Origin of the sequence: Mesorhizobium loti, from assembly GCF_013170705.1 — a bacterium.
Taxonomy (GTDB): domain Bacteria; phylum Pseudomonadota; class Alphaproteobacteria; order Rhizobiales; family Rhizobiaceae; genus Mesorhizobium; species Mesorhizobium loti_D.
Genome location: NZ_CP033334.1, coordinates 1,194,307 through 1,250,432, shown reverse-complemented (window position 1 = coordinate 1,250,432; position 56,126 = coordinate 1,194,307). Strand labels below are relative to the sequence as shown.

Here is a 56,126-nt window from a genome sequence, read left to right as displayed (position 1 = left end):
GCGTGGCAGCACCGTCAGATTGGGATGGAGATCGTCGAAATTGTCGACCACTTCCTCGACGGTCACCACGGCGCGTTTGGCCGCCAGCACCGCTTCCTTCTGAATGCCGATAATGCCCTCGACCAGCACATTGCCTTTCTTGTCGGCCTTCTGCGCATGGATGAAGGTGACGTCGGGACGGATCGAAGGAACCGCCGCCAGCCCCTCGCCGGTGAACGGACACGTAACCGACTTTATGTTCGGGTTGACCGCCGCGAGGCCTGCGCCGCGATAGCCACGGAACACCGCGCAGGGCAGGCCGGCCGCACCCGCCTCATAGGCATTGGCCATGCCGGCATGGCTGTGCTCCTCGACCTCGATCGGCCGGGGAAAACCGTTCTCGATGGCGTCGCGCGCGCGCCGCAGCAGGCCGACGCCGGGATTGCCGACATAGGAGAAGACGATCTTCTTCGCCATGCCCATGCCGATCATCTGGTCGTAGATCAGGTCCGGCGTCATGCGGATCAGGGTCAGGTCGCGAAATCCCTGGCGGATCGCCTCATGCGCGGCGGCTGTCGGGATCAGATGGGTGAAGCCCTCGAAGGCGACGGAGTCGCCATTGTTCAGATTCTCCGCAACGGCCTGCTTGAGCGGCAGGAACTTGACCATCGCCAGGGCTCCAATCCAAAAAGTTCGTATTGCGAACATATGTTTTATATGCGATACTTCTAGTCCGATTAAGGGCGCGGAGTCAATCCTGGCGACAACGCCCTTGCGCGGAGGCGAGATGAACGACGAGACCCCTTCCCGCGATCATGTCGGCTCGCTCGAACGCGGCCTTGCCGTCATGGAAATCCTGGCCCGGCATCCGGCGGGCATGACGCTGACCGAAATGGCCGAGGAGGCGGGCCTGACCCGCGCCGGCGCCCGCCGCTTCCTGCTGACCTTGGTTGCCACGGGCTATGCCACACAGGCCGGCCGCGTGTTTTCGCTGTCGCCCCGCCTGCTGGCTGTTGCCCGCACATGGCTCGGCGGCGCCTCCCTGTGGAGCTTTGCCGCCCCCATCATGCGGGCCGTGGCGGCACAACTGAACGAGGCTTGCTCGGCCGCGATCCTGTCGGGCGAGGATGTCGTCTACGTCGCCCGTATTCCCGGCCGCCGTATCCTCAGCGTCTCGCTCGATGTCGGCACGAGGCTGCCGGCCTACTGCACCTCGATGGGACGGATCCTGCTTGCCGGCCTGACATCAGGGGAACTGGACACATTTCTCGGCCAGGCGACCATCGAGAGACGAACGCCAAAGACCATCACCGATAAGCGTGCGCTGGCCGGCGCCATTGGCAAGGCGAAGGCGGACGGCTTCGCCATCGTCGACGAGGAACTGGAGCTCGGCCTGCGCTCCATTGCCGTGCCGATCCGCGACCGGGCGAAGCGCACGGTCGCGGCGATCAATGTCTCGACCCAGTCGGCGCGATTCAACGTCGCCGAGATGGAGCGGGAAATCCTGCCGGCGCTGCTTGGAGCCAGAGAGCGCATCGAGGATTTTTTTGTCGTCTAGACCGCATCCGGCAACCTCAATGCTTGATCCGGTCCCGCATCGCGTACCACAGCATGCCCAGCACATAGAGCGGCCCACGCAGCGCCGTGCCGCCGGGGAACGGCATGGGCGTGAGCGTCGAGAACAGATCCAGCCGTGAGGCATCGCCGGTGATCGCTTCGGCGAGCAGCTTGCCCGACAGTGTCGACAGGATGACGCCCTTGCCGGAATAGCCATGCGCGAAATAGACCTCGCCATAGTGCCCGACATGCGGCAGCCGCGACGTCGTCACCGAAACCAGGCCGCCCCAGGCATGATCGATGCGGCAACCCCTAAGCTGTGGAAACGTGCCTTCCATATGCGGCCGCACGAAGCCGGCGATGTCGGCCGGCGGCGACGGCGTGTAGCGCTCCCCGCCGCCGAAAAGCAGGCGGCCATCCGCCGACATGCGGTAGTAGTTGACGACGAAGCGTGTGTCGGACACCGCGACATTGGCCGGGATGACATTGCGCTTGCCCTCCAGCGGCTCGGTGGCGACGATGTAGTTGCCGACCGGCATGATGCGGCTGTTGACGCGCGGCTCCAGCCCGTGCAGCAGCGCATCGCCCGCCAGCACGACATGTTTGGCCCGCGCCGAACCCTTCGATGTCGAGACGCGGATCGAAGGCTCGCGCTCCAGCTTCACCGCCACCGAATTCTCATGGATGACGACGCCGGCGGCCACGGCCGCGCGGGCAAGGCCGAGCGTGTAGTTCAGTGGGTGCATATGGCCGCCGAGCGGCTCATACATGGCACCGTGATAGGGCGTGTCGACCTTGGCGCGTGCGGCCGTCGCCGACAGGATCTCGACATCGCGAAATTTCATCACGCTCTCGAGGCATTTGGCCTCTTCTTCCAGATCCTTGAGGTCGGAGCCGTTGACCGCGCCGACCAGATGGCCGGTCAGCCTCACGTCGCAATCGATGGCATGGCGCTCGATGATGTCGAGCACCAGGCCGCGCGCCTCGAAGGCGAGGTCGAACAGCACCTTCGCCCGCTCGGGACCGTAGAGCTTGACCAGACCCTTGGCGCCCTTGCGCAGGCCGGGGATCATCTGGCCGCCATTGCGCCCCGAAGCGCCCCAGCCAATCTTGCCGCCTTCGAGCAGCACCACCTTCAAGCCGCGCTCGGCGGCATGCAAGGCGGCGGACAGCCCGGTGCAGCCGCCGCCGACGACGACCAAGTCGGCCTCGACATCACCGGCAAGCGCCGGATGATCAGGCGCCGGATTGGCCGTGGCGACATAGTAGGATTTGCCGATATCGAGACCGGAATTGAAGCCTGTCGAAGATGCCATGATCACACCTTCAGCAGCAGATGATCGCGTTCCCAGCTCGTCACCACGCTCTGGAACAGGTCGAGCTCGACGCTCTTGACGCGCAGATAGGTCTGGAAAAAATCCTCGCCGAGCAGTTTGCGCACCGGGTCGCAAGCCTCGAAACGATCGAGCGCCTCCTCCATGGTCTTCGGCAGCGTGCTCTTGATCTTGTAGGCATTGCCCGACGCCTCGGCCGAGCGCGCCAGCTTCTGCTCGACGCCGAGATAGCCGGCGAGCAGCGAGCCGGCGATCGCCAGATACGGATTGGAATCGGCGCCCGGCAAGCGGTTCTCCACCCGCCGCGCGGCGCGCCCGCCGGCCGGCACGCGCAGGCCGCAGGAGCGATTGTCATGCGACCATTCGATGTTGGCCGGCGCGCTGTGGTTTGGCCTTATGCGGCGGAACGAGTTCACATTGGGCGCGAACAGCGGCATGATTTCGGGGACATATTTCTGCAGGCCGCCGATGAAATGGCCGAACATCTCGGTGTCGGCATCATCCGCGCCGGCAAACAGCGCGTTGCCCGCGTCGTCGACGACGGACATGTGCAGATGCATCGAGCTGCCGGCCTGCGCGGCGATCGGCTTGGCCATGAAGGTCGCATGCATGCCGTATTGCTGCGCGGCCTGGCGCGTCAACCGTTTGAACAAAAGCACCTGGTCGGCCAGCGGCAGCGCGTCGCCATGCAGGAGATTGATCTCCAGCTGCGCCGTGCCCGATTCGTGGATCAGCGTGTCGAGCGGCAGTCCGGCGGCCGCGGCATACTCATAGACGCGCCGGATCACCGGCTCGAACTCCTCGAGCGCCGCCATGTCATAGGGATGCTGCACGGTTTCAGCGCGTCCATTGGCCCCGAACGGCGCGGTCAGGGGTTTGTCCGGATCGGGATTATGCGCGGTCAGATAGAACTCGACCTCCGGCGCCACCACGGCCCGCCAGCCACGCTGGCGGTAGAGATCGAGCACGGCGCGCAGCACGTGGCGCGGCGAGGCCATCCATGGCCTGCCGTCCATGTGGAAGGCGTCGGCGAAGACATAGGCTTTCCCCGCCCCAGCGCCGGGCGCCAGGCACAGCGTCGAGACATCAGGCACCATGCGCATGTCCGGGTCCGAATAGGCAAAACCCTCGTCGATCGAGCCGGAATAGCGGCCGTCGATGCTGACCAGGAAGGCGCTGCTTGGCAGATAGAGCGCGCGGTCTTCCAGCGCCTTGAGGAATTTTGCCGCCGGCAGCGCCTTGCCGCGCAGCACGCCGTTCATGTCGGGCACCAGGCATTCGACCTCGTTGATGCCGTGCTGGCCCAGCCAGGCCTTGGGGTCGTTGCCGCTGGAGAGAGAGGTATTCGTGTTCTTGTCGAGCATTTCGTTCACGTCCGTATCAGGGAGAGTATGGCTTGCGCGGCCACGTCCGTTCCGGGTTTCAGCGCCATCTGGGCTGCATTGTCCCTCAGGCGGGCGCGCATGGCGTTATCGGCCAGCAGGCCGAGAATGGCTCTCTCCAATACTCCCTCGGTCCAGCCGTCGCGGCCGATATGATCGCCGGTGCCGGTCTCTTCGGCGCGGCGCGCATTGTCGTGTCCGTCCCAGCAATAGGGCATGATCAGCGACGGCACGCCGAAGCGCAGCGCCTCGCAAAAGCTGTTGTTGCCGCCATGGTGGATGAACAGGTCTGACTTCGCCACCACCGAAGGCTGCGGAAACCAGGCGTCGAGATAGACATTGTCAGGCACCGCGCGATAGGCGTCGCGCAGGCCGCCGGCATTAACGATGAAGCGCGCGGGCAGCCTGTCGAAGACGGCGAGCATGCGCTCGATCAGCCCGACATCCATGGCACCGAGGCTGCCGAAGCTGACATAGACCAGCGGTCCGCCATTGCGCGGGAAGACCGGCACCTCGAACGGTCCTTCCGACCGCACACAGCCCTCGAGATAGACGAAGCGGGCCGGATCGAGCGGCTTGGCACGCTCGCGGCGCACGATCGTCGGCGTCAGCAGCAGGTTGAGGTCGGGCGAACTTTCCAGGAACAGGCCCTTCGGCAACGGCGCCAGGCCGGCGTCCACACGAAAACGGTTGAAGCGGTCATGCGCGGGCGCGGAGGCCGAGAGATAGCGGGCCTCGAACGCCGCGCGTTGCGGATCATCGGCGCCGAGGCCGGACAGATAGGGTGGCACCTGGGCGTCGGGCAGCTCCGTCTCCGCGCAGGAGACGACGCGCACCCAGGGACAGCCGGCGGCGGCGATCGCAGGGAACATGATGACATTGTCGAGCACCACCGCGTCCGGCTTCAGCCGCGCCAGCAATTGGCGCAGCGGTCCCTCGGCATTGACCGCCGTATCGACGATCGCCTGCCAGGTCGGCGCGACATAGGTTTCGAGCTGGTCGATCGGGCTGAGCCTGAAATGCGGCAGGTGCCGGCGCACGAAGGCCTGCCAGTAGCTCTGGCGCTCGCTGTCGCTCAGCGGCTCGTCGGTCGGCAGCTGGTATTCCTGGAAACCATAGTCGGCAAAGACGCCGGAGAAGCCGGCATGGCAGATGAAGACCGGCCTGGCGCCCTTGGCCCGCAACGCCTGCGCGATGCCGACGCAATTCAGCGCCGCCCCGAAACTGGCTTCGGGAAACAGCGCGATGGTCGGGCTGGCTTTACGCGTCAATTAATCCTCTTCATTCCGGCCGGCTGATCATGCCGAACAGCGCGGGGGCGCCGCGGCTGGCCGCCTGCGGTCGCTGGTTGCGGGAGAGCCGCAGGTGGATGCGAAGCAGATCTGCAGCCACCTCATACTGCCGGCTTTCGAGATGGTCGAGTATGTTCAGGTGTTCCAGCAAGGATTGCCGGAGCCGGAAGACGTTGACGCCGCCGTAGAGGCCCGGCAGCCGGCGCAGCCTGAGGTGATCGGCCAGCGCGTCGGCGACGAAGCGATTGGCGCAGCCCTCGGCGATCATGCCGTGAAAATCTATATCCAGCCGCTGGAACTCGCGCGTGTCGAAGGCGGCATCCGGCAGCGCCGATAGCGCGTCCATGCCTTGGCGCAAGGCCGCCGCCCGCGCGCCGTCCAGCCGGAAGCCCGGCGTCAGGATCGCCACGGGCTCGAGCACCAGGCGGAATTCATAGCTTTCGCCTTGCGCCTCCGGATCGTCGGGCGTGCGGCGGAACAGCCATGACTGTCCCGGCGCCCGGTCCAGCAGATTCTCTTCCGTCAGTTTATTAAGCGCTTTTAGTACCGTCTTCCGCTCGGCATTGTAGCGTCGCATCAACGCTGCGGCGGTCACCGTCTGGTCCAGCCTGCGCGCCGAGCGGTCGCGCAGGATCGCCTCGGCAAGCTCGTCCTCCTCCGCGCTGGGAAGCTCGGTGGCAATAGCCGGCTGCGCGGCGAGGTCGACCGCCAGGTGGTAACCGGTATCGGCCTCCCAGCGCACGACGCCCCGTTCCGCCAACAGGCTGAGTGCTGCCCGCACCGGCGTGCGCGAGACATTGCACAGCGAAGCGATCTGCTGCTCGGGCAGGCGCGCGCCGGGCTCGAAGCCGCGCTGCCGCGCCACATCCAGGATGCGCTGTGCCAGATCGAGATGGTTGGTGCGAGGGCGTCGGGCTGCGGCTTGCATGACTGGTCTCGGCGGACGGATGGGACCTCACTGGTTTGGCCGATCGCCGGGACAAGCGCAATCGGCCAGATTCCTCGGTCGGTTGGCAAATTATGGATTGACGTACTTTTTTCTGCAATAGTACTGTCAGTGCAATCGGCGATAAAAAGACCGAGGGAACAGGATCGAGGGCAGCGGCGTGGGTCGCACCCGGTCCAGCACAGAATTCGACGATCAACCGGAATGGGAGTCTGCCATGACCGCTACCAGCCCGCGGCGCCGTGCGCTCAAGGTTTCTTCAATCGCTGTCGGCCTTGCCCTGGCGCTGTCCGCCGCACCGGCAATGGCCGCCGGCCTCGTCATCTCCAACTGGGACGGCTACATGGCGCCCGATGCCATGGCCTCCTTCAAGACCGCGACCGGCGTCTCCGGCGAGGTCGTGGTGCACGCCACCAATGAAGAGATCATGGGCAAGCTGATCGCCGCCGGCGGCAAGGGCTATGACGTGGTCTTCGTTTCCTCGCCCTTCGCCGAAGTGCTGAACAAGCTTGGCCTGACCGAGCCGATGGACCACGCCAAGATCCCCAACCTCGCCAACCTCTATCCCGAGGCAACGAAACTGCCGCACGATGTCGGCAACACGTTCTCCGTGCCGTACACCTGGGGCACGACGGGCCTCTGCTACCGCTCGGATCTCGTCAAGGCGGCGCCAACGAGTTGGAGCGACCTGCTCGCCCCTTCCGACGAGCTGAAGGGCAAGACCACCATGCTGGCGACCGATCGCTGGCTGCTGGCCGCCGGCCAGCTCGACAAGGGCTTTTCCGTCAACGAGACCGATCCGGCCAAGATGGCCGAGGTCAAGGACCTGCTGATCTCGGCCAAGAAGACCTTGCTCGCCTATGACGACACCACCTTCTATTCGAAGCTGGTTTCCGGCGAGGCGCTGATGGTGCAGGCCTGGGACGGCTGGTGCAATTACGGCATCGCCGAAAAACCCGAGATCAAATACGTCATCCCGAAGGAAGGTTCCGATCTCTGGGTAGACACGATGGTGGTGATGAAGGCTTCCGAGCACAAGGACGACGCCTTCAAGTTCATCAACTTCATGCTCGACGCCAAGAACCACGCCTGGGCGGCGCAAAACATCGACTACAAGGTGCCGAACAAGCCGGCGATGGAAAGCCTGCCGGCCGACTTCCTCGCCAAATTCCCCAACATGGCGATGCCGGTGGCCGATCTCGTCAAGTTCGAGCAGCTGCGTGACGTCGGCGAAGCCCAGCGCGACTATTCCAAGATCGTCAGCGAGATCAAGGCCGCGCAGTAAGCAGCGCGGATATCACGGCCGGCAGCGCTTCGTCTGCCGGCCCTGAGCGGTACCCTGAATTGTCCCAGACCCGACTTCGCTCCTCCTTCCTGATGGCCCCGGCGCTGGTCTGGCTGACCGCGCTGATGGTGGTGCCGTGCGCATTGGTGCTGGCGCTCGCCTTCTTCCGGCGCGGCATCTATGGCGGCATCGACTATACCTTCACGCTGGAGAATTTCGGGCTGGTCTTCGACCCGCTCTATGCCGGCATCTTCCTCAAATCGGCGCGCATCGCCGGCACAGCCACCCTGATCGCGGTGGTGGTCGGCTATGCCGCCGCTTATGCGATCGCTGCCGCGCCGCGCCGGTGGCAGCCGGTGTTCCTGTTCTTCGCCGTGCTGCCGTTCTGGTCCAACTACCTGATCCGCACCTACGCCTGGATCGTGTTGCTCAACCGTGAAGGCCTGATCACGCAACTGCTGCGCTGGTTCGGCTACGCCGGCGAGCCGCCGTCGATGCTCTATACCGAAGGCGCCGTCATTGCCGGCTTGGTCTACAACTATCTGCCCTTCGTCATCCTCGCCTGCTACGCGCCTTTGTCCCGGCTCAACCCGGAGCTTGCCGAAGCCTCGCGCGATCTCGGCGCCTCGGCCGCCACCACCTTTCGCCGTGTCATCCTGCCGCTGACCGTGCCCGGCATAGCCGCCGGCGCCGTCTTCGTCTTCGTGCTGTCGATCGGCAATTTCGTCACCCCGGCGCTGCTCGGCGGCGGCCGTTTCCAGATGATCGGCAATCTGGTCTACGACCAGTTCCTGACCGCCAATGACTGGCCCTTCGGCGCGGCACTCGCCATGGCGCTGATCGCCATCATGCTTCTGGTGCTGATGGCGCAAGCGCTGGCCGCCGACCGCGCCTCGGGGCGGGTGGCCGAGGCCAAAGGTAATGTCGATGGCTGAGCGTTCCCCAGCCACGCGGCGCACGCTCTGGTTCGTGCTTACCCTCGTCTTCGCTTTCCTCTACATCCCGATCGCCGTGCTGGTCGCACTGTCCTTCAACGAAGGCGGGCTGCCGACGGCATGGTCGGGCTTTTCGCTGAAATGGTATGTATCGCTGGCCAACAACTCCGCGATCCTCTCCGCCGCGCTCAACACGCTGATCGTGGCGCTGGTCTCCACCGCCATCGCCACATTGCTCGGCACGCTGCTGGCGATCGGCGTCGAGATGCGCCGGCAATACGGCAGGGGCCTGGAAGCGCTGATCTTCGCGCCGATGATCATTCCCGACATCGTGCTGGCGATCGCGTTGCTGTCGTTCTTTTCCATGCTCAACCTGACCATGGGGCTGCACACCATCATCCTCGCCCATGTCGTCTTCAACCTCGCCTTTGTCTGCTCGGTGGTGCGTGCCCGGCTGAAGAGTTTCGACTGGTCGATCGCCGAGGCCTCCGCCGACCTCGGCGCCTCCGCCATAACCACCTTCCGGCGCGTGACCTTGCCGGTCATCCTGCCGGCGGTGATCGCCGGCGCGCTGCTTGCTTTCACGCTTTCGGTCGACGAGTTCATCATCGCCTTCTTCACATCCGGTGCCGGCCGTGCCTCGACCACGCTGCCGATGCAGATCTACGCCATGATCCGCTTCGGCATCACGCCGGAGATCAATGCGCTGGCGACCATCGTCATGGCCGTCTCCATCATCGCGCTCACCCTGTCGCAGCGGCTCAATCGAGGGATTATCGGCCAATGAGCGAACCGCGCACGCTGCTGGCCATCGACCATGTGTCGAAGAAATTCGGCCGGGTCACCGCTGTCGACGGCATCTCGCTCGACATCAGGGAGAACGAGTTCTTCGCGCTGCTTGGGCCCTCCGGCTGCGGCAAGACCACGCTCCTGCGCATGCTGGCCGGCTTCGAGACCCCGACCGACGGACGCATCCTGCTCGACGGCAAGGACATCGCCCGGACGCCGCCCAACAAGCGGCCGGTCAACCTGATGTTCCAGTCCTACGCGCTGTTCCCGCATATGAGCGTACGCGCCAATGTCTCCTACGGGCTGGAAATGGAGCGCTTGCCGGCTAAGGAAATCCGCTCCCGCGTCGACGCCATCCTGGCGACCACCGAACTGGTCCCGTTCGCCGACCGCAAGCCGGAGCAATTGTCCGGTGGCCAGAAGCAGCGCGTCGCGCTCGCCCGCGCCCTGGTCAAGCGGCCGCGCCTGCTGCTGCTCGACGAGCCGCTCGGCGCGCTCGACAAGAAACTGCGCGGCGCCATGCAGCTGGAGCTGAAGCGCCTGCAGCACGAGGTCGGCATCACCTTCGTCATCGTCACCCACGACCAGGAGGAATCGCTGGTCATGGCCGACCGCATGGCGGTGCTGAAAGACGGCAGGCTGCTGCAATGCGACACGCCGCACGCGATCTATGAACATCCGGCCGATCGCTTCGTTGCCGATTTCATCGGTGTGATGAATTTCGTGCCCGGCAAGGCCGCCGCCGATGGCGTGCTGGCCGCGAACGGCGCGCGCGTCACGGGCAAGGTCCCCGCCGCACTTTTACCTGGCGCGTCCGCTGTCGCGTCGGTGCGGCCCGAACGCATCCGATTGTTCCCGTCAGCCGAGACCGCCAACCGCGCCGCCGGCACGGTCGAGGCGCTGGCCTATCACGGACTCGACCTGCAGCTGCATGTCCGAACGCCCTTGTCGCCAAAACCGTTTCTGGTGCGCGTCACCGCCGACGCCGCCGACCGGCGGCCTGTCGCATCAGGCGACCAGGTCGAACTCGGCTGGGACGCCGCCGATGTCAGAATTTTTGAGGAATAGAGGAGAAGCCTGATGGCGCAGAAGACGATCGCGTTTTTTCCAGAAGCCGCCTACGGCCCGGCGCTCAATTCCGTCGGCATCGCGCAAGCCGTCGAGGCGCGCGGCCACAAGGCTGTGTTCCTGTCGGACCCCGGCTTTGTCGAGGTCTACAGGGGCTACGGTTTCGAGGCGCATCCGGTGAACCTCTCCGAGCCGATGCCGCCAGAGCAGATGGCAAAATTCTGGGAGGATTTCATCAACGGCCACATCCCGAATTTCCGCAAGTCGCCCTACGATCAGGTCGACAATTACGTCAAGGATTGCTGGACCGCGATCGTCGACAGCGCCAAATGGGCGCAGAAGGATCTGCCCGGCGTGCTGGCCGCCATCAAGCCCGACGTGATCTGCGTCGACAACGTCATCCTGTTCCCGGCCATAAAACAATTCGGCAAGCCGTGGGTGCGCGTCATCTCCTGTTCCGAAAACGAGATCGAGGACGAGGATATCCCGCCGCATCTCTCCGGCTGCGGCGAGAACGATCATGCCGGACACCAGCGCTACCGCGACCATTTCAACGCGGTGATCAAGCCGATCCATGACGACTTCAATGCCTTTCTCACCGCCAACAACGAAGCGCCCTATCCGGTCGGCCAGTTCTTCGAGTCGTCGCCCTATCTGAATCTGCTGCTCTATCCCGAGGCCGCGAAATTCAAGCGCCGCCATCCGCTCGATCCGGCGAAATTCCAGTATCTCGAAGGCTGCGTGCGGCAGGAGAAACCTTATGCGATACCGACCTTCGCGAAGAACAATGATGGGCCGCTGCTCTATGTCTCCTTCGGCAGCCTCGGCGCCGGCGATGTCGACTTGCTGAAGCGTATCATCGCGACGCTGGGCAAGACGCGCTACCGCGCTCTGGTCAATGTCGGCGGCTACAAGGACCAGTACACGGACGTACCCGGCAACGTCATCGTCGAGAGCTGGTTCCCGCAGCCCTCGGTCATCCCGCAGGTCGATGCGGTCATCCACCATGGCGGCAACAACTCGTTCACCGAGTGCCTCTATTTCGGCAAGCCGGCGATCATCATGCCCTATGTCTGGGACGGCCACGACAACGCCACCCGGGTCGAGGAAACCGGCCACGGCTTCGGCATGCCGCGCTACGACTGGAACGATGCCGAGCTGACCGCGAAGATCGAGACCTGCCTGACCGATGCCAGGATGAAGGCTAAGCTGGCGAAGACATCAGCACAGATGCACGCGCAGAATGGCCCGGAAAAGGCGGCTGGGCTGCTGGAGGAACTGCTGTGACCTCTTCCGCCCCACACCTCCATCAGGCCTCCAACCGCACCGATCTCGTCGACTGGGGCGCCCAGCCTGACGTGCTGGAAGGCGCCTCGCATTCCACCGGCAGGCTGGTACACAAGGGCCCGAACAACCAGCCAGAATCCGGCATCTGGGTGTGCACGCCGGGCCGCTGGCGGCTCTCGATCCCGCGTGATGAATTGTGCCATTTCGTCGCCGGCCGTGCGACCTATCGGTCGGATGTCGGTGAAGTGATAGAAGTGTCGGCCGGGACCGTGGTCATGTTCCCCGCCGGCTGGACGGGCGAATGCACCGTGCATGAGACCATGCGCAACATCTACATGCTGGCCTGACACTTCATAGGAGCATGACATGCCGACACCGCATTGGCCAAAGGCCTCGATCGTGGAACTGGAGGATTGGGGGGCGGGCAGCAACACGCTTGCCGGCGCGCCGCGCGCCTCCGGCAAGATCCTGTCGCGGAATCCGGATGGATCGAGCGAATGCGGCTTGTGGTCCTGCACGCCGGGCACCCGCAAGGTCGCCTTCGCCGCCGACGAGTTCTGCCACTTCCTGTCGGGTCACGGCAGCTATGTCCACGAGAACGGCGAAGAGATTCCGGTGGAGGCCGGCACGCTCGTGTTCTTCCCCGCCGGCTGGACCGGCATCTCCATCATCACGCAAACGCTGACCAAGGCCTTCATGTGCCGGTGAGCCCATTTCAAGGAATCGATATGACCACGCCCATCATGCAATCCCCCTTGGCCATCACCGACCTCGTCGACTGGGGCATCATCCCGACCATGATCGAGGGGCAATCCCACACCTCGGGTAAATTGCTGCACAAAGGGCCCGAAGGCCGCTCCGAGTGCGGCCTATGGGTCTGCACCCCCGGCAAATGGCACTGCCACGTCACCCGCGACGAGTTCTGCCACTTCCTCGAAGGCCGCTGCACCTATGTGCATGAATCCGGCGAGGTGATCGAAATCGAACCGGACACGGCGGCCTTCTTTCCGCAGGACTGGAGGGGCGTCTGCACCGTCCATGAGACTATCAAGAAGGTCTACATGATCCGCTGAGCCTCGGCCGGGCGAATCCTCAAAACAGGCTCCATGCGTGGAGAAGGACACAAATGCATTTCTCCCCTGACCGGCCGACCTTCTTCGTCAATCCGGACTACCGGCCGATGGCCGGCGCGAGAAGACCGGTGGTCGATCCGGCCACGCTTGAAACGGTCGGCGCCATCGCGGCGGCCGGCGACGACGAAATCAACGCCGTGCTGACCGCCGCGACGACAGCGCAGGTCGCCTGGAAGAAGCTCGACGCCAAGAGCCGGGCGAAACACCTCCATGCCGTCGCCAACGCCATTGAGGCGGCGGACTTCACGCGCTGCGCCGAACTGATGGTGCGCGAGATGGGCAAGCCCTATCCCGAAGCCATCGGCGAGATCGCCAATTGCGCGCCGATCTTCCGCTACTATGCCGAGATGGCGCGCGACGATGCCGGCAAGGTCGCCGGCACGACGCAGGCCGGTTCCTTCCAGTATGCGCGCTACGAACCCTATGGCGTCTCTGTCCACATCATGCCCTACAATTTTCCGATCCTGCTGATGTGCTGGACGGTGGCCGCCTCGCTTGCCGCTGGCAATGCCTGCGTCATTAAGCCGGCCGAGGCGACGACGCTGTCGACGCTGGACTACATGGCCGTATTCCGCGCGTTGCCTGAAGGGCTGGTCTCCTGCCTGCCGGGCGGCGCGGCCACCGCGCAGGCGCTGATCACTTCCGAACGCACCCATGCGGTCGCCTTCACCGGCTCGGTCGCCGCCGGCAAGGCGGTGGCGGTGGCTTGCGCCGAGCGCATGAAGCCTTGCATCATCGAGGCCGGCGGCAGCGATCCGCTGATCATCAGCGAACATGCCCCGCTCGAGGTCGCGGCGGCCGGCAGCGTCACCGCCGCCTTCCACCTCACCGGCCAGGTCTGCACCTCGGCCGAGCGCTTCTTCGTCGTCGACGCCGTGCATGACCGCTTTGTCGACCTGTTCGCCGAGAGGACGCGCGCGCTGCGCATCGGTAACGGCATGGACAAGACCGAGATCGGGCCGCTGGTCAGCGAAAGTGCGCGGGCCAAGGTGATGAGGCTGGTCGATGACGCCGTCGCGCACGGAGCGAAAGCCGTCACGGGCGGGCGCGTCCCGCCGGCGCACAACACCGGCTGGTTCTACGAACCGACGATCCTGACCGGTGTCACCCCTGACATGGCGATCGTGCGCGAGGAATGTTTCGGGCCGGTCGCCGCCATCTGCCGGGTGAAGGATTTCGATGAGGCGATCCGGCTTGCCAATGACAGCCCGTTCGGGCTCGGCGCCTCGGTGTTCACGACGGACCTCGCCGAGGCGCATGAGGCGGCCGAGCGGCTCGAAGCCGGCATGGTCTGGGTCAACAACCCGCTGATCGACAATGACGCCTTGCCCTTCGGCGGCTGGAAGGCGTCCGGCCTCGGCCGCGAACTCGGCCGCCAGGGCCTCGACGCCTTCCGCCGTTCCAAGATGGTCATCATCGACCACAAGCCGGCGATCCAGGAATGGTGGTATCCCTACCCGGACAGCTGGTTCCGCGAGACCGGCGGCCGCAAGCATGTGTGAGAAAGGCGGCGCGGCACCGCCGCGCCGCTCCGAAGGCTCATGCCTCGATTGCTTCCACCAAGGCGCGCGAGACCGAGGCGATCGTCGCATTGCGCTTGACCAGGCTCTGCCCGGTGCCGGTCAGGTAGAGCGACATCAGGACCGGATTGCCTGACGTCGGCCAGATGACCGCCGCGTCATTGGTGCTACCATGCTCGCCGGTGCCGGTCTTGTCGCCGCATTTCCAGCGTTTCGGCAGTCCTGCCCTGATGCGGTCGTCGCCGGTCTTGTTGGCGACCAGCCAGTCGACGAGCTGCGCCCGGCTCTTTTGCGACAGGCTGTCGCCGAGAGCGAGGCGCTCGTAATCCTCGATCATGGCCAGCGGCGAGGTCGTATCGCGGGGGTCGCCCGGAACGGATTCGTTCAGCTCCGGCTCGATACGGTCGAGCCTGGTCACTGTGTCGCCGATCGAGCGCAGATAGGCGGTCAGTTGCGGCGGTCCGCCAAAGGAGGCCAGCAGCAAATTGGCGGCGCCATTGTCACTGACCGTCACCGCGGCCTCGCAAAGCTGCGCCACCGTCATTGCGCCGCCGGCATGGTTCTTGGTCGTTGGCGAGTTCGCGACAACGGCGTTGTGCGGCACCTCCATGCTGCGGTCGAGCTGTTCGATGCCGCCGTCGACGCGATGCAGGATGAACGCCGCGGCAAGCGTCTTGAAGGTGCTGCATATCGGAAACAACTCGTTCTCGCGATAACCGAACTGAACCCCCGTCCCCGCGATCCGGCAGGCAACACCAAGCCGGCCACCGCTTTTCGCTTCGATCCGCCTTATTTTCGGCAAGACCCCATCAAATTTTGTCGGGCTTGTTGCCGCCTTCGCCGCCGCGCCAAGCGTGATGGGGGCCGTCAACACCACTGCGAGACCACCAATGAAACTGCGTCTGCTCGTCATGTTCACACTCTCTGTTGCCCCGCGCCGCAGAACTGGACCGGATCCGACGCCATCGCAAACGAGTAAACGTCGCCTCCGCCATAAGAAAATTTAGGGCTGCACCCGATGAAGCGATCGCATCTTCCTCTGAACGGCTTGCGCGCCTTCGAGGCCGCGGCACGGCATCGCAGCTTCACCGGCGCCGGCCTCGAACTGCGCGTCACCCAGGCCGCCATCAGCCATCAGGTCAAGGGCCTTGAAGAGGTGCTTGGCGTCAGGCTCTTCCGCCGGCTGCCGCACGGGCTGACTTTAAGCGATGAAGGCGAAGCCTTGCTGCCGGTGCTGAGCGACGCCTTCAACAGGATCAGCATCACGCTCGACCGTTTCGAGGGCGGCCGCTTCCACGACATCGTCACGGTCGGCGTCGTCGGCACCTTCGCTTCGGGCTGGCTGATCCCACGACTGCCGTTGTTCCACCAGGCCTATCCGGACATCGAACTGCGCATCTCGACCAACAACAACCGGGTCAACCTCGCCGCCGACGGCCTCGACTTCGCCATCCGTTTCGGCGACGGCTCCTGGCAAGGGACGGACAACACGCCACTGATGTCGGGCTCGTTCTCGCCTGCTTGCGCGCCCGACATAGCCGCGCGCCTGCGCGACCCCTCCGATCTCGCCCGCGAGACGCTGCTCTGCTCCTACCGGGAAGACGAGTGGCTGCGCTGGTTCGAGGCGGCGGGCCGCCATTGCCCACCGATCAAGGGCATCGTCTTCGATTCCTCCGTCACCATGGCCAACGCCGCCGTCCAGGGCGCCGGCGTGGCGCTGCTGCCGGTCTCGATGTTCAGCCGCGAGTTTGGTTGCGGCCAGCTGGTGCAGCCCTTCGACAGCACGGTCGATGTCGGCCGCTACTGGCTGTCGGCAAGGCGCAGGCGACAGAACTCGCAGGCGATGACGACCTTCGCGGACTGGCTAACGGCGGAAACAGCTGGGAGCAATTCCAGGAAAAGTGTGTAGCGGTTTTCCCGGGAAAAGCGCTTGGCGCTTTCCCTGGGGATTGCGCGAAATCAGGGATCAGCCGATGCTCTCGCCGCCATCGATCACCAGCGCCTGGCCGGTCATGAAGGATGAGCGGTCGGAGACGAGGAACAGGATCGCCTCCGCTATCTCTTCCGCACTCGCCCAGCGGCCCATCGGGATCTTGGTGCGGACATAGGTTTCGATCGCCTCGCGTCCGCCCATCTGGGCGATGAACGGCTCGTTGAACGGCGTGTCGACCCAGCCCGGGCAGAGCGCGTTGACCCGCACATTGTGCCGGGCATAGTCGAGCGACATTTGCCGCGTCATCGCCACCACGGCATGCTTCGATGTCGCGTAGGCGATCATCTCGCGGTCGTAGAAGACACCCGAATTCGAGGCGGTGTTGAGGATGACGCCGCCGCCTTGCGCGATCATCGACGGCATGACGATCCTCGCGGCCAGGAATTGCGCCCGCACATTGACCCGCCACGAGGCATCCATGCCGTCGGTCCCGACCTCGGTCAGCGTGCCGCCGACCTGGATGCCGGCGTGATTGTGCAGGATGTCGATGCGACCATGCTTTTGCAGCGTGCCGGCAAGGAGCTTTTCGACAGCGGCGTCATCCGAAACGTCGGTGGCGATAGCCTCGGCACCGCCGCCCACCGCGCGGATATCCGAAGCTGTCGCCTCGCCGCCGGCCTGGTCCCTGTCGGCGATGACGACCATTGCGCCTTCCCTGGCCATGATCATGGCGCCGGCGCGGCCGATGCCGGAGCCGGCGCCTGTCACCACGGCGATGCGGTCTTTGAGGATCATGATGCGGCTTTCAGTTGGATGGCTTGCGCTGGCGCAACTGCCACTGGGCAAGCACCACGAGCAGGACGGAAGCGACGAGCACGATCGTCGCGATGGCGTTGATTTCCGGCGTCACGCCGCGCCGGATCGAGGCGAACACATAGATCGGCAGCGTCGTCTGCGCGCCCGCGACGAAGAAGGCGATGATGAAATCGTCGAAGGAAAAGGTGAAGGCGAGCAGGAAGCCGGCGACCACCGCCGGCATGATCTGCGGCAGCACGATCGAGCGGAATGTCGTCAGCGGCGTCGCGTAGAGATCGCTCGACGCCTCCACGAGATTGCGGTCGAGACTGCCGAGCCGCGTGCCGACGATCATCGTCACCAGCGCCATCGAGAACAGGCCATGCGCAGCGATGATCGAACCATAGCCGAGCGACAGGCGCGGCGGCTGATCGTCAGGCCAGATCGAAGCGAGGAACGGATTGACGACAGCAAACAGCTGGACGAGCGCGACCAGCGTCGAGATGCCGATGACAACGCCGGGAACCACGATCGCGGCTCCCAGCAGCGCGTCGAAGACGGCCCGGGTTCTGATTCCGACACGCGCGAGGCCAAGCGCTGCCGCGGTGCCGAACACCGCTGCCAAGAGGGCACTGGTGGTGGCGATGAACAGGCTGTTCTTCAGCGCTTCGACGAGGAACGGGTTCGACAGCGCCGTGCCGTACCACTGCACCGAGAAGCCGGTGAGCTCGCTGGCATGGCGGCCGGCATTGAAGGAGAACAGCACGACCAGCGCGATCGGCAGATAGAGGAAACCGAAGACGGCAATGACGAAGGCGCGCATCAGATCAGGTCCACGCGGCGGGCGCCCGAGACGCGGGTCGAGATGCGGTTGGCCACGATCAGCACCACAACCGAAACCAGCACCAGCGTGATGGCGATGGCCGATCCGAACGGCCAGTTGCGCGACTGCAGGAACAGGTCGACCAGCGCATTGCCGATGAAGAAAACCTTGCCGCCACCAAGCAGCGTCGGGATCAGGTATTCGCCGAGCAGCAGGATCATCACCAGCGAGAAGCCGGTCATCACGCCCGGCAGCGAAAGTTTCAGGGTCACGCCGAGGAAGGTAGACAGCGGCGTCGCGCCGAGATCGGCGGATGCTTCCAAGAGCCTACGGTCGAGCCGCTCGAGGCTGACATAGATCGGCAGGATCATCAGCGGCAGGTAGCCGTAGACGATACCGAGCAGCACGGCGCCCGGCGTGTTGATCAGCCTGACATCCTCGATGCCGACAAAGGCGAGCAGCGCCGGGATGCCGCGTCCGCCCAGAATGTACATCCAGGCATAGGTCCGCATCAGAAGGCTGGTCCAGAACGGAATGACGACGAGCGCGAGCAGGATCAGCCGCCAGCGCTGCGGTGCCCGCAAGGCGAGGTAGTAGGCGACCGGGTAGGCGACGAGCAGACAGGCCAGCGCGCCCACCGGCGCCAGCACCATCGTGTTCCAGAAGGCCGTCGCCCGCGCCGGAAGGTTGGCATATTGCGCGAAGGTGAAGGCCGCCTGATAGCCGCCTTCCGGTGCCCGCTCGCCGACGCTGAAAACGGCGATCGCGATGAACGGCAGCACCAGGAACACCACCAGCCACGCCGTTGCCGGAGCAAGCAGCAAGGCGGTCAGGAAATTGTGACGAAATCTGTTGCCGTGCATTTGAAACCGCCCCGATACCGACGGGCGTGCGCCCGCCGGTCAATTGTCCGCGTCAGGCCGGCGCTCAGGCCGACTTGAAGCGCGCCATCAGCTCGGCGCGGCCCGGATCGGTCAGCGTTGCCGCTGCGCCGAACTCCAGCGGCGTCAACAGGTCGGCCGCCGGATAGAGGATCGGATTGTCGAGCACTTCCTTGGGCAGCAGCTTGTTGACGCGGGCGTCGGTCGAGGGCGCGCCGTTGGCAAGGTGCTCCTTCACCGCGACCTGCGGGTTCATCAGGTAGTTGAGCAGTGCATAGCCGGCCGGCTTGTTCGGCGCGTCCTTCGGGATGGCGTAGAAGTCGGTCCAGATTTCGCCGCCCTCCTTGCCCAGCACATAGGCGATCTCGGGAATGTCGCGATGCAGCTGCGCGCCGTCATTGGTCCAGCACATCGTCATCCACGCGTCGCCCGCGCGCATGCCCGGCTGGTAGTCGGAGGAGACCGCGAACAGATGCGGCTTGACCTTCAGCAGCAGTTCCTCGGCCTTGGCAAGTTCGTCCTGCTTGAGCGAGTTGAAGGAGTAGCCAAAGTACTTCAGCGCATTGCCGATCGTCGTCAGCTGGTAGTCGTGCACCATGGTGCGGCCGTCGCCCTCGGCCATGGCCGTGTCCCAGAACTCCTTCCAGCTCGTCATCGGCTTGGTCAGCTTCTTGGTGTTGACGGCGAAACCTGTCGTGCCCCAGTTCTTCGGCACGGCGTAGATCACCTTGTCGATCGTGCCCTCCGAGGTGAAGCGCGGGTCTTCCTGCGTGCTGTCGAAATTCGGCAGTTTCGCCATGTCGAGCGGCTCGATGATGCCGAGCTTCTTGTAGGTCGAGATCGTGTAATTGGTCGGCACGAACAGGCTCCAGCCCGAGGCGCCGGCCTGCAGCTTGGCCAGCATCTCCTCGTTAGAGCCGAACACGTTGACCTCGACGGCGACGCCGGTGTCCTTCTTGAAGTTCTCGAAGGTCTGCGGATCATGGTAGTTGGGCCAGGTGGCGATCGACATGCGGTCGCCCAGGTTTTCGGCGGCAAAAGCCGGCGTTGGCATGATGCCGATCTCACGCGCCATCACCGCCGTCGCAATGCCGAGGCCGGTAAGGCCCAGGAAGTCGCGGCGGCCGATCGAGCCGCGCTTGAGGCGCATCAGTTGGTCGACGAATTTTTCAGGGCTTATCGGCAGTCCGTCACGATATGATTTCGACATTTTGGTTTACCCTCTGGTTGGTCCCGTTGTTCTTGGTTTCCGGAAACGCCAGCGGCGTTCCGGCGGCATAGCCGATGGCGACGGGTTCGCCCGGCTTGAAGAGATTGCCTTGTCCGATCAGATGGTCGGCCTTGGCCAGCAGCGTTCCGATGCCCTGGACCTCGATGGCGTATTCCGCGGTCGAGCCCAGGAAGATGCGGTTGCGCACGATGCCCATGAGCGGACCGCTTTGCGGAGCGCCGAGGCTGAGTGATTCCGGGCGCAGGCTGACCGAAACGGTCTCGCCTTGCCGCAAGGCGGTCCGCTTGCGCGCCGCAATGACGGTGCCGTCGGCCAGCGCCACGTCAACCAGATCGCCCGAATGCCCGGTGACCTTGCCGCTCAACAGATTGGTCTTGCCGACGAAATCGGCGACGAACAGATCGGCCGGCTCGTCGTAGATCTCGCTCGGCTGGCCGAGCTGGACGATGCGCCCGCCATTCATGACGCAGACGAAATCGCTCATCGACAGCGCTTCCTCCTGGTCGTGGGTGACAAGCACGAAGGTGATGCCGATCTCGCGCTGCAGGTTCTGCAGCTCGATCTGCATGTCGGTGCGCAGCTTCTTGTCGAGCGCGGCCAGCGGCTCGTCGAGCAACAGCACCGCCGGCTTGTTGACCAGCGCGCGCGCCAGCGCGACACGCTGCTGCTGGCCGCCCGACAGTTCGTGGATCTTGCGGCCGCCATAGCCGGCAAGCCGCACCATTTCGAGCGCTTCGCCGGACCGCTGGCCAATCTCGCGCGACGACAGCCGCGGCCGTGCCTGGCGCAGCCCGTAGGCAACGTTGTCCTCGACATCCAGGTGCGGAAACAGCGCATATTGCTGGAACACCATGTTGACCGGCCGCCGGTAGGGCGGCGTGCCGGCCATGTCCTGGCCGCGGATGAACACCTGGCCTTCGCTCGGCTGTTCGAAGCCGCCGATCATGCGCAGGCACGTTGTCTTGCCGCAGCCGGACGGCCCGAGCAGGGCGACGAAGGCGGAGGGCGGGACAGACAGATCGATGCCGCTGACCGCGGTCACCGCGCCATAACGCTTGGTGACGCCGCGAAACTCGATGTCGGGCACTGCGGTCAAAGGCTGCGGGCTCCAGCGACAGGGCTATTTCCGAACGCTACCAGAGCCAATGGCGACTAGTATATACCTCGCAGGTGGTATATCTGATCTATTTTCGCGTTTAGAGGGGTAGGTATTGGGTGCGTCCCGCAGCGACGAATACAGCCGGCTCGCCGCCCTTGTCGCGGCGACGCGGGAGACGAGCGGCGACCTGTTCGGCAAGGCGATGGTCGATTGGCTGCGCCAGCATGTCAGCTTCGACCACTGCGTGGTCTTCGGCTATCGCGGCGCCTCGCGCCCGCCATTGCTGTTCGAAACCTTCTCGCCGGCGGAAAGCCATGTCTTCGTCGCGCTCTACCAGGAAGGGCCCTATCTGCTCGATCCGTTCCACCACGCCGCGGTCGAGCGCAAGGAGGGGTTCTGGCGCATGCGCGAACTGGCGCCGGACCGCTTCTACGCCAGCGAGTACTTTCGCTCCTACTACAGCCAGACCAGGCTGGCCGAGGAGGTCGGCTTCTTCGTGCCGCTGCCCGGCAAGGACGCGCTGGTGCTGTCGCTGATGCGGCTGCGCGCTTCAGGCCCGTTCGGCACCGCCGACGCCAGGCTGCTGCGCGATATGGCGCCGGCCGTGATCAGCTTCATCCGGCTGCGCTGGCCTACCCTTCCCATCGACGAGCCGGCTGAAGCCAGGCAAGATCAGCCGATCGCCGCGGTCAACGAGTTCGACCGTGCCCATATCTGGAAGAGCCTGTCGCTGACGCCGCGCGAAAAGCATGTGGTCGACCTGGTGCTGCAGGGCCACTCGACGGAATCGATCGCCAGAGCCATGCGGATCGTGCCGGGAACCGTGAAGGTCCACCGCCGCAACATCTACCGCAAGCTCAAGATCAAGTCGCAGGCCGGCCTCTTCGCCCGCTTCGTCGAGATCATCGACGCGCGGATTCGATAACCGCCATAACGCTCGGCATCTGGTCAGGCCGTCGCGTCGGTCTCCCAGGAGCCGGTCTCGGCCATCCGCTTCAGCAGCGGGGCCGGCTTGAACACATCCTTGCCGGTCTGCCGGAACCAATGCTCGAGCCGTTCGACGATCCTGGCTCCGCCTTCGAGGCCGGCCCAGAACATCGGGCCACCCTTGCCGATGGGAAAGCCGTAGCCATTGACCCAGACGACGTCGATGTCCGAGGCGCGGGCCGCGATTTTTTCCTCGAGGATCTTCGCCCCCTCGTTGATCATGGGATAGAGCGTGCGCTCGATGATCTCCTCGGCGCCGATCGCGCGCGGTTCGATGCCCCGCTCGGCCGCCTTGTCGCGGATCAGCGCCTCCACCTCGGGATCGGGAACGCCTGCCCGGGCGCCGGCCTCGTAAAGGTAGAAACCACGGCCGGTCTTCTGGCCGAAGCGCCCCTGCTCGCACAGCGTGTCGGCGATCACGGCCGTCAGGCCGCGTGCCTTGCGGTTGCGCCAGCCAATGTCGAGGCCGGCGAGATCGCCCATCTGGAACGGCCCCATCGGCCAGCCGAAATCGGTGAAGGCCTTGTCGATCTGGCTGGGTGTCGCGCCCTCCAGAAGCAGCGCTTCCGATTCCGAGCCGCGCGCGGCCAGCATGCGGTTGCCGACGAAGCCGTGGCAGACGCCGACGACGACCGCTACCTTGCCGATCCGCCGCGCGAGGTCGACCACCGTCGCCAGCGCATCCGGCGCGGTCTTTTCGGCGCGCACGATCTCCAGCAGTTTCATGACATTGGCCGGCGAAAAGAAATGCAGGCCGAGCACATCCTGCGGCCGCGAGATCGAGCCGGCGATTTCATTGATGTCGAGATAGGAAGTGTTGGTGGCAAGGATCGCGCCCGGCTTGGCGACGGCATCCAGCTTTCCGAAAACCTCCTTCTTGACCGCCATGTCCTCGAACACCGCCTCGATGATCAGGTCGCACTCGGCGAGATCGGCATGATCGGTGGAGCCCTTGAACTGGGCGAGCCGCTGCCGCTTGGCGTCCTCGGTCAGGGAACCGCGCGAAACGGAGACCGCATAGTTCTTCTCGATCGTGCCCAGCCCGCGTTGCAACGCCTCCCCGCTGGTTTCCAGCAAGGTCACGGGATAGCCGCCATTGGCGAAGGCCATGGCGATGCCGCCGCCCATCGTGCCGGCGCCGATGACGCCGATCCGTGCGATCCTGCGCTTGGGCGTGTCCTTGCCGGGAAGCTTTGCCGCCTCGCGTTCGGCGAAGAACAGATGACGCTGGGCGCGCGACTGGTCGCTGCCGACAAGCGTCACGAACAGCGCGCGCTCCGCCGCCAGCGCCTCGTCGAAGGGCAGCGTGACGGCGTTGCGCACCGCTTGCGCACACGCGATCGGCGCTTCCAGCCCGCGCGCTTTCCTGGCGAGGTCGGCGGCCTCGGCATCGAAAGCCCTGAGGTCGGTTTCCTTGAGCCCGTCGTCGCGATCACGCACCGGCGTGAAGGGGCCACCCTTGCGGGCGATCTCCCGGGCGAAGTTCACGGCATGCGTGGTCAGATCGCCTTCGAAAACGGCGTCCACGAGACCGGCGGCATGCGCCTCGGCCGCACCGATCGGCGTGCCGGAAACGATCATCCTCAGCGCCTTCACCCCGCCGACCAGGCGCGGCAGCCGTACAGTGCCGCCGCCGCCCGGCAATAGCCCAAGCTTCACCTCGGGAAGGCCGAGCCTGGCGCCGGCATCGGCAACGCGGAAATGGCAGCCAAGCGCCAGCTCCAGGCCGCCGCCGAGCGCGGTGCCGTGAATGGCGGCGACCGTCGGCTTGGCGATGGTCTCAAGCGTGACGATCAGGGCGCGCAGATCGGGCTGTTGCACCGGCTTGCCGAATTCCGTGATGTCGGCGCCGGCAACGAAAGTCCGTCCAGCGCAGGCAATCACGATGGCCGCGACCGAAACATCACCGCGCAAGGAAACCAGCGCGTGCATCAGCGGATCGCGGACATGAAAACTCAGCGCGTTGACCGGCGGATTGTCGATGATGACGATGGCAACGTCGCCGTCCCGGCTGACCTTCACGAAATCGGACACACAAACCTCCCAACAATGGTGAGCGGCATGGCCGCGATCGGGATTTACAGGGCTATGGCGCGGATGGGAACCAGATGCCTGCCTGGCACAGTGTTTACCGTGTGGATCAGCGCCGGCCGGCACCCTCCGCCGCCAGCATCTCCGGCATCGCGGTATCGATGGTGCGTCCGCCGCGCCAGGAGGCGAACGCCGCCACAAGGTAGAGAATGGCCGAGAAGGTGAAGGCGAAGACCAAGCCATGCTTGAACGGCCCCGACATCAACTCAGGGAAGAAGACATGGCCGGTCAGCGTGTCGATGCTTTGCTGCGGCAGCGCGTGCAGTACATTGGCCGGGATCAGTTCGCCCATCGGGTTGTAGCCGAGGAAGGCTGCGAACAGGCTGGCGACCGGCGGCATGTTGGCGATCTGGTGAGCGACCGCTTCAGGCACGTGCTGCGCCAGCAGGCCGGCCTCCATGCTCTGCGGCAGGCTGGCGGCGAGGCCGACGATCATCAGGCTGAAGAACAGGCCGATCGACAGCACCTGGCCGGCATTGGTGGTGGTGGCGCGCATGCCGGAGGCCTGGCCGCGTTCGCGCGCCGGCACCGAATTCATGATCTGCGTCGAGTTCGGCGCCACGAACAGGCCGGAGCCGAGGCCGTTGAGGAACAGCAGCGCGGCGAAAACCGTGTAGGAGAAATCGGCCGGCAGCGCCATCAGCGCCACGAAGCTCGCGGCGCCCACGACCATGCCGCCAACAGCGAAGGGCACGCCGCCGACCCGGTCGGAGAAATAGCCCGATACAGGACCGGCGATGAGGAAGCCGACCGTCAGCGGCAGCATGAAGATCGCCGACCACAGCGGCGTCTCCTCGAAGGAATAGCCATGCAGCGGCAGCCAGATGCCTTGCAGCCAGACGATGAGCATGAATTGCAACCCGCCGCGTGCTATGCCCGAGGCGAGATTGGCTATGTTGCCATAGGCGAAGCCGGGGATGCGGAACAGTTTGAGGTCGAGCATCGGCTTGGCGACGCGCTGCTCGATGAAGACGAAGGCGATCAGCGAGGCGAAGCCGACCGCAAACAGGATCAACACCTTCGGGCTGGTCCACGCCATCACCTGGTCGCCATAGGGCTGCAGCCCGTAGGTGATGGCGGTGAGGATGAGCACGAGGCCGAGGCCGAAGCTGATATTGCCGAGCCAGTCGATCGTGTGGGTGGAGCGGTTCGGCGCATCGTGCAGCTTGAGATACGCCCAGACCGTGCCGACGAGGCCGAACGGCACGTTGATCCAGAACACCAGACGCCAGTCGGTGTCGGCAAGCAGGCCGCCGATCAAAAGTCCGACAAACTGGCCGCCAATCGCCGCCACGACATTGATGCCGAGCGCGAAACCGCGCTCGTTTTCCGGAAAGGCATCGGTGAGCAGCGCAGTGGAGTTGGCCATGATCAGCGCGCCGCCAATGCCCTGGATGATGCGCACGGATATCAGGTATATCGCTGCGAAATCGCCTTGTCCCGGCAACAGGCCGAGCGCGATCGAGGCGGCGGTGAAGACGGCAAAACCGAGATTGTACATTTTCGCCCGGCCGAACTGGTCGCCGAGCCGGCCGAAGGCCACGACCAGCACCGCTGTGGCGATCATGTAGCCGATGATCGCCCAGAGCAGATAATTGATATTGCCGGGATCGAGCGCCTTGAGGCCGATGCCGCGGAACACCGCCGGCAGGCTGATCAGCAGGATCGAGCCATTGATGGCGGCGGCCAGCATGCCGAGCGTGGTATTGCTCAGGACCATCCATTTGTGGCTCTGCGGGCGGCTGTCTGCGGCGGTATTCATGGTGGCAAGGTCCAAGGATGCTGGCGCGGTTGCCGTCAGCGGTATATATGAGGATAGTCTCAGGTTTGGAATATGAGGATGGCCTCGGAAAAAGCAAGAGCGTCGGTGGCGAATCCGCGTGCGCCGCAGCAAAAAAGAGGGCGCGAACGGGTCGCGGCACTCATGGCGAGCGCGGCAGCGCTGTTCGTCGAGAAGGGTTTCGACGCCACCACGATGACCGAGATCGCCGCCCGAGCCGGCGCCGCCATCGGCACGCTCTACCTTTTCTTCCCCACCAAGGAAGCGTTGGCGCAAGCCATTCTGGCCGAGAACGCGGAAACCCTGTCAACTCAGCTTGACGCCTTGCAGGAACAGGCCAAGGGCCTGGCGCCGGCAGCGATCGCCGACGCGCTGTTCGAGGTGCTGGGCCGTTTCGTCGCCACGCACCCGGTCTATTCCGCGTTGCTCGACCTGCCCGGTGACGATGGCTGGCGCCGCGCGATGCGGGCTCGCCGGCGCGACCAGATCGCCGCGCTGTTCGCGCGGGCCGAGCCGCCGCTTCCAGCCGGCAAGGCCGAGCGGCTCGCCGTCATCGTGCCGCAGCTGATGCGCATCCCGCTGGCGCTGGTCGGCGAGAAACGGTTGCGCGACGGCGTGCTCGAGGAATTAAGGCTGATGCTTGCAAGGCACCTCGAGGGCAGTGCGTAACCGGACGACTCAGCGCACCGCCTTCTCCCCACCGGCAGCCGTAATGACGCCGACGATGATCAGCCCCGTCAGCAGCAACCGCACGCCGGCGCTGACGCCGAACGTGTTGAGCATGGTGAGCAGCAACACCAGGAACAGCGCCGCGCCCCACACACCCGGCACATTGGCCTTGCCGCCGGCGACCGACGTGCCGCCGATGACGACGACAGCGATCGAGGCCAGCAGGTATTCATTGCCGATATCGACATTGGCGCCACGGAAATAACCGGCGAGCAGCGCACCGTCGATGCCGCCGAGCGCCCCCGACAGCGTATAGGTGAGGAAGCGGATGCGGCCGACATTGACGCCGGCGAGCCACGCGGCGCGGATGTTCTGGCCGATCGCCAGCACCGAGCGGCCATAGATCATGCGCTGCAAGGCGATGGCCGCCCCGATGGTGAACAGCACGGTCAGGATCGCCAGCACGGGAATGCCCAGGATCTGCCAATTGGTGAAATCGGCGAAACCGGGCGGCGGCTTGATCTGCAGCCCGCGCCCATAGCTGATGTCGATCGACTGGATGATGAAGCTCGCCGACAAGGTGGCGATGATCGGTGGAATGCGCAGCGCCCAGATCAGCAGGTAGTTGACCGCGCCGATCGCCGCGCCGCAGGCGAGCGCGGCAAGCAGCCCGACCACGATCATGGCGTCGCTGCCGGCCATCACCTTCATGGCAACGGCACTGGCGAGCCCGATATTGGCCGGCAGCGACAGGTCGACATTGCCGGGCCCGAGCGTGATGACGAACATCTGGCCGACGCCGACGATGACGGTGAACACCGCGAGCGAGAGTGCCGCCGTGACCATGCCGCCGGCGCCATGGCCGCCGGTGAAGGCGATCGTCGCCAGCCACACGACAAGCGCGCCGACGAACGACCAGACCCAGGGTTTGGCGGCCAGCGATTTCACCAAGACCATCGCCTCACCTCTCCCTGCGGCTGATCAGCACCCGCGCCGCCAGCACGATGATCAGGATGGCGCCGTTGGCGGCCACCTGCCAGTCGGGTGGAATGTGCATGAAGGTGAGCAGCGGCGAGGCCGCCAGCGCCAGCGTCAGCGCGCCGATCACCGCGCCGATCGGCGACACCCGGCCGCCGACGAATTCGCCGCCGCCGAGGATGACGCCGGCGATCGCCAGCAGCGTGTAGCCATTGCCGATATTGGCGTCGGCCGAGGTGGTGATGCCGATCAGCGCCATGCCGGACAGCACGCCGAACAGGCCGGCCAGCGCGAACAGCACGACCTTGGTTTTGAGCAACGACCAGCCGGCACGTCGAAGCGCTGCCGGATTGCCGCCGGAACCGCGCAGGATCACGCCATAGGAGGTGCGCATCAGGCCAAAATGGACAATGAGACCGATCAGCAGCGCCGCGATGATCGGGAAAGGAATGAAAGGCGGCTTGAACGACATGATCGCCAGCAGCCAGTCCGGCGCCTTGCCGCCGGGCTTGGGCAGGACGAGAATGGCCAACCCCTGCCAGACGAAACTCATGCCGAGCGTCACCACGATGGAAGGCAGATTGCGCAGATGGATCAGCGCGCCGAGCAGCGCATAGACGCCGATCGAGCCGAGCAGGATGGCGACGCCGATGAGCGGCGCGTCCTTCAGCCAGGTCGCGGTGACACAGCCGACGAAACCGACAAACGTGCCGATCGACAGGTCGAGCTCATTGCCTGATATGACGAACATCTGCGCGATCGTCGCCAGCGCGATCGGGATCGCCAGGTTCAGCATCAGGCTGAAGCCGAAATAGCTGATCGCGCGTGGATTGAGCCAGGCAATGGCGAGCAGCACCAGCGCCAAGGACAGCGCCGGCAGCAAGCCACGCAGCAGGCGGGCGCGCGCCGCCGCATTGCGCGCCGCCGCCCCTTTGAAGCCATTGTCGATGGATGCTGCCGTCATCTCAGGCCGCATCGCCGAACGAGGACTGGATGATCTTTTCCTCCGTCAGTTCGTCGCGCGTGAGGTTGGCGACGATGCGGCCGTTCTTGAAGACATAGACGTGGTCGCAATTGTCGAGCTCTTCGGTTTCGGTCGTGTACCAGAGGAAGGTGCGGCCGCGGCCAGCCTCCTCGCGCACGAGGTCGTACACTTCGAGCTTGGTGCCGATGTCGACGCCGCGCATCGGGTCGTCCATCAGCACGATCTGCGCGTCGGAGCCGAGCGCGCGGGCGAACAATGCCTTCTGCTGGTTGCCGCCCGACAGCGAGAAGATGTTGTTGTTCATGTCGGGCGTGCGGATGCCGATCCTCTTCTGCCAGGCCTCGGCAAGTTCGGCCTCGCGCTGTGGCGAGATCAACAACCCCTTGCGCAGGCGCGCCAGCGAACGGATGCCGATGTTCTGCGCGATCGACCATTGCGGGAAGATGCCGTCCGACTGACGGTCGCCCGCGACAAGCGCCACTGGCGCGGTCACCTCGATCCCCGTCTTGGCACGCGAGGCTCCGCTGAAGATCGCCAGCAGCAGGTCGGTCTGGCCATGACCGGCCAATCCGGCAAGGCCGATGATCTCGCCGGCCCGCGCCTCGAGGTCGGCGCCATCCTTCTGCGCGGCGGGCCGTGCCCGCACCCGCAGCGGACCCGCCCCGGGTTTCGCGGCAGCCGCTTGCGCCGCGATCTTGCGGCGTGCTTCCGCGCCGCCCATCACCGTCACCAGCCGGTCGCGGTCGAAGACATCGGCCGCATCCGACGCCACCACCTTGCCGTCGCGCATCACCACGATCCGGTCGGCGTTCTTCAGCACCTCGCCCAGCACATGCGAGATCAGGATGCAGCTCTTGCCGCCGGCGACGAAGCGGCGCACGAAGGCCAGCAATTGACCGGCCGTATGCGCGTCGAGCGACGATGTCGGCTCGTCGAGAATGACGAGATCGAGCCGGTCCTGGGTGACCGTGAAGGCGCGCGCCACCTCGACCATCTGGCGCCGCCCGATCGAGAGGTCGCCGACAATGTCCCAGGCCGAGATGCCATGGTCCGGGAAGATCTCGTCCAGCTTGGCGGTGATCAGCGCGGCCGCATTGCGCCGCCAGCCGAAGCCGGAGAGCGAGGCATGGTTGATGCGCGTGTTCTCGGCGACACTGAGGTTGGGGCAGAGTGACAGTTCCTGGAACACGCAACGTATGCCGAGTTTTTGCGCACGCGACACCGAGTAGTTCTCCTCGATGCCGCCATGCACGCCGATCTTGCCGCTGTCGGGCACCATCGTGCCCGCCACCATGTGCATCAGCGTCGATTTGCCGGCGCCATTGTGGCCGACCAGGCCGACGCACTCGCCAGGCCCGACATGAAAATCCACCCCGCCCAGCGCGCGAACGGCGCCGAAATGTTTTTCGGCGCCGTTCAGTCTGATGATGTCAGCGTTCCCTTCAGGCATGCTCAACGGTACCCGCTCGGCGATACGGACGGCAACGCTGCCGCGATGCTCACTTGATGTTGGCTTTGATGGCCGCCATTGCATCTGCCTGGCTGTATTCGTGGGTCGCGACGCCGCCTTCCTTGATCTTCGGCAGCGCGGCCTCGAAATCGTCCTGGGTGAAGGCCAGATATGGCACCAGGAGATCGTGCGGAATATCCTTGCGGCCGTCGAGCACCTGTTGCGCCACCCAGAAGGCAAGCGAGGACACGCCGGGTGCGATCGAAGCCGACCAGGTCTTGTAGCCGTCCTTGTCCTTCTGTTCCTTCCACCACTTCAGCTCGTCCTGGCGGTTGCCCATGATGATGGTCGGGCGCGGCTTTTTGGCGGCGGCGAAAGCCTGTGCCGCGCCATAGCCGTCCCCGCCCTGATCGACGATGCCGACGACATCGGGCAGCGAGGGCAAGATGGTCGCGACCGCTTTCTGCGCCGTCGTCTGGTCCCAGTCGCCGGTCACCGAACCGACGATCTTGAATTCGGGATGGGCGGCGACGCCCTCGAGGATACCGGCATGGATGGCATCGTCGATGGATGTGCCGGCAAGGCCGCGGATTTCCAGCAGGTTCCCGCCCTTCGGCTGGAACTTGGCCATCTGCTCGATTTCCTGCTTGCCCATATCCTTGAAGTCGACAACGACGCGATAGGCGCAGGGCTCGGTGACGATGCCGTCGAAGGAGACGACCACGATCCCGGCGTCGCAGGCCTGCTTGATGGCGCCGTTGAGCGCATCCGGCGAGGCGGCGTTGATGACGATGGCGTCATAGCCCTGCAGGATGAGGTTCTGCACCTGGGCTGCCTGCGTCGGCACCTCCTTGTCGGCGGTGGTGAAGATGTCGGCCGCGCCGACGATCTTGTCGGCGACCGCCTTCTTGGTGACGATGCCGTAGCTGTCGAGCATGGCTTGCCGCCACGAATTGCCGGCGTAATTGTTGGAGAACGCGATCTTCTTGCCGCTGGTGTCGGCAAGTGCGGTGCCCGAGGCCAACATAACCGTCAGCGCACCCAGAACGAGCAGTTTCTTCATATGATTTCCTCCCAAAGTTGCTAGTTTTGCCTGATGATCGTTACGCACAGTCCCTGTTTTTTATCTATTGTCAGACAAATTCAGACGAACCGCAAGCTGTCAACTGCAAAGCTTGGCGTGCCTTCGATCAACTTGCGGTGCGATGATTGAAAAAGCCGCCCGCACATGGTCTAGGAGCACGACAGGAGGCCATTTGATGGCAGTAACGCCGACCGTCGCCAAAGGCGCCCCCGGAATACCGGCGCGCTGGACATCAAGCGCCAAGAGTGGCGTCGGCACCGCGTTTTCGGCCAGGAGCCCGCTCTGGTTCACCATCAGTCACGGCATCTTGAACGAGATCTATTATCCGCGTCTCGACAGCGCCTGCACGCGCGACATGGAGCTGATCGTCACCGGCCCCGGCGGCTATTTCTCGGAAGAGAAGCGCGACGCCGCGCACGCCATCGCGCCGTTCGAGGACGGCGTGCCGGGCTACAGGCTGACCAACACCGCGGCGGACGGCGCCTACCGTATCGAAAAACGCATCATTACGGATCCGAAACGGCCTGTCCTGCTGCAGGAGATTGCATTCGTGCCGCTGAAAGGTCCAGCAGCCGGCTACCATGTCCACGCGCTGCTTGCGCCGCACCTCGTCAACGCGGGCATGGGCAATACCGCCTGGGTTGGCGAACACAAGGGCCAGCGCATGCTCTTCGCCACGGGGCGCGGCGTCTCCCTGGCGCTGGCTTCCTCACTGCCCTGGCATGACTGCTCGGCCGGCTATGTCGGTTTCTCCGACGGATGGCAGCAATTGCAGAACGGCGGTGCGCTCGATCCCTCCTGCCAGCGGGCGGAAGACGGCAATGTCGCGCTGACCGGTGAGATCGGCTTTTCCCCTGGCAAGACCACGGCCTTGCTGGCGCTTGGCTTCGGCGCTTCGCCGGAAGCAGCCGCGGACCTGGCGCTGGCCAGTCTCAAGCAGGGTTTCGACGCCGCCGCCGAAACCTATGTCGGGAACTGGCGGGCATTTCAGACCGGGCTGGAGAAGCTCGACCGCCACACCGCCTCCGGGCTGAACACCTACCGTGTGAGCACCGCGGTTCTGGCCACGCATCTCTCGGTCGCGAGACCCGGCGCCGCCGTTGCCAGCCTGTCGATCCCATGGGGCTTCAACAAGGGCGACGACGATCTCGGCGGCTACCACCTAGTCTGGCCCCGCGACCTGGTCGAGACGGCTGGCGGTTTCCTTGCCGCCGGCGACGGCAAGCAGGCGCTGCAGATCCTGGCCTATCTGCGCTCGATCCAGCAGCCGGACGGTCACTGGCCGCAGAATGTCTGGTCGGACGGCACCGCCTACTGGCCCGGCATCCAGATGGACGAATGCGCCTTTCCGCTGCTTCTGGCCGACGCCTTGCGCCGCGCGGGCCATCTGCCGCGTGCCAGGCTCGCCGATTTCATGGCCATGATCGAAGCCGCCGCTTCCTATGTCGTGCGCAACGGACCCGTCACCGGCGAGGACCGCTGGGAGGAGGACGCCGGATACAGCCCGTTCACGCTGGCCGTCGAGATCGCCGCGCTGCTTGCCGCCGCCGACATGCTGGATGTCGCCGGAAAGAGTGAGCCGGCAAACTACCTGCGCGAAACCGCTGATTGCTGGAACGATCAGATCGAACGCTGGACCTACGTCACGGGCACTCAGCTCTCCATCGACGCAGGCGTCACAGGCTATTATGTCCGCATCGCGCCGCCGGACGATGCGGGCGCCGCCACGCCGAAGGACGGCTTCGTGCCGATCAAGAACCGTCCACCGGCCGACACCGACAAACCGGCGGAAGCCATAGTCAGTCCCGACGCCCTGGCCCTGGTTCGCTTTGGCCTCAGGGCGGCCGACGATCCGCGCATCGTCGATACGGTCAAGGCCGTCGATGCGCTTTTGCGTTGCGATCTGCCGCAAGGCCCGGTCTGGTACCGCTACACCAGTGACGGCTATGGCGAGCACGAGGACGGCGCGCCTTTTGACGGCACCGGCCAGGGACGCGCCTGGCCCTTGCTCGCCGGCGAGCGGGCGCATTACGAGCTTGCCGCCGGCCGCAAGGAGAAAGCCGTGCAGCTTCTCGAGACCTTCGAGCGTTCGGCGGGCATAGGCGGGCTGCTACCGGAACAGGTTTGGGACAACGCGGATGTGCCGGACCGCGAGTTGTGGCTTGGCAAACCGTCGGGCAGCGCCATGCCGCTGGTCTGGGCACATGCCGAGCACATCAAGCTGTTGCGCTCGCTGCGCGACGGCGCGGTCTTCGACATGCCGCCGCAAGGCGTCGAGCGCTACATCAAGGGCAAGACAAGCTCGCCGCTCAGGACATGGCGCTTCAACAACAAGATCCGCTCCATCCCGGCCGGCAAGGTTTTGCGCGTCGAGCTTTCGGCGCCGGGCGTTGTCCATTGGAGCAGCGACAAATGGCTGACGGTCCAGGACCACAAAACCAGCGAGAACGCTTTCGGCGTTCATCTGGTCGACCTGCCGGTCGCCGGACTGGAGCCGGGAGACACCCTCGTCTTCACTTTTTTCTGGCCCGATGCGATGCGTTGGGAGAATGTCGACTTCAGCGTCGGCATCGACGCATCATGATTAAGGCAGCGGGGCCGATAGATTTGTTCTTTCCTCAAACAATCGGGACGAAACCATGCAGATCGGAATGATGGGACTGGGCCGGATGGGCGCCAACATGGTCCGCCGCCTGATGCGCGACGGCCATGAATGCGTCGTCTACGACATCAACCCCGCCAGCGTCGCGGCCCTGGTGAGCGACGGCGCCCTGGGGGCGGCTTCCCTCACGGAATTCGTCGGCAAGCTCGCCAAGCCGCGCTGTGTCTGGCTGATGCTGCCGGCCGCGATAACAGGCAAGATCATCGATCAGGTCGCGGCGCTGATGGAGCCCGGCGACATCGTCATAGACGGCGGCAATTCCTATTATCACGACGCCGTCGACCAGGCCGCGAAACTGGCAGCCAAGGGTATCCATCTTGTCGATGTCGGCACCAGCGGCGGTGTCTGGGGACTGGAGCGTGGCTACTGCCTGATGATCGGCGGCCCGGACGTGGCGGTGCAGCACCTCGATTCCGTCTTCGCCACGCTGGCGCCGGGCGCCGATGCCGGCTCGCCCGCTCCCGACAAGGCGGCCGGGACCGCGCCCTTCGGCTACCTGCATTGCGGACCGAGCGGCGCAGGCCACTTCGTCAAGATGGTGCATAACGGCATCGAATATGGCGTCATGGCCGCCTATGCCGAAGGCATGAACATCCTGAAATCGGCCAATGCCGGCAAGCGGCAACGGACGGCGGACGCCGAGACCAGCCCGCTGGAGAACCCGCAATATTATCAGTTCGACATCGACCTTCCCCAGGTGGCCGAGGTCTGGCGGCATGGCAGCGTCATCGGTTCCTGGCTGCTCGATCTCACCGCCGGCGCGCTGAAGAGCGATCCGGGCCTGGCGAATTTCGGCGGGCGCGTTTCGGATTCGGGCGAAGGCCGCTGGACGCTGAAGGCGGCGATCGATACCGGCGTCCCGGCGCCGGTGCTGTCCTCGGCCTTGTTCGACCGCTTCTCCTCGCAAGGCGAATCCGAATTCGCCGACAAGCTGTTGTCCGCCATGCGTTATGCCTTCGGCGGCCATGTCGAGAAGCCAAAGGCTGGCCAGTGATGCCACAGCGGGAGACGCACGCATGAGCCAGGAACGGTCCGACACGCTGGTGCTCTTCGGAGCGACCGGCGACCTTGCCCACAAGAAGATATTTCCGGCACTTTACCAGATGGTCGCCAAGGGCACGCTCACCGAGCCGGTGATCGGCGTCGCCTTCGACGCCTGGGATTTGAAGCAGTTGCAGGACCGCGCCCGCGACGGCATCGTCAATGCGCTGGGCAAGATCGACGAGAAAGTCTTCGCCAAGTTCGCCTCGCTGCTGCGCTATGTCAGCGGCGACTATCGCGACCCGGCCACGTTCGAGAAGCTGAAGACCGCACTCGGCAGCGCCCAGCGTCCGCTGCACTACATGGCGGTGCCGCCGACCATGTTCGAGACTGTCGTGCAAGGCCTGGAACAGTCGGGCACCGCGCATGGCGCGCGGCTGATGGTGGAAAAGCCCTTCGGCCATGATCTGCAATCGGCGCGCTGGCTGAACCGCGTGCTGCATCTGGTGTTCGACGAACAGTCGATCTTCCGCATCGACCACTATCTCGGCAAGGAAGCGATCCAGAACCTGCTCTATTTCCGCTTCGCCAACTCCTTCCTCGAGCCGATCTGGAACCGCAACTTCGTCGAGAGCGTGCAGATCACCATGGCCGAGGATTTCGGCGTCGAGGGCCGCGGTAAATTCTATGACGATGTCGGCTGCATCCGCGACGTCATCGAGAACCACCTGCTCAACATCCTTTTGCTGCTCGCCATGGAACCTCCGGTCGGGCGCTCCGCCGACGACCTGATCGACGAGAAGGTGCAGGTGCTGCGCGCGATCCGCACGCTGACCAGGGACGATGTCGTGCGCGGCCAGTTCACCGGCTACCTCGCCGAGCCCGGCGTCAAGCCGAACTCGCCGGTGGAGACCTTCGCGGCGGTGCGCTTCTTCGTCGACACCTGGCGCTGGCAGGACGTGCCGTTCTTCATCCGCGCCGGCAAGAACATGCCGGTGCATGTCACCGAGGTGGTGGTGCGGCTGAAGCGCCCGCCGCTCGATGTCTTCGATCCGATCAAGCCCGCCGACCAGAATTACGTGCGTTTCCGCATCGATCCGCAGGTGGTGATCGCCATCGGCGCGCAGCGCAAGGCGCCCGGCGACGACATGGTCGGCGAGCAGGTGGAATTGACGGCGCTCGACGACAGCAAGGCCGACATGCCGCCCTACGAGCGCCTGATCGGCGATGCCATGAACGGCAATGGCCAGCTCTTCACCCGCCAGGACGCCGCCGAGCTCGCCTGGCGCATCGTCGGACCGGTACTTGGCGACACCACGCCGCCGCATCTCTACGACCCGAAGACATGGGGGCCGGCCGACGCCATGGCCGGCTTCGGGCCGCCCAATGGCTGGATCGACCCGGTGGCATGAGCGGAGGCGACCCGATGGCCAAGGCGGTGAAGCAAGCAGCAGCCGGCCCCGAGCAGATCGTGCTGGCGATCGACATTGGCGGCTCGCATGTGAAGATCCTGACCAGCGCCGGCGGCACGGAGCGCCGGGACGATTCCGGCCCGGACCTGACGCCGCAGCAGATGATCGACAAGGTGAAGAAGCTCGCCGAGGGCCTCCCCTACGACGTCATATCGATGGGCTATCCGGGCCCGGTGCGTCACAACAAGCCGGTGCTCGACCCGATGAATCTCGGCAAGGGTTGGGCCGGCTTCGATTTCGCCGCGCAGTTCGGCAAGCCGGTGAAGGTGGTCAATGATGCGCTGATGCAGGCCATCGGCAGCTATGAAGGCGGGCGCATGCTGTTCCTGGGCCTCGGTACCGGCCTCGGTGCGGCGATGGTCTTCGACAATGTCGGCCAGCCGATGGAGCTCGCCCATCTTCCCTACCGGAAAGGCCGGAGCTTCGAGGACTATGTCGGCGAGCGCGGCTTGGAAAAGCACGGCAAGAAGAAGTGGCGCAAATACGTCTTCGACGTCGTCAACCGGCTGCGCGCCGCCCTGCAGCCAGACTATGTCATCATTGGCGGCGGCAATGTCGACAAGCTCGACGAGTTGCCGGCCGAGTCCAGGCGCGGTGACAACACACGCGCCTTCGAAGGTGGATTTCGTCTGTGGCGAGACAAGGCCTTGATCGTCTGATATTATTACAGTTTAGTATAGTTGTTCAAAATAGCGTGTGACGGCGCGCTAAATCATTGCGTTATGCAGATTTGCCGACTAGGAATTTCGCCGCACCGCCCGGCGTGCTCCAATGGATACGCTTAAGACGCTTCAGCATTTTTGATTTGTGCCTCGTGCCGTCGAAAACGATTCTGATTTTCGAGGCCGTGTGCCACAGACGGAGGAAAACATTGACCGACGATAGCAACGACGCTCGCAAAGACATCGACCTTCTCGAGCTGACCGCCCATATCGTGTCCGCTTACGTCGAGAAGAATCGCCTGCCCGTCTCCGGCCTTGCCGACCTCATCGCCAGCGTCGCCACCTCGATCGGCGGGCTCGGAAAGCCGGCCGTGCCGGTGGCGGTCCCCCTGGTTCCCGCTGTCAACCCGAAGAAGTCGGTGACGCCGGATTTCATCATCTGCCTCGAGGACGGCAAGAAGTTCAAATCGCTGAAGCGCCATCTCGGCGTGCATTTCGGCCTGACGCCGGACGCCTATCGCGCCAAATGGGGCTTGCCGGCGGACTATCCGATGGTTGCGCCCAACTATGCGGCCTCACGCTCGGAACTGGCGAAGTCGATCGGCCTCGGCCGCAAGGCCGTCGAAGTGGTGCCCGTCAAGGCCAAGGGCCGGAAGGCCAAGGTTTCGGCCTGAGAAGATCGGTCCTGAGCCAATCGTTAGGACGACTGGAACAGAAGCCTGCCGGCGAATTCGCCTTGGCAGGCTTCACGTTTTTGTGGCTTGGATGAACCGGACAGGTTTTGGGGGAAGCGAAGCCATGAACTACACCAGGATGGTGATCGAGAAGGAAGCACCGGAGGAATACGGCTACGACCGTATCCGCTACAATCTCTCCGAAAGCTCGATCGCCGATCAGAAGCTTTCCGACATCGGCCTGTCGCTGCCGGATCTGACGCTGTTCTATGGCGAGCATCGCGGCGACAAGGACTTGCGCGCGCTGGTCGCGGCGCAGGATGCCGGCATTTCGCCCGATGACGTGCTGGTCACCGCCGGTGCCGCCGGCGCGCTGTTCATCATCTCGACTTCGCTTTTGTCGGCGAGCGACCATCTCGTCGTCATCAGGCCCAACTACGCCACCAACATCGAAACGCCACGCGCGATCGGTTGCGCCATCAGCTTTGTCGACCTCGCCTTCGAGAACGGATTTGCCATCGATGTCGACGCCATCAAGGCGGCAATCCGGCCGAACACGAAACTGATCAGCGTCACCTGCCCGCACAACCCGACCGGTACGATGATGTCGCGCGCCGATCTCGACGCGTTGGTGGCGCTCGCCGAGGCCAACAACTGCCATTTGCTGGTCGACGAAACCTATCGCGATCTTTCCTATGGCAGGCGTCTGCCGTCGGCGGCCTCGCTGAGCAAGAAGGCGATCAGCGTCTCGTCGCTGTCCAAGGCCTTCGGCATTCCCGGCATCCGCATCGGCTGGCTGGTCACCAGGGATGCCGCCCTTCAGGAGACATTCCTCGCCGCCAAGGAGCAGATCGGCATCTGCGGCAGCGTCATCGACGAAGGCATTGCGCGCGGCATGCTGGAGCGCCGGGACACGTTCCTGGCTGCGCTGCTGCCCGAGATGGCCAAGCGCCGCGATATCGTCCAGGCCTGGATCGACCGTGAACCGCTGGTCGACTGGGTGCGGCCCGAAGGCGGTGTCGTCGGCTTCCCGCGCCTCAATGTCGAACCCGGCTTCGACCTCGACCGCTTCTACGCGAACCTGCTGGAGAACCACGGCGCCTATGTCGGACCCGGCCACTGGTTCGAGATGGAAAAGCGCTTCTTCCGGATCGGCTTCGGCTGGCCGACGGAAGCCGAGTTGAAAGGCGGGCTCGAAGCAATTTCGGCGACGCTGCGGCAGTAACTTCCTCGTGCGGTAGAAGGAAAAGGTGCAAGGTCCCTTGATCCTGCACCGATTTTAACGCATATGCGCGCCGAACTTTACTAAGTTTCATTGGCCGGAACAGCGCCCATTCGGGAAGTGCCCCGCCAGCCGGTGCAATCGCAACGGGGCCTCATTCCATGACATCAGTAAAAACTTCGCCGGAGCAGCGCTACGCCGCCTTCCGGCACAAAGCCTTCCTCAGCTACTGGACGGCACGCTTTCTCACCACTTTCGCGACCATGATCGTCTCCGTCGCCGTCGGCTGGCAGATCTATGATTTGACGCGCGATCCCTTCGACCTTGGCATTGTCGGCATTGTCCAGTTCCTGCCGTCGCTGCTTTTGGTGCTTGTCACGGGTGTCGTCGCCGACCGATTCGGCCGCCGCCTGATCATGGCTCTGGCTACGGTGGTCGAGGCAAGCTGTGCGCTCGTGCTCCTGTACTTCACGCTGCACGGCCTTGTCAGTCCGCTGCCGATCTTCGTCGTCCTGGCGTTGTTCGGCATGGCGCGCGCCTTTTACGGACCGGCCTCGTCGTCGCTGTTCGCCAATCTGGTGCCGCCGGAGGATTTCGGCAACGCGATCGCGTGGAACTCCTCCGCCTGGCAGACGGCGACGATCATCGGACCGGTCGCCGGCGGCCTGCTCTATGGCGTCTCGGCCGAAGCCGCATACGCTGTCGCCTCCGTGCTGATGCTGGTGGCCGGCCTGCTGATCTTCACCATTCCCAAGCCCGCCCAGCAGACCGCCACCGACAAGCCGACGATGGAGACGCTGTTTGCCGGCTTCCGCTACATCTGGAGCGAGAAGATCGTGCTCGGCGCCATCTCGCTCGACCTCTTCGCCGTGCTCCTGTCCGGCGCCTCGGCACTGCTGCCCGTCTATGCGCGCGATATTCTTGAACTCGGTCCCTGGGGCCTCGGCCTGTTGCGCTCGGCCCCCGGTATCGGCGCCATCTGCGTCGCCATCTGGCTCGCCGGGCATCCGCTTCGTGACAATGCCGGCAAGATCATGCTCGGCTTCGTCGCGGCATTCGGCGCCTGCACCGTATTGTTTGGCCTGTCCACCGTCACCTGGCTGTCGATCGTCGCGCTGGCGCTCCTCGGCGCCACCGACATGTTCAGCGTCTACATCAGGGAGACGCTGATCCAGTTGTGGACGCCGGACGCGGTGCGCGGCCGCGTCAACGCCGTCAATCAGGTTTTCGTCGGCGCCTCCAACGAAGTCGGCGAATTCCGCGCCGGCACCATGGCGGCGCTGATCGGCACCGTGCCGGCGGTGGTCATCGGCGGCGTCGGCGCCATCGCGGTTGCCGGATTGTGGGCGTACCTGTTTCCGGCGCTAAGGAAGGTGCGGCATTTGAACGGGCGCAACTGATTCAACCCCGTATGTGAGTCGCTGCCCCGAGCAATCGGCTTGCGCCGGCAATGGCTGAGATAGGCGCCAATCCGGCAAACATGTCGGCTATACGTGGAAGGTCGGCTTGAGTGCGTGGGAAATCGACATTGTCCGGCGCGTCCACTTTCCCCGCGGTCGACGTTCCGTTGCCGGCGTCTTTTCCGGCGCTTTCCAGGAGAAACCCGAATCGGGTACGCCGCTCGTGCCGGCTCTGGCGATCGGATGGAGCCCTCGCTTGGGGCGGATGAAGATGACCACCTGTCTCAGCGTCGCCCTTTGTGTCGACGGTGGAAATGTCGACCAGGCGGCGGTGACGATCGCTTCGGTGCTGGCCCATCTCTCGCCCGGGCCACCATTGGCGTTTCATGTATTTTATGGCGAGCCACCCAGTCGCCGCTCCCGGCGCCTGGAAACGCTGCGTGTGACCCCACACCGCCTTTTCGTGCACTATGTCGAGAACCGGTTTCGGAATATAGGGCTCTTCGACCACGTTACCCCAGCGGCGTTGCTGCGGCTGCAACTCGGCGAGTTCCTTCCCGACCTGGATCGCGTTCTATATCTCGATGCGGACATCCTTGCGGTAGCGGACATCCGGCCGCTGCTCGCCGCCGATCTTGGCGATGCAGTGGTGGGCGCCGTACAGGACTTGGGCCTGCACGCGGCCATAGCCGAGGAGAGGGTTACCGGGCGACCCGACTATATCCTCCATGTCCGCGACGCGCTCGGCTGGGACCTCGACAACTTCGCCTATGTCAACTCCGGCATGCTGCTGCTTGACCTTGCCGCCCTTCGTCGCGAACGGTTCGGCGAGCGGGCGGGGCAACTTGTAATGGACCATCCCCATAGGTTCCGCTGGCGTGATCAGGATGCGATAAACCTGCTGCTCAGAGGCCGCGTCGTTCTGCTGGACCCGCGCTGGAACAGCATGGTGTGGTTCCTCGAGCGCGAGCCACGTCGCTGCCATGCCGATATGGCCGCCACGGCACTGCAGCGTCGCGATCCTTGGCTGTTGCATTTCTCAGGCCCCAGCAAACCATGGCACGCCCTTGTCGACATACCCGACTACCGTCGCTGGTGGCGCGCCGCTGTCCGCACGTCCCCGGTCTGGGCCCTGAGATGGTTCAGGCTGCTGCTCGCGAAAGCGGGGGCGCAAGCGTGGGGATGGATCCGACGAGAACGCAGGTAACGAGGTGTGAAACCGCTCTCGTCGAACACAACTCGATAGAAGCACACGGTGTGGCCGCGACGACTTCGAATGGACAACGTCCGCTCTCAGCCGCTCTTGGGCCAAGCCCGGCGGTTCAACGCAATTGGGTTTTGCTCTGCCTCACCGCCGGTTGGCCAAAAACCATCCGCAAAAACTCGTCCAGCCAGCGCTTCAGGTGCATATCCCAGATCAGCCGGCCGCCGAGATGGTCGCGGCCGGGCTGCGCGCCCGGTAATTCAAAGCGATGCGCGCCGCGTACCACCCAGCGCTGCATCATCACCCGGGTCAGTTCGCCATGGAACTGGATGCCCCAGGCATTGTCTCCGTAGCGGAAGGCCTGGTTGGGGTAGGTATCGGCCGTCGCCAGCAGCGTCGCGTCGCTCGGCAGCGAAAAGCCCTCGCGGTGGAACTGGTAGACCATTTCGGGCCAGTGCATCAGTTTCTTGCCGGCCTCGGTCGCCTTGAGCGGATACCAGCCGATCTCGACCAGCCCTTCGCCGTGCCCCTCGACCTTGCCGCCGAGATGGTTGACCAGCATCTGCGCGCCGAGGCAGATGCCGAGACATGGCCGGTTCTCCCTGAGCGGAATCTCCAGCCAGTCGGTCTCGCGGCGGACGAACTCGTCCTCGTCATTGGCGCTCATCGGCCCGCCGAACACCACCGTGCCGGCATGGCCATCCAGCGTTTCCGGCAAGGCGTCGCCCAGCGGCGGCCGGCGGATGTCAAGCTCGAAACCCTCTTCGATGAGCATGTGGCCGACGCGTCCGGGGCTCGAATTCTCCTGATGCAGCACGATCAGGATTTTTGGCTTCGAACGCGTTCCGTGCGGCATCTGTAGGCGAGATCCCGTCTATTCGTCGCTGGATGTTCCACGTGCGCCCGGCGCATGCGCCGCCGCCTTGCGGCGCGCCTCGACCCGGTCATGGCGCTCGACGCCGATCAGCTCGGCGACACGCCAAACCGTATTGTCCTCGAGCTCATGCAACTCGCCATCGGCATAGACGATCTCCCACATCAGGCCGATGAACGCCTTGCGCCCCTCGGCGTCGAGATGGCGCTTGAGCACGCTGGTGAAGGCGTAGAGATCGATCGCCTCGTTGTCGGCGCGTTCGCCGGCGGCGGCGAGCGCTTCCAGTTCGGCGCCACTGATCGAATAGCTCTCCGCCAGCACCGCCTTGAACCGCTCCCACTCGACGTCCTGGCGCACGCCGTCGGCATTCATCACATGGTAGAGCAGCGCCGAGGCGGCGACACGAGGATCGTCCGTGCTGGCATGCGCGCCGGCGCCGGCCGGCAGGTCCCTGAGAAACGACAGAACGCGTTCGAACATCAATCCATTCCCAAACGGCCCACCGGGCCTGCCCAAATCAAAACAGCCGGAACCGGCGCGGCGACTTCTCCGCCTCGTCGTCCGGATCGACGCCGGGATCGTCCGGCAGGCGCGTCAGTTCCTCCGCCGGCTCCACGGCCTCGGCATCGGATGGCACCGCCGCGAACGCAGCCGCCGTGACCGGGGTAACATGGTCCTCGCGGCTCTCGACGTCCTTGCCCCTCACCTCATTGGCCGGGGCGGCATGATCGATCACGTCGATCGGCTTTTCGCTGGCCGGCTTCGCCAGCGCTTCGATGACCGGCACGGCGGCGTCAGGCGCATCGTCACGGCTGTCGATCAACTGGCCAAGCCGCTCCATCGGCGCGCGCCACTCGAAGGCGTCAAGCCGTCCGGTGACCGGCGACACCGGCGCCCAGCGTTCCGACACGACGCCGTCGGCCACCCAGGCCGGGTCCCGGGGTGCCCGCAAAGCCTTGGAGAGCAATTGCCGAACCTTGCCCTGGTCACCGGTCTCGGCCTCCTCGATATCGGCCAGAAGCAGGTACGCCCCCTCGCGGCGGTCCATCCGGATCGCGGCCTCGGCTTCGCTGCGGGCGGTCGAAAAATCCTGCGCGTCGAGCGCCGCACGCGCCACCGTCATCGAGGATTCGGCGTGGTTCTTCTTTATCTCCTGCAGCTTCTTCGCCCTGTTGAGCCGGTCGAGCACGGCGTCACCCGGACGCGCATGGGTATAGAGCTCGGCGATCTCGGGATGCGGCTCGGCCCTCCACGCCGTCTCCAGGATCTTGGAGCCTTTTCGCACATCGTTCTGCTTGAAGAGCGCTGCCGCGGCGGCGACGGCGGCCGGCGCGAAATCCGGCCTGAGCTTGTTCGCCTCCAGCGCCGCCGTCCTGGCGGCGGCGGGATCGCTGTCGGCGAGCGATTGCGCCTTGGCGGTCAACAGCACGGCGCGACGGCGGCTGGCGGCGTCGCGTTCGATCTGCCGCGTCGACTTCTGCGCGTCGACCAGCTTCAAGGCGCCGTCCCAGTCACCGCGCGCCGTCAACTCCTCGAGCGTCGATTCGGCCGCCCAGGCCAGTTGCGGCGCAACGGCGGCGGCACGGCCCGCATAGTGGCGGGCGGCATTGCGGTCGCCCAGCCGTTCGGCTTCGAGATAAAGCCCGCGCAGGCCGAGCAGCCGCATTTCGGGATCGTCGAGCATGCTCTCGAATTTCTGCCGCGCGCCTTCATGGTCGCCTTCGAGCAGCGACGCCTGCGCCTCGAGCAGATGGATCAGCGGCTCCTGGTCGGAACGGATCAGTTTAGCCGCTTCCTTGGTCTTCTTGCGGGCCAGCGCGCCATCGCCGGCGCCGGCGGCGATCATGCCGGTCGACAGCGCCTGGTAGCCGCGGTCGCGGCGGCGCACGCGGAAATAACGCGAGATGGTGTAGGGGCTGTTCCACAGCGACCTGACCAGCCACCACAGGATCATCACCGCGGCGACGACGGCGACGATGGCCACCGCAGCCACCATCAGGCTGACCTGGTACTGATAGCCGTTGAAGGTGACGACCATGTCGCCCGGCCGGTCGGCCAGCCAGGCAAAGCCCAGCCCGAGCGCAAAGACGACGATGAGGAAGGCGAGCAGGCGGATCATCGTGTTGCCCTCATGCCTTCATCGCGCCGGAGATCAGGGCGTCGACCTGGGTTTCGACCTCGATGCGCGCCTTCAGTTTGCCGGCAAAGTCGGCGCCCGCGGCCTTCGCCGCTTCAGGCAGCGAATTATACTCGGTGAGCGCCTTGGCATAGTCGCCCTGGGTGACCGCCACTTCCATGCGCGCCACGGTTTCGGGTGCGCCCATACCCTCGACGGCGCCGATCGGCCGGACCTTGACCAGCGATTCGGCGCTCGACATCAGGTTCTGCAGGAAGCCGGCATTCTGGTCGACCGGCGTGGCGGCGGCGACCATGGCATTGGCGGCGGCATCCATCTGCGAGGCGATCTCGGTGCGGGTCGGAACGCCCTTTTCGGCATAGGGCCGCAAGGTCGCGAGTTCAGGCGCGTTGGGAGAGATCGCGGCCAGCGTATCGAGTTCCGCCGAGAACGGCGCGCCGCGTTCGAGCGCCGACTTCAAGGCCGACGCGGCAATGGCGAGCGCGATCTTGGGCTGACCCGCAGCCGCCTCGACCTTGCCGGAAAGCTGCGACACCGACTGCTCCAGCGCGGTCAGCCGGCCATCCCTGGCCTTCGCCGCCTCGTCTGTTGATTTCACCAGCGCCTCGAGATCGGCCAGTTTTTCGTTGAGCGGCCCGAGATCGACAGGTGCGGCGCTGCCGGCCTTGCCGAGAGCGGCGAGCGCGGTTTCGATCTGCTTGACCTTGTCGCCGAGTGCGGCAAGCCCGGCGCCACCCTGCTCGACCGCCGATTTCAGCGCCGCGACATCGGCCTTTACCTGCTCCAGACCCGAGGAAAGCCCGACCATCTTGGCCGCCGCGTCATTGTTGCCGCCGGTTTCCTTCAAGCCGGCGATTTCGCTCTTCAGCGAGGCGATCTCGCCATTGACGCCGTCGAGTGAGACGCCGGTGCCGGAACCGGGCGCGCCTAGCAGGCCCGCAAACTGCAGGCCGCCGGCGCCGACCAGCGCGATGACGCCGCCGATAAGGCCGGCGGCAATGCCGTTGACGCCGCCACGCCTTGCCGAAGGAGGAGTCGGCGCCATTTTTTCGCCCCGTGTCTCGGTTCTTGCCTTGCTGTTGTCGGCGCGCTTCGCCGACGCGTCCTCGAAATTGTAGTCCGAGGCCTTGGCGGCGTCGGACGGTGCATCCGAACCGGGATAGGGCAGCTCCGGCCCAGCGGCTTTGGCCTCCACGGGCGGCTCTGTCCCGGCCTGCCCGGCGGCATCGGCGTGTTCCCAGGGTTCAAGGTCGGTCTGGTCGGCATGCACCGGCTCCTCGGGAATCTCCGCTTGAGACCCTTCCGCGGCCTGGGCTTCTTCGCTTGTCGCTGGCGACTTCGCGGCATCCTCGTCGACGATACGGGAGACGGCGCCGGGTTCGAGATCGATGGTCACCGGCTCGCGGCGGCTTTTCGAGTGTCGCATCTTCGGCGTCTTGACCATGCCTGGCTCCGCAAAATTCGCTTCGTCTCAACGCCTGGCGGCGCGTGATGGTTCACAAAGGGTCTAGCACATCACCAAGCGGTGAAAAGGGGCGGTGTGATGACGCGGGTCAGCGGGGCGCCGGCAAAAGTGCCAGCAGGGCTCCCTCATCGGGCTCCTCGGCGACGCGGATTGCCTTGCCGCCACTGTCGTCGAATGCAGCGGCGATACGCGCGGAAAGAGCGAAAAAGCGTGTCTTTTCAAAGACGCCTTGCAAGGCAGGCCGTGTGGCGAGAACCTGCATCGCGGCGGCCGCCTTGGCCGAATAGAGCAGCACCGCATCGACCGGCCGGCCGGACATAAGCGCAAGGATGGTACCATCCGAATGCCGCACCGGAAGCGTGTCATACGTCTCCATGGCATGAACCAGGACCCCAGCCGCTTCCAGCCTCTGCTCGAACAGCGGAAACCGCACGCGGCCGCAGGGATAGACGATTGCCTTGCCGGGAAACGCGGTCGCAAGGCTATCGGCCAACGCCTCGGCATCGCCGGCGCCTTCAACGACCGACGAGAACCCCATCTTGCGAGCCGCTTCGCCGGTCCTGGCGCCTACGGCGTGGCAAGGCAGGGCGGCGAGCGCCGCGATCACTTCCCTGGGGGCATGACGCAAGGCATTGGCGCTGGTGACGGCAACGGCGACAGCGTCATCTGGAATCAGCCCGGCATCGACAGGCAAAGTCGCCGTTTCAGTCAGCGGCAGGAGAACCGGCTGAAAGCCTGTGTCCTGAAGCCGCCGGGCCGTGCGCGAGGCGCCCGGTTCCGGTCTGGTCACCAGGACGCGAAGCATGTTCAGACCCAGCCGTCGAAGAACTTTTCGCCGGCCTTGGCCCGCACCGTCCGCGCGGCCTCATCGCCGATGCGGGCGGCATCCTGTGCTGCTCCTTGCAGTTCGACCGTGTGCGACTGCGTGCCGTCGGGCGAGATGATCAGGCCGGCGAAGGTGAGTTTTCCGGCATCGATCGCCGCATAGCCGGCGATCGGCGTGCGGCAGGAACCGTCGAGCGCCGCCAGGAAGGCGCGCTCGCAGGCGAGTGCCTGTCCGGTCGGCACATCGTGGATCGCCACCAGCATCCTCTCGGCAGCGCGATCGCCGATGCGCGTCTCGATGCCGATCGCGCCTTGGCCGGGCGCCGGCGGGAAGATCTCGAGCGGCATCAAATCCGTGGCGACATGTTCGAGCCCCAGCCGCTTCAGCCCGGCATAAGCGAGGATGGTTCCAGCCGCGACGCCTTCGTCGAGCTTGCGCAGCCGCGTCTGCACATTGCCGCGGAACATCACCACGTCGAGATCCGGCCGCATGCGGCGGATCAGCGCCTGCCGCCTGAGCGATGAAGAGCCCACTTTGGCGCCGCGCGGCAGTTCGGCGATCGTCTTCACCGCCTTGCCGACAAAGGCGTCGCGCGCATCCTCGCGCGGCAGGAAGGCGGAGAGCTCGAGGCCGTCCGGCAATTGCGTCGGCATGTCCTTGGACGAATGGACGGCGATGTCGATCGCGCCGGCGAGCAGGGCTTCCTCGATCTCCTTGGTGAACAGGCCCTTGCCGCCGGCCTCCGACAGCGGACGGTCCTGGATGCGGTCGCCGCTCGTCGAAATGACGACAACCTCGAAGGCATCCGCCGGCATTTTATGCGCCGCCATCAGACGCGCCTGCGTTTCATGCGCCTGGGCGAGCGCCAGCGGGCTGCCGCGTGTTCCGATTTTCAAGGTTGTTTGCATGGCGCGCGGTCCGTGATAACCCCCGGCCAGAGCATTTTGCAGCCAAGTGGAGCCACCTGGCGTCGCGGAAACGCGGCTGGAATAACCGAGGCCTTTTCGGGCTTTCTCCTAACGGGGAAAGGCCCGATAAACAATCTCTTGGGATAGCGACGAATTGATCCGTGTTCTGGGCATTGAGACGAGTTGCGACGAGACAGCCGCCAGTGTCGTGGCGCTCGAGGGCGATGCCGCGCCGAAAATCCTGTCCAACGTCGTGCTTTCCCAGATCGAGGAGCATGCCGCCTTCGGCGGCGTCGTGCCCGAGATTGCCGCGCGCGCCCATGTCGAGGCGCTGGACGGCATTGTCGAGGCGGCCCTTGCCGATTCGGGCACGGCCCTTGCCGATATCGATGCCATCGCCGCCACCGCCGGCCCCGGCCTGGTCGGCGGCCTGATCGTCGGGCTGATGACGGCCAAGGCGATCGCCGCGGCGGCGGGCAAGCCGCTGATCGCCATCAACCACCTGGAGGGCCACGCCTTGACGGCACGGCTGACCGACGGGCTCGAGTTTCCCTATTTGCTGCTGCTCGTCTCCGGCGGTCACACGCAGATCCTGGCCGTGCGCGGTGTCGGCGACTATCAGCGCTGGGCCACCACCATTGATGACGCGCTCGGCGAAGCCTTCGACAAGACCGCCAAGATGCTCGGCCTGCCCTATCCCGGCGGCCCGAATGTCGAGAAGGCGGCACGGAGCGGCGACCCCATGCGCTTTGCCTTTCCCAGGCCGATGAAGGGATCGGCGCAGCCCGATTTCTCCTTCTCCGGCCTGAAGACCGCCGTGCGCCAGGCCGCCACGGCGATCGAGCCGCTGAGCGACCAGGACGTCGCCGACATCTGCGCCTCATTCCAGGCGGCGGTCGCCGATGCGCTTGCCGACCGTGTATCGCGCGCGTTGGCACGGTTCAGCGAAACATTTCCCGGCACCAGGAACCCGGCGCTGGTCGTCGCCGGCGGCGTCGCCGCCAACCGCACGATCAAGGCGACGCTGGAGCGGCTTTGCGCCCAGGCCGGTTTCACCTTTGTCGCGCCGCCGCTGAAACTTTGCACCGACAATGCGGCGATGATCGCCTGGGCCGGGATCGAGCGCCTGCGCGAAGGCATGGCGCAGGAGAACGGCTTCGATTTCGTGCCGCGTTCGCGCTGGCCGCTGGACAGCATCTCGGCGCCGATGGTCGGCTCCGGCCGGCGCGGAGCCAAGGCATGACGGGTGAAGCCAGGAACAATCCAGGCAAAAGCGGCTGGCGTGTCGCCGTGCTCGGCGGCGGCGCCTGGGGCACGGCGCTGGCGCTGGCCATGCTGCGCGCCGGACATGCGGTGCGGCTCTTCGCGCGCGATCCGGAAACCGTGGCCGCGATCGGCCGGGGCCAGAACCCGCGCTACCTGCCCGGCATCGCGATTGCGCCCGGCATCGAAGCGACATCGGACATCAGGGCGGCGCTCGCCGGTGCCGATTGCGTGTTGGCGGTGACACCGGCGCAGTCCTTGCGGGCGACGCTGGCGGCCGCGAAGGACCATATTCCGGACGGCATCCCGCTCGTTCTCTGCGCCAAGGGCATCGAGCGCGACACCGGCTCCTTGCTGTCGGCGATTGTCACCGAGATCCTGCCGCGAAACCCTGTCGCCGCCTTGTCTGGCCCGAGCTTCGCCACCGATGTCGCCCGAGGCCTGCCGACAGCGGTAGTGGTGGCCGCCGGCGACGAGGCCCTGGCGGCCGACCTCGCTGCCCGCTTTTCCGCGGAGAATCTGCGTTGCTATTCGAGCGACGACCTGATCGGCGTCGAGATCGGCGGCGCCCTGAAGAATGTCTTTGCGATTGCCGCGGGTGCCGTCACCGGCGCCGGGCTCGGCGCCAGCGCCCAGGCCGCGATGGTGACGCGTGGCTTCGTCGAACTGCGCCGCATCGGCGCCGCCTTCGGCGCCCGGCCAGAGACGCTGATGGGGCTTTCCGGCCTTGGCGACCTGCTGCTGACCTGCTCGTCGGCGCAATCGCGCAATTTCGCCTACGGGCTGGCGCTCGGGCAGGGCAAGTCGCTTTCCGGACTGCCGCTGGCGGAAGGCGTGCCGACCGCGGCGATCGCCGCTCGCATCGCCGCCGAACGCGGCATCGACGCCCCGATCATCACCGCAGTCGCTGCCATACTGGACGGCACCATCACCATCCGCCAGGCTGTGACGGCCTTGATGACCCGGCCGCTGAAGACCGAAACCAACGATTGATCCCCACGACTTTGATCCCCCAAATCCCAATCCGCCAAATCTCGACCCCAAGACCAGGAGAAAAACCATGCTGTTTGCTTTGATTTGCAAGGACAAGCCGGGAAGCCTGCAGGTGCGCCTCGACACGCGGCCCGAGCATGTCGCCTTTCTCGAGGGGCTGAATGGCGACAAGAAACTGGCGTTTGCCGGTCCGTTCCTCGATGCCGACGGCAAGCCCAATGGCAGCCTCGTGGTCGTCGAGGCGCCGGATCTGGCGGGAGCGCAGGCCCTGTCGGCCGCCGACCCCTATGCCAAGGCCGGACTGTTCGAAAACGTCGAAATCCGCCCGTGGAACTGGACGTTCAACAAGCCGGCGGCTAGTTAATCTCGGTCGCTCGCAGCAGGGCCGCAAGGAGAGAAGAAATGAACTACTGGCTGTTCAAATCGGAGCCGTTCAAGTTCTCCTTCGAGATGCTGAAGGCCAAGGGCAAAGCCGGCACGCAGTGGGATGGCGTACGCAATTACGCCGCCCGCAACAACATGAAGGCCATGCAGATCGGCGATCTCGGCTTCTTCTACCATTCCAACGAGGGGCTGAACGTGGTCGGCATCGCCGAGGTCTGCGCGCTCGCCCATCCCGACACCACGTCGGACGATCCGCGTTGGGAGTGCGTCGATGTCCGCGCTTTCAAGGATGTCCCCAACCCGCCGACGCTGGCGGAGATCAAGGCCAACCCGAAGCTTGCCGAGATGGCGCTGGTGCGGCTTGGACGGCTTTCCGTGCAGCCGGTCACCCCGGCCGAATGGAAGGAAGTCTGCCGCATGGGCGGCTTGACGCCGGCTCCGTGACCGCCCTCACCCCGCACAGCGCCAGGCAGTTCATCCTCGACAACACCGCGCTGATGGCGCCGCCGCATGTACCTGAGATTCTGCTTCATCTTGCCGATGAAGCGCACGATCTTTGGCAGCGCACCGAGGACGAACTGGTCGAGATCGGCCTGCCGCCACCCTTCTGGGCCTTCGCCTGGGCCGGCGGCCAGGGCCTCGCCCGCTATATCCTGGACAATCCCGAGACGGTGCGGGCCAAGCGCGTGCTCGACTTCGCCTCGGGTTCCGGCCTTGTCGGGATCGCCGCCGCCAGGGCGGGTGCTGCCCAAGTGACCGCCGCCGACATCGATCCGTTCTGCGCCACCGCCATACGTCTCAATGGTGAGGCCAATGGCGTCGGCGTCGATTTCCTAGGCATGGACTGCATCGGCACCGATGCGGGCTGGGATGTGATCCTCGCCGGTGACGTTTTCTACGACAGATCCTTCGCCGACCGCCTGATGCCGTGGTTCGCAACGCTCAAGGCGCGTGGCGCCGAGATCCTCGTGGGAGATCCCGGCCGGTCGTATCTGCCAGGATCAGGGCTGGAACCGCTTGCGGTCTATGAGGTCGCCGTCACGCGGGCACTGGAGGATTCGCTGGTCAAGCGCACCACCGTCTGGCGCTTTGCTTGACGCCACCGCCGAACAGGCGTTTCCATAAAATCCGCATCGGAGGGGCAAGCTCATGGATTTTTCGGCAGTGAACTGGCTGGCGGCGATCGCCGCCGCCGTCTTGGCCTGGCTGTTCGGAGCCGCCTGGTACATGGCCCTGAGCAAAGCGTGGCTGAAGGCGGCCAGGCTCGATCCGGCGACGATGAAGAAATCGCCGTTGCCTTTCGTCATCAGCTTCATCGCCGAACTGGTCATGGCCTATATCATGGCCCTGGTCGTCGGCGCGATGACCGGCGGTGAGCCGACACTGCTTGCCGGGCTTGTCTTCGGCTTCGTGCTGTGGCTGGGTTTCATCGCGACAACGCTGTCGGTAAATCATCGCTACGAGAATTTCGGCTGGGACCTGACCCTCATCGATGGCGGTCACTGGCTGGGTGTGCTGTTGATCATCGGTGCGGTGATCGGCTGGTTCGGTGCCGCGGCAAGCTGAGAGTGGGTTGACGATGGCAGATGAGTCCGGTTTCCCGCGCGACCTGGTGTTCACCCGGGTCTGCCACGTCAAACAGGGCTATGACGACCGGCGCCGCCACATTGTCCGCGAATTCGAGCGGCGCGGCGTGCCGGTCTATTTCTATACCGACTGGGATCAGGCCGACATCACGCCGGAGATCCGCGACGAGTTGATCGCGCCGGCCTTTACCCACCCTCCGGCCGTCTCGCTGGCGCTGAAGCATGTCGGCATCTGGCGCGATTTCCTCGAGACCGACCAGCCTTATTGCCTGGTGTTCGAGGACGACGTGTTCCTCGCCCGCGACTTCGTCGCCAAGTTCCGGCAGGGACTGGCCGAGCTCGGCAGCCCCAAGCGCAAGGCCGTCATCTATCTCGGCAATGGCAGCAACTACTACACACCGAGCTGGAAACTGCGGAAGGGTCAAAGGCTCTACCCGGCACTGCATGCGCGCTGTGCCGATTCCTATCTCATCACCCGGCCGGTGGCGGAAGCGCGCTGCGCCTGGGTCGACCGCAACAAGATCTTCACGGCGATCGACCACCAAATCGAACAGATGGACGAAGAGCTGGGGGTCGAAATGTTGTGGTTCGAACGGCCGATCGCTGAACAGGGAAGCGAAAATGGCGCATTCCACACGTCCGTTTCCGGCAAGCCGCATTCGCTTCTGTACAAAAGCCTGAAATGGAAGTGGAAGAAATACACCCGCATGATCTTCGGCCACAATGCCAGGTCGTGAGCTCAATCTGGCCGTGATGATCTATGCCTTGTCCGTCGTTCGCGTCCTGGCCACTTCCTCCAGTATCCATTCACGGAAAGCGACGATGCGGGGGTCGTCAACCATCCCCTGGGGATAGACCAGGAAATAGGCGTATTCGGGCGCGACCTTGATGCTGAGCGCGAAGGGCTGCACCAGCCGGCCTTCGGAAAGGTCGTTCGCCACCATGGCGAAATCGGCGAGTGCGACGGCGTTGCCGTCGAGCGCCGCCTGGACCGCATCCGTGGAGGTGCCGAAGACAACGGTGCGGCTGTCGTCGAAATCGTCGACACCGGCCGCCGCCATCCACATGCGCCAGTTCGGCCATGTCACCCCCTGCCGCGCCCATTCGATATGGGCGAGCGTGTGGAGGAAGAGGTCGCGCGGTTCGCGCAACGGTGGCCCGGACGCCAGCAGGCCTGGGCTGCACACCGGGATGATGATGTTGTCGAACAGGCGGTGCGCGCAAAGCCCCGGATACTTGCCGGCGCCGAAGCGGATGCCGACATCGACATCATCCAGGTCGAAATCACGCAGCCCGTAGGCGATGTCGAACCTGAGCTCGATCCCCGGCCTTTGCTTGCGGAAATCCTCGACGCGCCGCATCAGCCATTTCGCCGCGAACTGGGCATCCAGCGTTACCTTCAGAAACTCCGTCCCGCGTGCCATCTTGCGCGCCCGCATGACGGCCCGCCCAAGCAGGTCGAGCGTGTCGGTCGCGGCCTCGAACAGCACCGTGCCCGCCTCCGTCAGACGGATGGTGCGGCTGGTGCGCGTGAAAAGCACGATGCCGAGCTGATCCTCGATTTCCTTGATCTGGTGGCTGACTGCCGCCGGCGTCAGCCCAAGTTCGTCGGCGGCGCGAGTGAAATTGAGGTGACGCGCCGCCGCCTCCAGCGTCCTCAACGCCCGCGTTCCCGGCAGCAGGGTTGCCATCAGCGCGTAACCCGGGAAAAGTGTTCCATGGCGCCTCAATCCTCAAATAAAACTTGATGATTGAGAAAAAACTACTCGTTTCCTTCCAGGATTTCAATCCGGCATGATGCACGCACTGAAACACCATCAAACCGGATTTGAAGTCAGGAAGAACGGATCACACCATGTCTCACATCGCTCTTCACCCCGCCTGTACCGCCCGGCCGGCACGGCTGTCGGCGATCCGCGACTGGCTGCGTCAGGCCAGGGTCGCGATCAACCTTCCTCACCAGAACGTCGAGGACCTGTCCGATCACCAGCTGCGCGACATCGGCGCCGGGCGCAAGGACATCGCCCGCGCCATGGACCGCGAGATCGGCCGGCTGGGTCTGCTCGACATCGGCTGGCAGCAGCCCCGGAGGAGGGGATAGGGGAGTAAGGCAGTACGGCAGCAGGGGAAATGCAAGGCGGCACCGGAAGACACGCCCTACTGCCCTACTGCCCTACTGCCCTACTGCCCTACTGCCCTACTGCCCTTTCCTACCTCACCACCCTGACCACCGTCCGGGCCGACAGCAGCGGCAGCAACCGCGCCATCGTGCGTGCGCTCACCGCGACGCAGCCTTGCGTCGGTGTGAAACCGGGACGCGCCAAGTGGAAGAAGATGGCGCTGCCGCGCCCCCTGCGGCGTGGCGCGATGTTCCAGTCGAGCACCAGGCAGGCATCATAGAGATCGTCGTCGCGCCGCATGCGTTCGTGGCTGGCGCGGTAGGGAATCTTGACCGGACGGTTGTAGTTGCGGTCGTCAGGAACCTCGCACCAGCCGAGATCGGGCCCGATCGGCGTCATCGCCAGACGCGTCCGGCGACCGCCGGCGAACTGATCTCCCCGAAAATAACCCGACAGGATCCGCATCGAGCCCAGCGGCGTGGCGCCGTCGCCCTCGCGCTTGTCGGCCGAGATGCCGCCATGCCCCAACGCGCAGGCAAACACCGCATTGCCGGCCTGCAAAAGGCCCTGGCTGGGGTGGCCGGGCCTCGCCCGCACGGTCAGCACGCGCAGCCGTTTTACCAAAATTGCGCCGGCTGCATTGCGATCGTGTTTTTTCTTGTATGATCGTGCCACTGAACAAATCACTGTGATCGGCTATTGTGTCGGCCAGCTTCCGCATAAATACGCAGCGGTCAACTGAATTTCATTTTCAAAACAACGGATTGATCCATGACTTCACGCACCATCCTGATCGTCGACGACGATGACGACCTGCGCGGCACGTTGGTCGAGCAACTCGCCCTCTACGAGGAATTCGACGTGCAGCAGGAAGCGACTGCGGCAAAAGGCGTCACGGCGGCACGCGGCGGCCTCATCGACCTGCTTATCATGGATGTCGGCCTGCCCGACATGGATGGCCGCGAGGCCGTCAAGATCCTGCGCAAGGGCGGCTACAAGGCGCCCATCATCATGCTGACCGGCCACGACACCGATTCGGACACGATTCTGGGTCTCGAGGCCGGCGCCAACGACTATGTGACGAAGCCTTTCCGCTTCGCGGTGCTGCTTGCGCGCATCCGCGCCCAGTTGCGCCAGCATGAGCAGAGCGAGGACGCCACGTTCTCGGTCGGCCCCTACACCTTCAAACCCAGCCAGAAGCTGCTCATCGACCCGCGCGGCGGCAAGGTGCGGCTGACGGAGAAGGAAGCCTCGATCATCAAATATCTCTATCGCGCCGACCAGAAAGTGGTGACGCGCGACGTGCTGCTCGAGGAGGTCTGGGGCTACAATTCCGGTGTCACCACGCACACGCTGGAAACCCATGTCTATCGTCTGCGCCAGAAGATCGAGCGCGATCCTTCCAATGCGGAAATTCTTGTGACAGAAAGCGGCGGCTACAAGCTGGTTCCTTAAACATTTCATTATCCAATGCGCGGTCTGGGCGGGACCGCTGTCGGGTACGATCCTGTTGGAGGGTATTCGGGATCGACCGCGCATCGGCCCAAAAATCGCTTCGATTTTTGGAAAGCACGATGCGCAAAATTGAAAATGGCAGAGCGTCCTTTGCGCGTCCAAGGAGATGCGCGGCGCTCTGAAGGAGGGATTGGACTGACCGTTCGGGGACGCAGCTAGAGATGGCGTTGGATGACGACATCCGCATCCTGTCCGCCGTGAGGCTCTTCGAGGGTTTCACGCAGGAACAACTGCGCCTGCTCGCCTTCGGCGCCGAGACCACCGTGGTGCGGGCCGACCACAAGCTCTACCGCGAGGATGACGAGGCCGATTCGGCCTATATCGTGGTCAGCGGGCGCATCGTGCTCTATCGCGAGCAGAATGGCCAACGCATCCCGATCGGCGAGGCCGGCCCCGGCACGATGCTCAGCGAACTGGCATTGATCGCCGACACCAACCGGCTGACCAGCGCGTCGGCCGAAATCGACTCGGAAGTGATCCGCCTC

56 protein-coding genes (2 of these 56 only partly in view) are annotated in these 56,126 nt (G+C 64.9%); 31 read left to right on the top strand and 25 right to left on the bottom strand.

Features of this window, described 5'->3' with window-relative positions:
- Positions 1–648: the 5' portion of a CoA transferase subunit A gene (locus EB815_RS06020; RefSeq protein ID WP_056574885.1), read on the bottom strand. 210 nt of this gene lie to the left of the window's left edge; 648 of the gene's 858 nt are visible here — the first part of the coding sequence; its start codon is at positions 646–648; its stop codon lies beyond the left edge, outside the window.
- 118 nt (positions 649–766) lie between these two features.
- Between EB815_RS06020 and EB815_RS06015 the strand changes: the two genes are divergently transcribed.
- Entirely contained in the window at positions 767–1,537 is a 771-nt protein-coding gene (locus EB815_RS06015; RefSeq protein WP_056574882.1) for an IclR family transcriptional regulator domain-containing protein, read from the top strand.
- A 16-nt stretch (positions 1,538–1,553) separates the two neighbouring features.
- On the opposite strand, the gene EB815_RS06010 is transcribed toward EB815_RS06015, so the two are convergent.
- From EB815_RS06010 to EB815_RS05995, 4 genes are read right to left on the bottom strand one after another with little or no spacing between them, the layout of a single operon-like run.
- Positions 1,554–2,852: an NAD(P)/FAD-dependent oxidoreductase gene (locus EB815_RS06010; protein WP_056574878.1), complete on the bottom strand. Its 1,299-nt coding sequence runs from the start codon at positions 2,850–2,852 to the stop codon at positions 1,554–1,556.
- A 2-nt stretch (positions 2,853–2,854) separates the two neighbouring features.
- Positions 2,855–4,234, bottom strand: coding sequence for a glutamine synthetase family protein (locus tag EB815_RS06005; RefSeq protein WP_056576417.1), 1,380 nt, complete (start codon positions 4,232–4,234; stop codon positions 2,855–2,857).
- A gap of 5 nt (positions 4,235–4,239) precedes the next feature.
- Positions 4,240–5,523: a glycosyltransferase gene (locus tag EB815_RS06000; protein WP_056574875.1), complete on the bottom strand. Its 1,284-nt coding sequence runs from the start codon at positions 5,521–5,523 to the stop codon at positions 4,240–4,242.
- Between the two features lie 10 nt (positions 5,524–5,533).
- Positions 5,534–6,472 carry a GntR family transcriptional regulator gene (locus tag EB815_RS05995; protein WP_056574872.1) on the bottom strand — a complete coding sequence of 313 codons (939 nt, stop codon included), beginning with the start codon at positions 6,470–6,472 and terminating at the stop codon, positions 5,534–5,536.
- 235 nt (positions 6,473–6,707) lie between these two features.
- On the opposite strand from EB815_RS05995, the gene EB815_RS05990 reads away from it, so the two are divergent.
- From EB815_RS05990 to EB815_RS05950, 9 genes are all read left to right on the top strand, one after another.
- Complete coding sequence (locus EB815_RS05990; protein WP_056574869.1) at positions 6,708–7,775, top strand: polyamine ABC transporter substrate-binding protein; 1,068 nt, start codon at positions 6,708–6,710, stop codon at positions 7,773–7,775.
- A 92-nt stretch (positions 7,776–7,867) separates the two neighbouring features.
- The gene (locus EB815_RS05985; RefSeq protein WP_056574866.1) at positions 7,868–8,710 is read left to right on the top strand and encodes an ABC transporter permease; all 843 of its coding nucleotides are present in this window, start codon (positions 7,868–7,870) and stop codon (positions 8,708–8,710) included.
- Entirely contained in the window at positions 8,703–9,497 is a 795-nt protein-coding gene (locus tag EB815_RS05980) for an ABC transporter permease (RefSeq protein ID WP_056574863.1), read from the top strand. The genes EB815_RS05985 and EB815_RS05980 overlap by 8 nt, the downstream gene beginning before the upstream one ends.
- A complete protein-coding gene (locus EB815_RS05975; protein ID WP_056574860.1) occupies positions 9,494–10,567 on the top strand; it encodes an ABC transporter ATP-binding protein in 1,074 nt (357 codons plus the stop codon). The genes EB815_RS05980 and EB815_RS05975 overlap by 4 nt, the downstream gene beginning before the upstream one ends.
- Positions 10,568–10,579: 12 nt before the next feature.
- Positions 10,580–11,854: a glycosyltransferase gene (locus EB815_RS05970; RefSeq protein ID WP_056574857.1), complete on the top strand. Its 1,275-nt coding sequence runs from the start codon at positions 10,580–10,582 to the stop codon at positions 11,852–11,854.
- Positions 11,851–12,201 (top strand): cupin domain-containing protein, encoded by a 351-nt coding sequence (locus tag EB815_RS05965; protein ID WP_056574853.1) that lies wholly within the window; start codon positions 11,851–11,853, stop codon positions 12,199–12,201. The genes EB815_RS05970 and EB815_RS05965 overlap by 4 nt, the downstream gene beginning before the upstream one ends.
- A gap of 19 nt (positions 12,202–12,220) precedes the next feature.
- Positions 12,221–12,562, top strand: a complete 342-nt coding sequence (locus tag EB815_RS05960) for a cupin domain-containing protein (protein ID WP_056574850.1) — start codon at positions 12,221–12,223, stop codon at positions 12,560–12,562.
- A 20-nt stretch (positions 12,563–12,582) separates the two neighbouring features.
- On the top strand, positions 12,583–12,927 hold the full coding sequence (locus tag EB815_RS05955; protein WP_056574846.1) for a cupin domain-containing protein: 345 nt from the start codon (positions 12,583–12,585) through the stop codon (positions 12,925–12,927).
- 53 nt (positions 12,928–12,980) lie between these two features.
- Positions 12,981–14,489 carry an aldehyde dehydrogenase family protein gene (locus EB815_RS05950; RefSeq protein ID WP_056574843.1) on the top strand — a complete coding sequence of 503 codons (1,509 nt, stop codon included), beginning with the start codon at positions 12,981–12,983 and terminating at the stop codon, positions 14,487–14,489.
- A gap of 37 nt (positions 14,490–14,526) precedes the next feature.
- Here EB815_RS05950 and bla read toward each other — a convergent pair whose 3' ends face one another.
- The gene (bla, locus tag EB815_RS05945; protein WP_056574841.1) at positions 14,527–15,420 is read right to left on the bottom strand and encodes a class A beta-lactamase; all 894 of its coding nucleotides are present in this window, start codon (positions 15,418–15,420) and stop codon (positions 14,527–14,529) included.
- A 105-nt stretch (positions 15,421–15,525) separates the two neighbouring features.
- Here bla and EB815_RS05940 point away from each other — a divergent pair, with 105 nt between their 5' ends.
- Positions 15,526–16,416 (top strand): LysR family transcriptional regulator, encoded by an 891-nt coding sequence (locus tag EB815_RS05940; protein WP_056574838.1) that lies wholly within the window; start codon positions 15,526–15,528, stop codon positions 16,414–16,416.
- Positions 16,417–16,473: 57 nt separating this feature from the next.
- On the opposite strand, the gene EB815_RS05935 is transcribed toward EB815_RS05940, so the two are convergent.
- The 5 genes from EB815_RS05935 to EB815_RS05915 form a co-directional block, all read right to left on the bottom strand.
- The gene (locus EB815_RS05935) at positions 16,474–17,235 is read right to left on the bottom strand and encodes an SDR family NAD(P)-dependent oxidoreductase (protein ID WP_056574835.1); all 762 of its coding nucleotides are present in this window, start codon (positions 17,233–17,235) and stop codon (positions 16,474–16,476) included.
- A gap of 10 nt (positions 17,236–17,245) precedes the next feature.
- Positions 17,246–18,058, bottom strand: a complete 813-nt coding sequence (locus EB815_RS05930; protein ID WP_056574832.1) for an ABC transporter permease — start codon at positions 18,056–18,058, stop codon at positions 17,246–17,248.
- On the bottom strand, positions 18,058–18,921 hold the full coding sequence (locus EB815_RS05925; protein WP_056574830.1) for an ABC transporter permease: 864 nt from the start codon (positions 18,919–18,921) through the stop codon (positions 18,058–18,060). Before EB815_RS05925 ends, EB815_RS05930 begins: the two co-directional genes overlap by 1 nt.
- 64 nt (positions 18,922–18,985) lie before the next feature.
- The gene (locus tag EB815_RS05920) at positions 18,986–20,149 is read right to left on the bottom strand and encodes an ABC transporter substrate-binding protein (RefSeq protein ID WP_056574827.1); all 1,164 of its coding nucleotides are present in this window, start codon (positions 20,147–20,149) and stop codon (positions 18,986–18,988) included.
- Positions 20,130–21,266, bottom strand: coding sequence for an ABC transporter ATP-binding protein (locus tag EB815_RS05915; RefSeq protein ID WP_065005489.1), 1,137 nt, complete (start codon positions 21,264–21,266; stop codon positions 20,130–20,132). The genes EB815_RS05920 and EB815_RS05915 overlap by 20 nt, the downstream gene beginning before the upstream one ends.
- Positions 21,267–21,381: 115 nt before the next feature.
- Between EB815_RS05915 and EB815_RS05910 the strand changes: the two genes are divergently transcribed.
- Positions 21,382–22,194 carry a LuxR C-terminal-related transcriptional regulator gene (locus EB815_RS05910; RefSeq protein ID WP_056574818.1) on the top strand — a complete coding sequence of 271 codons (813 nt, stop codon included), beginning with the start codon at positions 21,382–21,384 and terminating at the stop codon, positions 22,192–22,194.
- A gap of 23 nt (positions 22,195–22,217) precedes the next feature.
- Here the strand turns inward: EB815_RS05910 and EB815_RS05905 are convergent, their stop codons facing one another.
- Together EB815_RS05905 and EB815_RS05900 are read right to left on the bottom strand one after the other, a co-directional pair.
- Positions 22,218–24,290: a 3-hydroxyacyl-CoA dehydrogenase NAD-binding domain-containing protein gene (locus EB815_RS05905; protein ID WP_056574815.1), complete on the bottom strand. Its 2,073-nt coding sequence runs from the start codon at positions 24,288–24,290 to the stop codon at positions 22,218–22,220.
- Positions 24,291–24,396: 106 nt separating this feature from the next.
- Entirely contained in the window at positions 24,397–26,109 is a 1,713-nt protein-coding gene (locus tag EB815_RS05900; RefSeq protein ID WP_056574812.1) for an MFS transporter, read from the bottom strand.
- A 162-nt stretch (positions 26,110–26,271) separates the two neighbouring features.
- Here EB815_RS05900 and EB815_RS05895 point away from each other — a divergent pair, with 162 nt between their 5' ends.
- Positions 26,272–26,796: a TetR/AcrR family transcriptional regulator gene (locus EB815_RS05895; RefSeq protein WP_162258938.1), complete on the top strand. Its 525-nt coding sequence runs from the start codon at positions 26,272–26,274 to the stop codon at positions 26,794–26,796.
- 9 nt (positions 26,797–26,805) lie between these two features.
- Here EB815_RS05895 and EB815_RS05890 read toward each other — a convergent pair whose 3' ends face one another.
- Genes EB815_RS05890 through EB815_RS05875 form a run of 4 tightly spaced genes read right to left on the bottom strand, consistent with a single transcriptional unit; the run spans position 26,806 to position 31,272 of the window.
- Entirely contained in the window at positions 26,806–27,753 is a 948-nt protein-coding gene (locus EB815_RS05890; protein ID WP_056574806.1) for an ABC transporter permease, read from the bottom strand.
- A gap of 4 nt (positions 27,754–27,757) precedes the next feature.
- The gene (locus EB815_RS05885) at positions 27,758–28,738 is read right to left on the bottom strand and encodes an ABC transporter permease (protein ID WP_056574803.1); all 981 of its coding nucleotides are present in this window, start codon (positions 28,736–28,738) and stop codon (positions 27,758–27,760) included.
- A 1-nt stretch (position 28,739) separates the two neighbouring features.
- Positions 28,740–30,209, bottom strand: a complete 1,470-nt coding sequence (locus EB815_RS05880) for a sugar ABC transporter ATP-binding protein (protein WP_056574800.1) — start codon at positions 30,207–30,209, stop codon at positions 28,740–28,742.
- A gap of 49 nt (positions 30,210–30,258) precedes the next feature.
- Positions 30,259–31,272, bottom strand: a complete 1,014-nt coding sequence (locus tag EB815_RS05875) for an ABC transporter substrate-binding protein (RefSeq protein ID WP_056574797.1) — start codon at positions 31,270–31,272, stop codon at positions 30,259–30,261.
- Positions 31,273–31,468: 196 nt separating this feature from the next.
- On the opposite strand from EB815_RS05875, the gene EB815_RS05870 reads away from it, so the two are divergent.
- From EB815_RS05870 to EB815_RS05835, 8 genes are all read left to right on the top strand, one after another.
- Positions 31,469–33,877 (top strand): glucan 1,4-alpha-glucosidase, encoded by a 2,409-nt coding sequence (locus EB815_RS05870; protein WP_065005487.1) that lies wholly within the window; start codon positions 31,469–31,471, stop codon positions 33,875–33,877.
- Positions 33,878–33,932: 55 nt separating this feature from the next.
- On the top strand, positions 33,933–34,949 hold the full coding sequence (gene gnd / locus EB815_RS05865) for a phosphogluconate dehydrogenase (NAD(+)-dependent, decarboxylating) (RefSeq protein ID WP_065005486.1): 1,017 nt from the start codon (positions 33,933–33,935) through the stop codon (positions 34,947–34,949).
- A 22-nt stretch (positions 34,950–34,971) separates the two neighbouring features.
- The gene (gene zwf / locus EB815_RS05860; protein WP_065005485.1) at positions 34,972–36,348 is read left to right on the top strand and encodes a glucose-6-phosphate dehydrogenase; all 1,377 of its coding nucleotides are present in this window, start codon (positions 34,972–34,974) and stop codon (positions 36,346–36,348) included.
- Between the two features lie 14 nt (positions 36,349–36,362).
- Positions 36,363–37,067 (top strand): ROK family protein, encoded by a 705-nt coding sequence (locus EB815_RS05855; protein ID WP_065005544.1) that lies wholly within the window; start codon positions 36,363–36,365, stop codon positions 37,065–37,067.
- Between the two features lie 212 nt (positions 37,068–37,279).
- Positions 37,280–37,744, top strand: a complete 465-nt coding sequence (locus EB815_RS05850) for a MucR family transcriptional regulator (RefSeq protein WP_065005484.1) — start codon at positions 37,280–37,282, stop codon at positions 37,742–37,744.
- A 124-nt stretch (positions 37,745–37,868) separates the two neighbouring features.
- Positions 37,869–38,969 (top strand): aminotransferase class I/II-fold pyridoxal phosphate-dependent enzyme, encoded by a 1,101-nt coding sequence (locus tag EB815_RS05845; RefSeq protein ID WP_065005483.1) that lies wholly within the window; start codon positions 37,869–37,871, stop codon positions 38,967–38,969.
- Positions 38,970–39,127: 158 nt separating this feature from the next.
- Entirely contained in the window at positions 39,128–40,366 is a 1,239-nt protein-coding gene (locus tag EB815_RS05840; RefSeq protein WP_065005482.1) for an MFS transporter, read from the top strand.
- 106 nt (positions 40,367–40,472) lie between these two features.
- Entirely contained in the window at positions 40,473–41,573 is a 1,101-nt protein-coding gene (locus EB815_RS05835; RefSeq protein ID WP_155772499.1) for a glycosyltransferase family 8 protein, read from the top strand.
- 115 nt (positions 41,574–41,688) lie between these two features.
- Here the strand turns inward: EB815_RS05835 and EB815_RS05830 are convergent, their stop codons facing one another.
- The 6 genes from EB815_RS05830 to hemC form a co-directional block, all read right to left on the bottom strand.
- The gene (locus EB815_RS05830) at positions 41,689–42,426 is read right to left on the bottom strand and encodes a glutamine amidotransferase (RefSeq protein WP_065005480.1); all 738 of its coding nucleotides are present in this window, start codon (positions 42,424–42,426) and stop codon (positions 41,689–41,691) included.
- Positions 42,427–42,444: 18 nt separating this feature from the next.
- Entirely contained in the window at positions 42,445–42,924 is a 480-nt protein-coding gene (locus EB815_RS05825; protein WP_056574771.1) for a TerB family tellurite resistance protein, read from the bottom strand.
- A gap of 37 nt (positions 42,925–42,961) precedes the next feature.
- Entirely contained in the window at positions 42,962–44,563 is a 1,602-nt protein-coding gene (locus tag EB815_RS05820) for a heme biosynthesis protein HemY (RefSeq protein WP_065005479.1), read from the bottom strand.
- Positions 44,564–44,573: 10 nt separating this feature from the next.
- Positions 44,574–46,025 (bottom strand): COG4223 family protein, encoded by a 1,452-nt coding sequence (locus tag EB815_RS05815; protein ID WP_065005478.1) that lies wholly within the window; start codon positions 46,023–46,025, stop codon positions 44,574–44,576.
- Positions 46,026–46,134: 109 nt separating this feature from the next.
- A complete protein-coding gene (locus EB815_RS05810) occupies positions 46,135–46,851 on the bottom strand; it encodes a uroporphyrinogen-III synthase (RefSeq protein WP_065005477.1) in 717 nt (238 codons plus the stop codon).
- A 2-nt stretch (positions 46,852–46,853) separates the two neighbouring features.
- A complete protein-coding gene (hemC, locus tag EB815_RS05805; protein WP_065005476.1) occupies positions 46,854–47,780 on the bottom strand; it encodes a hydroxymethylbilane synthase in 927 nt (308 codons plus the stop codon).
- A 157-nt stretch (positions 47,781–47,937) separates the two neighbouring features.
- On the opposite strand from hemC, the gene tsaD reads away from it, so the two are divergent.
- The 7 genes from tsaD (at position 47,938) to EB815_RS05770 (ending at position 52,743) form a co-directional block, all read left to right on the top strand.
- Complete coding sequence (tsaD, locus tag EB815_RS05800; RefSeq protein ID WP_171883344.1) at positions 47,938–49,023, top strand: tRNA (adenosine(37)-N6)-threonylcarbamoyltransferase complex transferase subunit TsaD; 1,086 nt, start codon at positions 47,938–47,940, stop codon at positions 49,021–49,023.
- A complete protein-coding gene (locus EB815_RS05795; protein WP_056574756.1) occupies positions 49,020–50,036 on the top strand; it encodes an NAD(P)H-dependent glycerol-3-phosphate dehydrogenase in 1,017 nt (338 codons plus the stop codon). The genes tsaD and EB815_RS05795 overlap by 4 nt, the downstream gene beginning before the upstream one ends.
- A 67-nt stretch (positions 50,037–50,103) precedes the next feature.
- Positions 50,104–50,400, top strand: coding sequence for a YciI-like protein (locus EB815_RS05790; RefSeq protein WP_056574754.1), 297 nt, complete (start codon positions 50,104–50,106; stop codon positions 50,398–50,400).
- A gap of 38 nt (positions 50,401–50,438) precedes the next feature.
- Complete coding sequence (locus EB815_RS05785) at positions 50,439–50,864, top strand: EVE domain-containing protein (protein ID WP_056574751.1); 426 nt, start codon at positions 50,439–50,441, stop codon at positions 50,862–50,864.
- On the top strand, positions 50,861–51,517 hold the full coding sequence (locus tag EB815_RS05780) for a class I SAM-dependent methyltransferase (RefSeq protein WP_056576411.1): 657 nt from the start codon (positions 50,861–50,863) through the stop codon (positions 51,515–51,517). The genes EB815_RS05785 and EB815_RS05780 overlap by 4 nt, the downstream gene beginning before the upstream one ends.
- A gap of 52 nt (positions 51,518–51,569) precedes the next feature.
- A complete protein-coding gene (locus EB815_RS05775; RefSeq protein WP_056574749.1) occupies positions 51,570–51,986 on the top strand; it encodes a DUF1761 domain-containing protein in 417 nt (138 codons plus the stop codon).
- 13 nt (positions 51,987–51,999) lie between these two features.
- Positions 52,000–52,743: a glycosyltransferase family 25 protein gene (locus EB815_RS05770; RefSeq protein ID WP_056574746.1), complete on the top strand. Its 744-nt coding sequence runs from the start codon at positions 52,000–52,002 to the stop codon at positions 52,741–52,743.
- A 21-nt stretch (positions 52,744–52,764) separates the two neighbouring features.
- Here EB815_RS05770 and gcvA read toward each other — a convergent pair whose 3' ends face one another.
- The gene (gcvA, locus tag EB815_RS05765) at positions 52,765–53,697 is read right to left on the bottom strand and encodes a transcriptional regulator GcvA (protein ID WP_056574743.1); all 933 of its coding nucleotides are present in this window, start codon (positions 53,695–53,697) and stop codon (positions 52,765–52,767) included.
- 164 nt (positions 53,698–53,861) lie between these two features.
- On the opposite strand from gcvA, the gene EB815_RS05760 reads away from it, so the two are divergent.
- The gene (locus EB815_RS05760) at positions 53,862–54,107 is read left to right on the top strand and encodes a hypothetical protein (protein WP_056574740.1); all 246 of its coding nucleotides are present in this window, start codon (positions 53,862–53,864) and stop codon (positions 54,105–54,107) included.
- Between the two features lie 109 nt (positions 54,108–54,216).
- Here EB815_RS05760 and EB815_RS05755 read toward each other — a convergent pair whose 3' ends face one another.
- Positions 54,217–54,753, bottom strand: a complete 537-nt coding sequence (locus tag EB815_RS05755) for a L,D-transpeptidase family protein (RefSeq protein WP_171883343.1) — start codon at positions 54,751–54,753, stop codon at positions 54,217–54,219.
- Between the two features lie 144 nt (positions 54,754–54,897).
- On the opposite strand from EB815_RS05755, the gene EB815_RS05750 reads away from it, so the two are divergent.
- Together EB815_RS05750 and EB815_RS05745 are read left to right on the top strand one after the other, a co-directional pair.
- Positions 54,898–55,581, top strand: coding sequence for a response regulator transcription factor (locus EB815_RS05750; protein WP_056574733.1), 684 nt, complete (start codon positions 54,898–54,900; stop codon positions 55,579–55,581).
- 221 nt (positions 55,582–55,802) lie between these two features.
- A protein-coding gene (locus EB815_RS05745) for a cyclic nucleotide-binding domain-containing protein (RefSeq protein ID WP_056574730.1) crosses the window boundary here: on the top strand, positions 55,803–56,126 show its 5' portion. The gene runs 132 nt beyond the window's last position; only the first 324 of its 456 coding nucleotides appear in the window; the start codon lies at positions 55,803–55,805; the stop codon falls past the right edge of the window.

Coding starts and splice junctions, on each gene's coding strand:
- EB815_RS06015 (WP_056574882.1), top strand. CDS start 767: ATGAACGACGAGACCCCTTCCCGCGATCATGTCGGCTCGCTCGAACGC.
- EB815_RS06010 (WP_056574878.1), bottom strand. CDS start 2,852: ATGGCATCTTCGACAGGCTTCAATTCCGGTCTCGATATCGGCAAATCC.
- EB815_RS06005 (WP_056576417.1), bottom strand. CDS start 4,234: ATGCTCGACAAGAACACGAATACCTCTCTCTCCAGCGGCAACGACCCC.
- EB815_RS05995 (WP_056574872.1), bottom strand. CDS start 6,472: ATGCAAGCCGCAGCCCGACGCCCTCGCACCAACCATCTCGATCTGGCA.
- EB815_RS05990 (WP_056574869.1), top strand. CDS start 6,708: ATGACCGCTACCAGCCCGCGGCGCCGTGCGCTCAAGGTTTCTTCAATC.
- EB815_RS05985 (WP_056574866.1), top strand. CDS start 7,868: ATGGCCCCGGCGCTGGTCTGGCTGACCGCGCTGATGGTGGTGCCGTGC.
- EB815_RS05980 (WP_056574863.1), top strand. CDS start 8,703: ATGGCTGAGCGTTCCCCAGCCACGCGGCGCACGCTCTGGTTCGTGCTT.
- EB815_RS05975 (WP_056574860.1), top strand. CDS start 9,494: ATGAGCGAACCGCGCACGCTGCTGGCCATCGACCATGTGTCGAAGAAA.
- EB815_RS05970 (WP_056574857.1), top strand. CDS start 10,580: ATGGCGCAGAAGACGATCGCGTTTTTTCCAGAAGCCGCCTACGGCCCG.
- EB815_RS05960 (WP_056574850.1), top strand. CDS start 12,221: ATGCCGACACCGCATTGGCCAAAGGCCTCGATCGTGGAACTGGAGGAT.
- EB815_RS05955 (WP_056574846.1), top strand. CDS start 12,583: ATGACCACGCCCATCATGCAATCCCCCTTGGCCATCACCGACCTCGTC.
- EB815_RS05950 (WP_056574843.1), top strand. CDS start 12,981: ATGCATTTCTCCCCTGACCGGCCGACCTTCTTCGTCAATCCGGACTAC.
- bla (WP_056574841.1), bottom strand. CDS start 15,420: ATGACGAGCAGACGCAGTTTCATTGGTGGTCTCGCAGTGGTGTTGACG.
- EB815_RS05940 (WP_056574838.1), top strand. CDS start 15,526: ATGAAGCGATCGCATCTTCCTCTGAACGGCTTGCGCGCCTTCGAGGCC.
- EB815_RS05935 (WP_056574835.1), bottom strand. CDS start 17,235: ATGATCCTCAAAGACCGCATCGCCGTGGTGACAGGCGCCGGCTCCGGC.
- EB815_RS05930 (WP_056574832.1), bottom strand. CDS start 18,058: ATGCGCGCCTTCGTCATTGCCGTCTTCGGTTTCCTCTATCTGCCGATC.
- EB815_RS05925 (WP_056574830.1), bottom strand. CDS start 18,921: ATGCACGGCAACAGATTTCGTCACAATTTCCTGACCGCCTTGCTGCTT.
- EB815_RS05920 (WP_056574827.1), bottom strand. CDS start 20,149: ATGTCGAAATCATATCGTGACGGACTGCCGATAAGCCCTGAAAAATTC.
- EB815_RS05900 (WP_056574812.1), bottom strand. CDS start 26,109: ATGAATACCGCCGCAGACAGCCGCCCGCAGAGCCACAAATGGATGGTC.
- EB815_RS05895 (WP_162258938.1), top strand. CDS start 26,272: ATGGCGAGCGCGGCAGCGCTGTTCGTCGAGAAGGGTTTCGACGCCACC.
- EB815_RS05890 (WP_056574806.1), bottom strand. CDS start 27,753: ATGGTCTTGGTGAAATCGCTGGCCGCCAAACCCTGGGTCTGGTCGTTC.
- EB815_RS05885 (WP_056574803.1), bottom strand. CDS start 28,738: ATGACGGCAGCATCCATCGACAATGGCTTCAAAGGGGCGGCGGCGCGC.
- EB815_RS05880 (WP_056574800.1), bottom strand. CDS start 30,209: ATGCCTGAAGGGAACGCTGACATCATCAGACTGAACGGCGCCGAAAAA.
- EB815_RS05875 (WP_056574797.1), bottom strand. CDS start 31,272: ATGAAGAAACTGCTCGTTCTGGGTGCGCTGACGGTTATGTTGGCCTCG.
- EB815_RS05870 (WP_065005487.1), top strand. CDS start 31,469: ATGGCAGTAACGCCGACCGTCGCCAAAGGCGCCCCCGGAATACCGGCG.
- gnd (WP_065005486.1), top strand. CDS start 33,933: ATGCAGATCGGAATGATGGGACTGGGCCGGATGGGCGCCAACATGGTC.
- zwf (WP_065005485.1), top strand. CDS start 34,972: ATGAGCCAGGAACGGTCCGACACGCTGGTGCTCTTCGGAGCGACCGGC.
- EB815_RS05855 (WP_065005544.1), top strand. CDS start 36,363: ATGGCCAAGGCGGTGAAGCAAGCAGCAGCCGGCCCCGAGCAGATCGTG.
- EB815_RS05845 (WP_065005483.1), top strand. CDS start 37,869: ATGAACTACACCAGGATGGTGATCGAGAAGGAAGCACCGGAGGAATAC.
- EB815_RS05840 (WP_065005482.1), top strand. CDS start 39,128: ATGACATCAGTAAAAACTTCGCCGGAGCAGCGCTACGCCGCCTTCCGG.
- EB815_RS05830 (WP_065005480.1), bottom strand. CDS start 42,426: ATGCCGCACGGAACGCGTTCGAAGCCAAAAATCCTGATCGTGCTGCAT.
- EB815_RS05825 (WP_056574771.1), bottom strand. CDS start 42,924: ATGTTCGAACGCGTTCTGTCGTTTCTCAGGGACCTGCCGGCCGGCGCC.
- EB815_RS05820 (WP_065005479.1), bottom strand. CDS start 44,563: ATGATCCGCCTGCTCGCCTTCCTCATCGTCGTCTTTGCGCTCGGGCTG.
- EB815_RS05815 (WP_065005478.1), bottom strand. CDS start 46,025: ATGGTCAAGACGCCGAAGATGCGACACTCGAAAAGCCGCCGCGAGCCG.
- EB815_RS05810 (WP_065005477.1), bottom strand. CDS start 46,851: ATGCTTCGCGTCCTGGTGACCAGACCGGAACCGGGCGCCTCGCGCACG.
- hemC (WP_065005476.1), bottom strand. CDS start 47,780: ATGCAAACAACCTTGAAAATCGGAACACGCGGCAGCCCGCTGGCGCTC.
- EB815_RS05795 (WP_056574756.1), top strand. CDS start 49,020: ATGACGGGTGAAGCCAGGAACAATCCAGGCAAAAGCGGCTGGCGTGTC.
- EB815_RS05790 (WP_056574754.1), top strand. CDS start 50,104: ATGCTGTTTGCTTTGATTTGCAAGGACAAGCCGGGAAGCCTGCAGGTG.
- EB815_RS05785 (WP_056574751.1), top strand. CDS start 50,439: ATGAACTACTGGCTGTTCAAATCGGAGCCGTTCAAGTTCTCCTTCGAG.
- EB815_RS05775 (WP_056574749.1), top strand. CDS start 51,570: ATGGATTTTTCGGCAGTGAACTGGCTGGCGGCGATCGCCGCCGCCGTC.
- EB815_RS05770 (WP_056574746.1), top strand. CDS start 52,000: ATGGCAGATGAGTCCGGTTTCCCGCGCGACCTGGTGTTCACCCGGGTC.
- gcvA (WP_056574743.1), bottom strand. CDS start 53,697: ATGGCAACCCTGCTGCCGGGAACGCGGGCGTTGAGGACGCTGGAGGCG.
- EB815_RS05760 (WP_056574740.1), top strand. CDS start 53,862: ATGTCTCACATCGCTCTTCACCCCGCCTGTACCGCCCGGCCGGCACGG.
- EB815_RS05750 (WP_056574733.1), top strand. CDS start 54,898: ATGACTTCACGCACCATCCTGATCGTCGACGACGATGACGACCTGCGC.